This window comes from Streptomyces sp. NPDC002156 (genome assembly GCF_053593675.1).
Genome location: NZ_JBSFDA010000010.1, coordinates 1 through 54622, shown reverse-complemented (window position 1 = coordinate 54622; position 54622 = coordinate 1). Strand labels below are relative to the sequence as shown.

Annotated in this window: 62 protein-coding genes (1 of these 62 cut by a window edge); 40 read left to right on the top strand and 22 right to left on the bottom strand. The window is 68.0% G+C overall.

The window, feature by feature from the left end; translation table 11 throughout:
- The 4 genes from ACWCRB_RS07245 to ACWCRB_RS07230 all read right to left on the bottom strand — a co-directional run.
- Positions 1–980 carry the 5' portion of a hypothetical protein gene (locus ACWCRB_RS07245; RefSeq protein WP_450995080.1) on the bottom strand. The gene continues 328 nt to the left of window position 1, outside the view, so the window shows 980 of its 1308 coding nt (coding positions 1–980); the start codon lies at positions 978–980; its stop codon lies beyond the left edge, outside the window.
- A gap of 65 nt (positions 981–1045) precedes the next feature.
- Positions 1046–1558, bottom strand: a complete 513-nt coding sequence (locus ACWCRB_RS07240) for a SigE family RNA polymerase sigma factor (RefSeq protein WP_405535564.1) — start codon at positions 1556–1558, stop codon at positions 1046–1048.
- Between the two features lie 111 nt (positions 1559–1669).
- Positions 1670–1873, bottom strand: coding sequence for a hypothetical protein (locus ACWCRB_RS07235; protein WP_450995130.1), 204 nt, complete (start codon positions 1871–1873; stop codon positions 1670–1672).
- Entirely contained in the window at positions 1861–2523 is a 663-nt protein-coding gene (locus ACWCRB_RS07230) for a hypothetical protein (protein ID WP_450995079.1), read from the bottom strand. The genes ACWCRB_RS07235 and ACWCRB_RS07230 overlap by 13 nt, the downstream gene beginning before the upstream one ends.
- A gap of 216 nt (positions 2524–2739) precedes the next feature.
- Between ACWCRB_RS07230 and ACWCRB_RS07225 the strand changes: the two genes are divergently transcribed.
- Genes ACWCRB_RS07225 through ACWCRB_RS07215 form a run of 3 tightly spaced genes read left to right on the top strand, consistent with a single transcriptional unit; the run spans position 2740 to position 8168 of the window.
- Positions 2740–7275, top strand: a complete 4536-nt coding sequence (locus ACWCRB_RS07225; protein ID WP_450995078.1) for a DUF6531 domain-containing protein — start codon at positions 2740–2742, stop codon at positions 7273–7275.
- Positions 7265–7765, top strand: a complete 501-nt coding sequence (locus tag ACWCRB_RS07220) for an Imm50 family immunity protein (RefSeq protein WP_450995077.1) — start codon at positions 7265–7267, stop codon at positions 7763–7765. Before ACWCRB_RS07225 ends, ACWCRB_RS07220 begins: the two co-directional genes overlap by 11 nt.
- The gene (locus tag ACWCRB_RS07215; protein WP_450995076.1) at positions 7755–8168 is read left to right on the top strand and encodes an Imm50 family immunity protein; all 414 of its coding nucleotides are present in this window, start codon (positions 7755–7757) and stop codon (positions 8166–8168) included. The genes ACWCRB_RS07220 and ACWCRB_RS07215 overlap by 11 nt, the downstream gene beginning before the upstream one ends.
- Positions 8169–8299: 131 nt before the next feature.
- On the opposite strand, the gene ACWCRB_RS07210 is transcribed toward ACWCRB_RS07215, so the two are convergent.
- The 3 genes from ACWCRB_RS07210 to ACWCRB_RS07200 form a co-directional block, all read right to left on the bottom strand.
- Entirely contained in the window at positions 8300–9340 is a 1041-nt protein-coding gene (locus ACWCRB_RS07210) for a hypothetical protein (RefSeq protein ID WP_450995075.1), read from the bottom strand.
- Positions 9328–9990, bottom strand: coding sequence for a hypothetical protein (locus tag ACWCRB_RS07205; RefSeq protein WP_450995074.1), 663 nt, complete (start codon positions 9988–9990; stop codon positions 9328–9330). The genes ACWCRB_RS07210 and ACWCRB_RS07205 overlap by 13 nt, the downstream gene beginning before the upstream one ends.
- 155 nt (positions 9991–10145) lie before the next feature.
- Positions 10146–10814, bottom strand: coding sequence for a hypothetical protein (locus ACWCRB_RS07200; RefSeq protein ID WP_450995073.1), 669 nt, complete (start codon positions 10812–10814; stop codon positions 10146–10148).
- Positions 10815–10955: 141 nt separating this feature from the next.
- On the opposite strand from ACWCRB_RS07200, the gene ACWCRB_RS07195 reads away from it, so the two are divergent.
- Complete coding sequence (locus ACWCRB_RS07195) at positions 10956–11237, top strand: DUF6881 domain-containing protein (RefSeq protein ID WP_450995072.1); 282 nt, start codon at positions 10956–10958, stop codon at positions 11235–11237.
- 18 nt (positions 11238–11255) lie between these two features.
- Here the strand turns inward: ACWCRB_RS07195 and ACWCRB_RS07190 are convergent, their stop codons facing one another.
- Positions 11256–11924, bottom strand: a complete 669-nt coding sequence (locus ACWCRB_RS07190) for a hypothetical protein (RefSeq protein ID WP_450995071.1) — start codon at positions 11922–11924, stop codon at positions 11256–11258.
- 183 nt (positions 11925–12107) lie between these two features.
- Complete coding sequence (locus ACWCRB_RS07185; RefSeq protein WP_450995070.1) at positions 12108–12431, bottom strand: hypothetical protein; 324 nt, start codon at positions 12429–12431, stop codon at positions 12108–12110.
- A gap of 4 nt (positions 12432–12435) precedes the next feature.
- Between ACWCRB_RS07185 and ACWCRB_RS07180 the strand changes: the two genes are divergently transcribed.
- A complete protein-coding gene (locus tag ACWCRB_RS07180; protein ID WP_450995069.1) occupies positions 12436–12804 on the top strand; it encodes a tetratricopeptide repeat protein in 369 nt (122 codons plus the stop codon).
- A 27-nt stretch (positions 12805–12831) separates the two neighbouring features.
- Here ACWCRB_RS07180 and ACWCRB_RS07175 read toward each other — a convergent pair whose 3' ends face one another.
- Positions 12832–13083, bottom strand: a complete 252-nt coding sequence (locus ACWCRB_RS07175; protein ID WP_450995068.1) for a hypothetical protein — start codon at positions 13081–13083, stop codon at positions 12832–12834.
- A gap of 285 nt (positions 13084–13368) precedes the next feature.
- Here ACWCRB_RS07175 and ACWCRB_RS07170 point away from each other — a divergent pair, with 285 nt between their 5' ends.
- From ACWCRB_RS07170 to ACWCRB_RS07105, 14 genes are all read left to right on the top strand, one after another.
- Complete coding sequence (locus ACWCRB_RS07170) at positions 13369–14268, top strand: hypothetical protein (RefSeq protein WP_450995067.1); 900 nt, start codon at positions 13369–13371, stop codon at positions 14266–14268.
- 120 nt (positions 14269–14388) lie between these two features.
- Entirely contained in the window at positions 14389–15108 is a 720-nt protein-coding gene (cpaB, locus tag ACWCRB_RS07165) for a Flp pilus assembly protein CpaB (protein WP_450995066.1), read from the top strand.
- Between the two features lie 73 nt (positions 15109–15181).
- Positions 15182–16807, top strand: a complete 1626-nt coding sequence (locus ACWCRB_RS07160) for an AAA family ATPase (RefSeq protein ID WP_450995065.1) — start codon at positions 15182–15184, stop codon at positions 16805–16807.
- Complete coding sequence (locus ACWCRB_RS07155) at positions 16807–17199, top strand: TadE/TadG family type IV pilus assembly protein (protein WP_450995064.1); 393 nt, start codon at positions 16807–16809, stop codon at positions 17197–17199. Before ACWCRB_RS07160 ends, ACWCRB_RS07155 begins: the two co-directional genes overlap by 1 nt.
- A 62-nt stretch (positions 17200–17261) precedes the next feature.
- Positions 17262–18608 carry a CpaF family protein gene (locus ACWCRB_RS07150; protein ID WP_235475172.1) on the top strand — a complete coding sequence of 449 codons (1347 nt, stop codon included), beginning with the start codon at positions 17262–17264 and terminating at the stop codon, positions 18606–18608.
- A 43-nt stretch (positions 18609–18651) separates the two neighbouring features.
- The gene (locus tag ACWCRB_RS07145) at positions 18652–19593 is read left to right on the top strand and encodes a type II secretion system F family protein (RefSeq protein WP_450995063.1); all 942 of its coding nucleotides are present in this window, start codon (positions 18652–18654) and stop codon (positions 19591–19593) included.
- Between the two features lie 17 nt (positions 19594–19610).
- Positions 19611–20501 (top strand): DUF5936 domain-containing protein, encoded by an 891-nt coding sequence (locus ACWCRB_RS07140; RefSeq protein WP_450995062.1) that lies wholly within the window; start codon positions 19611–19613, stop codon positions 20499–20501.
- Between the two features lie 26 nt (positions 20502–20527).
- Entirely contained in the window at positions 20528–21883 is a 1356-nt protein-coding gene (locus tag ACWCRB_RS07135) for a histidine kinase (protein ID WP_450995128.1), read from the top strand.
- The gene (locus ACWCRB_RS07130; protein ID WP_450995061.1) at positions 21870–22616 is read left to right on the top strand and encodes a response regulator; all 747 of its coding nucleotides are present in this window, start codon (positions 21870–21872) and stop codon (positions 22614–22616) included. Before ACWCRB_RS07135 ends, ACWCRB_RS07130 begins: the two co-directional genes overlap by 14 nt.
- Before the next feature lie 111 nt (positions 22617–22727).
- The gene (locus tag ACWCRB_RS07125) at positions 22728–22922 is read left to right on the top strand and encodes a hypothetical protein (protein WP_450995127.1); all 195 of its coding nucleotides are present in this window, start codon (positions 22728–22730) and stop codon (positions 22920–22922) included.
- A complete protein-coding gene (locus ACWCRB_RS07120; protein WP_450995126.1) occupies positions 22919–23527 on the top strand; it encodes a pilus assembly protein TadG-related protein in 609 nt (202 codons plus the stop codon). The genes ACWCRB_RS07125 and ACWCRB_RS07120 overlap by 4 nt, the downstream gene beginning before the upstream one ends.
- Positions 23528–23542: 15 nt before the next feature.
- Positions 23543–24142, top strand: a complete 600-nt coding sequence (locus ACWCRB_RS07115) for a hypothetical protein (protein WP_450995060.1) — start codon at positions 23543–23545, stop codon at positions 24140–24142.
- Positions 24143–24144: 2 nt separating this feature from the next.
- The gene (locus tag ACWCRB_RS07110) at positions 24145–24765 is read left to right on the top strand and encodes an OmpA family protein (protein WP_450995059.1); all 621 of its coding nucleotides are present in this window, start codon (positions 24145–24147) and stop codon (positions 24763–24765) included.
- A 54-nt stretch (positions 24766–24819) separates the two neighbouring features.
- Positions 24820–25335: a hypothetical protein gene (locus ACWCRB_RS07105; protein WP_450995058.1), complete on the top strand. Its 516-nt coding sequence runs from the start codon at positions 24820–24822 to the stop codon at positions 25333–25335.
- A gap of 275 nt (positions 25336–25610) precedes the next feature.
- On the opposite strand, the gene ACWCRB_RS07100 is transcribed toward ACWCRB_RS07105, so the two are convergent.
- From ACWCRB_RS07100 to ACWCRB_RS07090, 3 genes are read right to left on the bottom strand one after another with little or no spacing between them, the layout of a single operon-like run.
- Entirely contained in the window at positions 25611–26003 is a 393-nt protein-coding gene (locus ACWCRB_RS07100) for a hypothetical protein (protein WP_450995057.1), read from the bottom strand.
- On the bottom strand, positions 26000–26179 hold the full coding sequence (locus ACWCRB_RS07095; protein ID WP_450995056.1) for a hypothetical protein: 180 nt from the start codon (positions 26177–26179) through the stop codon (positions 26000–26002). The genes ACWCRB_RS07100 and ACWCRB_RS07095 overlap by 4 nt, the downstream gene beginning before the upstream one ends.
- The gene (locus tag ACWCRB_RS07090; protein WP_450995055.1) at positions 26176–26622 is read right to left on the bottom strand and encodes a hypothetical protein; all 447 of its coding nucleotides are present in this window, start codon (positions 26620–26622) and stop codon (positions 26176–26178) included. The genes ACWCRB_RS07095 and ACWCRB_RS07090 overlap by 4 nt, the downstream gene beginning before the upstream one ends.
- A 137-nt stretch (positions 26623–26759) precedes the next feature.
- On the opposite strand from ACWCRB_RS07090, the gene ACWCRB_RS07085 reads away from it, so the two are divergent.
- From ACWCRB_RS07085 to ACWCRB_RS07035, 11 genes are all read left to right on the top strand, one after another.
- A complete protein-coding gene (locus ACWCRB_RS07085; RefSeq protein ID WP_450995054.1) occupies positions 26760–27020 on the top strand; it encodes a GntR family transcriptional regulator in 261 nt (86 codons plus the stop codon).
- 350 nt (positions 27021–27370) lie between these two features.
- Positions 27371–27598 carry a helix-turn-helix domain-containing protein gene (locus tag ACWCRB_RS07080; protein ID WP_450995053.1) on the top strand — a complete coding sequence of 76 codons (228 nt, stop codon included), beginning with the start codon at positions 27371–27373 and terminating at the stop codon, positions 27596–27598.
- A gap of 256 nt (positions 27599–27854) precedes the next feature.
- The gene (locus tag ACWCRB_RS07075) at positions 27855–28511 is read left to right on the top strand and encodes a hypothetical protein (protein ID WP_450995052.1); all 657 of its coding nucleotides are present in this window, start codon (positions 27855–27857) and stop codon (positions 28509–28511) included.
- Positions 28499–29545 (top strand): hypothetical protein, encoded by a 1047-nt coding sequence (locus ACWCRB_RS07070; protein WP_450995051.1) that lies wholly within the window; start codon positions 28499–28501, stop codon positions 29543–29545. The genes ACWCRB_RS07075 and ACWCRB_RS07070 overlap by 13 nt, the downstream gene beginning before the upstream one ends.
- A 65-nt stretch (positions 29546–29610) precedes the next feature.
- Positions 29611–29919, top strand: coding sequence for a hypothetical protein (locus tag ACWCRB_RS07065; protein WP_450995050.1), 309 nt, complete (start codon positions 29611–29613; stop codon positions 29917–29919).
- Between the two features lies 1 nt (position 29920).
- A complete protein-coding gene (locus tag ACWCRB_RS07060; protein ID WP_450995049.1) occupies positions 29921–31195 on the top strand; it encodes an enoyl-CoA hydratase/isomerase family protein in 1275 nt (424 codons plus the stop codon).
- A 77-nt stretch (positions 31196–31272) separates the two neighbouring features.
- A complete protein-coding gene (locus tag ACWCRB_RS07055) occupies positions 31273–32193 on the top strand; it encodes a hypothetical protein (protein ID WP_450995048.1) in 921 nt (306 codons plus the stop codon).
- Between the two features lie 56 nt (positions 32194–32249).
- The gene (locus ACWCRB_RS07050; protein ID WP_450995047.1) at positions 32250–32984 is read left to right on the top strand and encodes a hypothetical protein; all 735 of its coding nucleotides are present in this window, start codon (positions 32250–32252) and stop codon (positions 32982–32984) included.
- Positions 32981–33319, top strand: coding sequence for a helix-turn-helix domain-containing protein (locus ACWCRB_RS07045; protein WP_450995046.1), 339 nt, complete (start codon positions 32981–32983; stop codon positions 33317–33319). Before ACWCRB_RS07050 ends, ACWCRB_RS07045 begins: the two co-directional genes overlap by 4 nt.
- Before the next feature lie 217 nt (positions 33320–33536).
- Complete coding sequence (locus tag ACWCRB_RS07040; RefSeq protein ID WP_450995125.1) at positions 33537–33857, top strand: hypothetical protein; 321 nt, start codon at positions 33537–33539, stop codon at positions 33855–33857.
- A gap of 62 nt (positions 33858–33919) precedes the next feature.
- The gene (locus ACWCRB_RS07035) at positions 33920–34441 is read left to right on the top strand and encodes a GNAT family N-acetyltransferase (RefSeq protein WP_450995045.1); all 522 of its coding nucleotides are present in this window, start codon (positions 33920–33922) and stop codon (positions 34439–34441) included.
- On the opposite strand, the gene ACWCRB_RS07030 is transcribed toward ACWCRB_RS07035, so the two are convergent.
- Positions 34436–34960, bottom strand: coding sequence for a DinB family protein (locus tag ACWCRB_RS07030; RefSeq protein WP_450995044.1), 525 nt, complete (start codon positions 34958–34960; stop codon positions 34436–34438). The two genes, ACWCRB_RS07035 and ACWCRB_RS07030, sit on opposite strands and share 6 nt — an antisense overlap.
- Positions 34961–35012: 52 nt before the next feature.
- Between ACWCRB_RS07030 and ACWCRB_RS07025 the strand changes: the two genes are divergently transcribed.
- Positions 35013–35780, top strand: coding sequence for a class I SAM-dependent methyltransferase (locus ACWCRB_RS07025; protein WP_450995043.1), 768 nt, complete (start codon positions 35013–35015; stop codon positions 35778–35780).
- 511 nt (positions 35781–36291) lie between these two features.
- On the opposite strand, the gene ACWCRB_RS07020 is transcribed toward ACWCRB_RS07025, so the two are convergent.
- A complete protein-coding gene (locus tag ACWCRB_RS07020) occupies positions 36292–36648 on the bottom strand; it encodes a DUF192 domain-containing protein (RefSeq protein WP_450995042.1) in 357 nt (118 codons plus the stop codon).
- A 664-nt stretch (positions 36649–37312) separates the two neighbouring features.
- On the opposite strand from ACWCRB_RS07020, the gene ACWCRB_RS07015 reads away from it, so the two are divergent.
- The 4 genes from ACWCRB_RS07015 to ACWCRB_RS07000 all read left to right on the top strand — a co-directional run bounded on the left by ACWCRB_RS07015 (position 37313) and on the right by ACWCRB_RS07000 (position 42341).
- On the top strand, positions 37313–38089 hold the full coding sequence (locus ACWCRB_RS07015) for an isoprenyl transferase (protein ID WP_369035061.1): 777 nt from the start codon (positions 37313–37315) through the stop codon (positions 38087–38089).
- A 347-nt stretch (positions 38090–38436) separates the two neighbouring features.
- Complete coding sequence (locus ACWCRB_RS07010; RefSeq protein ID WP_450995041.1) at positions 38437–39762, top strand: PhoH family protein; 1326 nt, start codon at positions 38437–38439, stop codon at positions 39760–39762.
- A 405-nt stretch (positions 39763–40167) separates the two neighbouring features.
- Positions 40168–40863 (top strand): aggregation-promoting factor C-terminal-like domain-containing protein, encoded by a 696-nt coding sequence (locus ACWCRB_RS07005; protein ID WP_450995040.1) that lies wholly within the window; start codon positions 40168–40170, stop codon positions 40861–40863.
- A 131-nt stretch (positions 40864–40994) separates the two neighbouring features.
- The gene (locus ACWCRB_RS07000) at positions 40995–42341 is read left to right on the top strand and encodes an AI-2E family transporter (protein ID WP_450995039.1); all 1347 of its coding nucleotides are present in this window, start codon (positions 40995–40997) and stop codon (positions 42339–42341) included.
- Positions 42342–42420: 79 nt separating this feature from the next.
- Here the strand turns inward: ACWCRB_RS07000 and ACWCRB_RS06995 are convergent, their stop codons facing one another.
- Both ACWCRB_RS06995 and ACWCRB_RS06990 read right to left on the bottom strand, forming a co-directional pair.
- Positions 42421–43359, bottom strand: a complete 939-nt coding sequence (locus tag ACWCRB_RS06995) for a M56 family metallopeptidase (RefSeq protein WP_450995038.1) — start codon at positions 43357–43359, stop codon at positions 42421–42423.
- A 133-nt stretch (positions 43360–43492) separates the two neighbouring features.
- Positions 43493–44029, bottom strand: a complete 537-nt coding sequence (locus tag ACWCRB_RS06990) for a carboxymuconolactone decarboxylase family protein (RefSeq protein ID WP_450995037.1) — start codon at positions 44027–44029, stop codon at positions 43493–43495.
- Between the two features lie 109 nt (positions 44030–44138).
- Here ACWCRB_RS06990 and ACWCRB_RS06985 point away from each other — a divergent pair, with 109 nt between their 5' ends.
- From ACWCRB_RS06985 to ACWCRB_RS06970, 4 genes are all read left to right on the top strand, one after another.
- Entirely contained in the window at positions 44139–45092 is a 954-nt protein-coding gene (locus ACWCRB_RS06985) for a hydrogen peroxide-inducible genes activator (protein ID WP_450995036.1), read from the top strand.
- A 224-nt stretch (positions 45093–45316) separates the two neighbouring features.
- Positions 45317–46339 (top strand): MarR family transcriptional regulator, encoded by a 1023-nt coding sequence (locus ACWCRB_RS06980; protein WP_450995035.1) that lies wholly within the window; start codon positions 45317–45319, stop codon positions 46337–46339.
- A gap of 23 nt (positions 46340–46362) precedes the next feature.
- Positions 46363–46761, top strand: a complete 399-nt coding sequence (locus tag ACWCRB_RS06975) for a roadblock/LC7 domain-containing protein (RefSeq protein ID WP_235475141.1) — start codon at positions 46363–46365, stop codon at positions 46759–46761.
- 8 nt (positions 46762–46769) lie between these two features.
- The gene (locus ACWCRB_RS06970; RefSeq protein ID WP_450995034.1) at positions 46770–47198 is read left to right on the top strand and encodes a hypothetical protein; all 429 of its coding nucleotides are present in this window, start codon (positions 46770–46772) and stop codon (positions 47196–47198) included.
- Positions 47199–47267: 69 nt separating this feature from the next.
- On the opposite strand, the gene ACWCRB_RS06965 is transcribed toward ACWCRB_RS06970, so the two are convergent.
- From ACWCRB_RS06965 to ACWCRB_RS06945, 5 genes are all read right to left on the bottom strand, one after another.
- Positions 47268–49598: an FtsX-like permease family protein gene (locus tag ACWCRB_RS06965; protein ID WP_450995033.1), complete on the bottom strand. Its 2331-nt coding sequence runs from the start codon at positions 49596–49598 to the stop codon at positions 47268–47270.
- Positions 49595–50287 carry an ABC transporter ATP-binding protein gene (locus ACWCRB_RS06960; protein ID WP_450995032.1) on the bottom strand — a complete coding sequence of 231 codons (693 nt, stop codon included), beginning with the start codon at positions 50285–50287 and terminating at the stop codon, positions 49595–49597. The genes ACWCRB_RS06965 and ACWCRB_RS06960 overlap by 4 nt, the downstream gene beginning before the upstream one ends.
- Entirely contained in the window at positions 50284–50811 is a 528-nt protein-coding gene (locus ACWCRB_RS06955) for a PadR family transcriptional regulator (protein ID WP_235475137.1), read from the bottom strand. Before ACWCRB_RS06955 ends, ACWCRB_RS06960 begins: the two co-directional genes overlap by 4 nt.
- Before the next feature lie 65 nt (positions 50812–50876).
- Positions 50877–51194, bottom strand: coding sequence for a hypothetical protein (locus ACWCRB_RS06950; protein WP_450995031.1), 318 nt, complete (start codon positions 51192–51194; stop codon positions 50877–50879).
- A complete protein-coding gene (locus tag ACWCRB_RS06945) occupies positions 51140–52075 on the bottom strand; it encodes an SPFH domain-containing protein (RefSeq protein ID WP_450995030.1) in 936 nt (311 codons plus the stop codon). Before ACWCRB_RS06945 ends, ACWCRB_RS06950 begins: the two co-directional genes overlap by 55 nt.
- A 263-nt stretch (positions 52076–52338) precedes the next feature.
- Between ACWCRB_RS06945 and ACWCRB_RS06940 the strand changes: the two genes are divergently transcribed.
- The coding region (locus ACWCRB_RS06940) for a transglycosylase domain-containing protein (RefSeq protein ID WP_450995029.1) at positions 52339–54622 on the top strand (2284 nt) is incomplete at its 3' end.

The window sequence follows — 54622 nt, the reverse complement described above, 5'->3', positions numbered from 1 at the left end:
TGGACGAAGCTCTTGCCCTTGCCGTCGTCGACGACGACGTACCCGTACTCGGTCTCCTGGCCGCCCGTGGAGACCACATCGAGGCCGGAGGGCAGCAGACCGGTGAGCGTCGACACGACGGATCCGCCCTCGACCGACGGGGACGAGGTCGGAGTCGGCGAGGTCCCGACCTCGGTCGACTCAGGGATGGCGTCGATGACACGGACCCAGGCCGGATCGGTGACGAGGGTCTTCAACTGCGCGCTGCCCAGCGGAGGTTCGGCCCGGCTGATGGGCGCGTCCTTCTCGGCGGCGGCGTTCCACTCCATCACCGCCACATGCTCCCCGTCGGGCGTGACGAGGTCGGCCGTCCACAGCTTCGTGTCCACGCGGCGGTCCGGATACTCGTACCCCTTGAGGATCCTGAGCACCGCGCCACCGGACAGCGTGCTCGACACACAGTCGTCGTACGGGGTCAGCGTCCTGTCCGGGCACTCGGTCGTCTCCCGGGCCCGCACGCTCCCCGGCTCGACCCGACCGAGGCTGATGGAGAGAGCGGCGGCGCCCTTCCCGTCGTCGTACACGGCATAGGCGTACGGCCCGGTCCTGGCGTCGGTGCCACGAGCCGACTCGTCGCTGAACTGGCCTCCGTCGGGGAGCAACCCCTTAAAGGTGCTGAGGAGTTGGGCACCGGAGACGGGAGATGGCGTGGCGGTACCCACGGCATCACCGGGTCCGACGGTAGTCCCGCCGGCCCCCACGGCGCGCTGCCCGGTCCCGTCACCTCCCCAGGGCGCGACCAGGGCGCCGCCCACCCCCACCAGCGCGATCGCGAGGGCACCGCTGACGACAGCGGTCCGGCGGCGCGTACGGAGCCTGCGCCCCCGGCTCTCGCCGCCGGCGACGAGGGCGGCACGATCGACGTCGAAGGCGCCACCGGCGGTGCGCAGGGCGGAGCCGAGTCGCTCCTCGAACTGGTCGTCTCGTTGTTCAACGGGCATGGCGAACCACCACTTCTGCTGTGTAGGGAATGTGTACCGGAGTACCGGAGGGGAGGGAGGACGAGTCAGCGGGCCGCGTACTCGCCGAGTTCCTCGCCGAGAAGGGCACGCAGCCGGGCGAGGGCACGGACACAACGGGTGCGTACGGCGGCCGAGCTGACGTTCATCGCGCCCGCGGTCTCCTCGATCGAACGGTCCTCCCAGTAGCGCAGGACGACCACCGCCCGGTCCTTGGGCGGGAGTTGGGCGAGCGCCTCGACAAGCGTGAGCCGCATGGTCACATCGCCCCCGGCGGAGGGAGCGGGGACCTCGGGCAGCACGTCGGTGGCCCGCTCGGTACTGCTGCGCCGCCGCTGATGCGCGAGGAAGGTACGGGTGAGCACCGTCTGCGCGTACCCCGCCGGGTTGCTGGCGCGGGAGACGCGCCCCCAGTTGACGTACAGCCGCCCGAGCGTCTCCTGCACGAGGTCCTCCGCGAGATACGTGTCCCCGGCGGTGAGCAGACACGCGGAGCGGTACAGATACCCCGCCCGCGCCACCGCGAACTCCGCGTACTCGTCCGCGCGGACCTTTCTCATACGTTCCCCCTGTGCTTCCTGCGGTGCGCTGACGTCGTGCGCGTGTGGACTGTCCTCACCTCATTGATGCGGTGGACACGGGGAAATGTTTCAGAGGTGGGGGTGCTGGTTTCACAGGAGGTGGTCGGCTTTCCCCGCCTTGATGTCGCGGATGAGTGTGCGGAGCGCTTCGCGGGTGTCGGTGAGGTAGGTGTCCTCGCCGCCGGCGACGGCTATGTAGGCGTTGCCGGCGAAGGCGGGTGCGCTGCTCAACAGAACCGAACTGACCGCTATCGACGCGATCAGCGCACGCGATCCCGTTCTCAGGGCTGGCACTTGTCGCTCCCCCTCTGCGAATCGATCTTCTCGATGACCCAGACACCCTTGCTGTTCTTCAATAGCTGGGTGCTGTAGAGGACGTAGCTCTTCTTCGTGGCCGGGGTCTTGTTGATCTTCTTCGGGCTCAGGTACATGTCGTACGCCTTGCTCTGGTCCTCGCAGTACACGAGCGAGGCGCTGTTCTTCCCGCTGATGTTGGCGACCGCGTCGTAGTAGCGGTACGTCCCGGTGACCCGAGCCTTGGCGTCGACGTACGCCTGGACGAACGTCTCCGTACCGGCAGCCGCCTCGCCCTCGTAGTAGTAGCGGTAGGCCTTGTCCAGGGCGTCCTGATTCACGATTGCGAGGTCCACGGCCTTGATGGACTGCTCGCTGTCGGAGAGGACAGCGTCCTTGTCCGCGTCGCCGGTCTTGGGCCATTCGAAGGTGTACGTCAGATCGGACGGCAGCTCGATCTTCGGCCGGTCGGCGGAGCCGGCCGAGGCCGAGGCGGACGCTGTCGGCGATGCCGAGGTCTCGCTCCCGGTGTCGGCCCCGGCGATCTTGTCGTTGTCCTTCGACTCGCTGTCGTCGCCGCCACAGGCAGTCAACAACAGGGCCGCGGACGCGACGAGCGCGGCAGCAACGGGCCAAGAGCGGCGCTTCACTTTGGAACCCCCGTGAGACAGATGTGCTGGCAAAGCCCATATGGTATCGGCGGGTTCTCGGACAGCCGTGGCCCGAGGATCTCTGATGTCATGCATCGGGGCGGCCTCTGATCAGCTCACCGACTCTTAGCTCCTTCACCTCGAACTTGCACATCCAGTAAGTTCGCTTATGTGTACGACTGTTGTCGTTGAGGTTCGTGTAACGGGGGTTGCGGGATGGCGGGGTATCGGCCGGCGGATTGGCATGTGCTGGACCTGGACAAGGACCCGACGCCCGGTGACCCGCACCGGGTGCGTCAACTGGCCCGTACGTTGCATGACTTCGCGGACGATGTCGCGGATGCGTTGCGTCTGATCAAGGGGATGGCGTCGGAGAACGAGACGCTGGAGTGGGCGGGCAAGACCGCTGAGGTGTTCCAGGACGAGTTCGCGGATGTGCCGAAGAACCTGAAGAAGCTGAAGAGGTCGTACGACCTGTGCGGCGATGCGCTGGTGGATTACTGGCCGAAGCTGGAGCGGGCGCAGGCGTTGGCGGACAAGGCGCTGGCCAAGGGGCGAGAAGCCCAGGCTGATCTCTCCTCGGCCAAGTCCCGTCTGTCGTCGGCCGATTCGTGGGTGACCCGGGCGTCGAAGGAGTCCGACAAGTACAAGGACGATCCCACCGGCAGCAAGGCGGCGGAGCCGCCGGACGAGGCGAAGGTCCGGGCCGCTACCCGGGATGCCCAGCACGCCAAGTCGGCCCAGAGCACGGCCCAGTCGGACGTCTCCGGTGCCCAGTCCGCCCTTGACGCGGCGAAGAAGATGGCCGAGGACGCGCGGAAGATGCGCGGGGAGGCGGCGGGCGAGGCGAAGCGGAAGATCGACGAGGCCTCGGATGCCGGTATCCAGAACCGGAGTTGGTGGGAGGAGGTCGGCGACTGGTTCGTCGACAACTGGGACAGCATCGTCGCGGTGTGCAAGATCGTTGTCGCTGTGGTCGGGGTCGTGGCGATGATCATCGGGGGGCCGATTCTCGGCGCGATCGTGCTGATCGCGGCGCTGGTGGTGCTCGCGGACACGCTCTACAAATACTCCAAGGGGCAGGCGTCTCTATGGGATGTGGGCTTCGCCGCACTCGACTGCATCCCCGGCATGAAGGGGCTGACCACCCTGGGTGGTCTGGCCAAGGGCATGAAGGTCCTGGGCAAGGGCGGCCTCAAAGGCATGGCTCTGGGCTTGCGCGGTGTGGGCAAGAGCGCCAGGACCGCGTTGGCCGATGGCGCCAAGGGCGCCTACAACCGCCTCAAGAGCAAGATCAAGGGTTGTGGGGATCCGGTCGACGTCGCCACCGGACAGATGTTCCTGGTGGAGCGGGACATTACGCTCCCCGGGACCTTGCCTCTCTCCTTCACCCGACGTGTGGCCTCGGGTTACCGGACCGGCTGGTGGTTCGGCCCCACCTGGGCCTCCACGATCGACCAGCGTCTGGAGATCGACGATCAAGGCGTCGTCTTCGTGACCGAGGACGGCATGCTGTTGACGTATCGGCGTCCTGAGGTTCCGGACGTTCCCGTGCTTCCTGAGGCGGGTCCCCGCTGGCCACTGGTCCTCCTGGACACGGGTGGCTACCGGATCGACAACCCGATCTCCGGCCGTAGCCAGCACTTCGCGACCCCCGAAGGGCGACTGGCCCTGCTGGAGCGCATATCCGACCGGAACGGCAACACGATCGATTTCGACTATGACGCCGACGGCGTTCCGTATGCGATCCGGCACTCCGGCGGCTACCACCTCAAACTGAGTGTGCAGGACGGCCGCGTCACAGCGCTCAGCCTGGCCGACGCGGCCGAGGACGGTTCCGATGTCACGATCAAGCGGTACGGCTACGCGGACGCCAATCTCACCTCGGTCACCAACTCATCCGGTCTGCCCATGCTGTTCACCTACGACGAGCGCTCGCGCGTCACGTCCTGGACCGACACGAACAGCAGCAGATACGAATACACCTACGATGACCGGGACCGCTGTGTGAAACAGGGCGGGGAAGCCGGGTACGCCACCAACTTCTTTGCCTACGAGGGTACGGATCCGGCATGGCCGGGGTGCCGTGTCACGGAGGTCACCACCGGCGAGCGAACCGTGTCGCGCTTCGTCATCAACGACAACTGTCAGGTCGTCGCCGAGATCAACCCGCTGGGCGGCACCTCGCATGCCGTCTATGACGCCAACCACCATCTCCTCTACACGACAGATGAACTCGGTCTGACCACGCGCCTGGTGAACAACGCACTCGGCCAGGCCACTGAGGTGATCGGTCCGGACGATGTCGCTGTCCGCTACAGCTTCAACAACCTGAATCTGCCGATCTCCATGGAACTGTCGGACGGTTCCCGCTGGCTGCGGCAGTACGACCAAGCCGGAAACTGCACGGCCGTCACCGACCCGGCTGGCGTGACCACCCGCTACACGTACAACGAGCGCGGCCATCTCTCCACGGTCATCGACGCGGTGGGTCGCACCATGACCGTGCGCTGCGATCCGGCCGGTCTGCCCGTCGAGAAGGTCAACCCGCTGGGGGCGGCCACCTCTGTCGAGCGCGATGCCTTCGGCCGACCCGCTGAACGAGTCGATCCACTGGGACACGCCACACGGTTCGCATGGACCGTCGAGGGGCTGCCGTCACAACGGATCGCACCGGACGGAGCCGTCGAGTCGTGGACGTACGACGGCGAAGGGAACTGCACGAGCCATACCGATCCGGTCGGCGCTGTCACCGCGTTCGAGTACGCGCACTTCGACCTGGTCGCAGCACGCACCGGGCCTGACGGTGTGCGCCACGAATTCGTCCACGACACGGAACTGCGTCTCGTGCGGGTCATCAACTCCACGGGCCTGAAGTGGAGTTACGCATACGATGCGGCGGGACGCCTTGTCTCCGAAACCGATTTCGACGGCCGGACCCGCACCTACACCCTCGACGCCGGTGGTCGTCTGACCAGCCGTACGAATGCCCTCGGCCAGACAGTGCGCTATGAGCGCGACGCGCTCGGACGGATGGCCCGCAAGGACGCCGAAGGGCAGATCACCACCTTCGACTACGCCGCCTCCGGTCGACTCGTCGGCGCCGTCGGTCCGCGCACCACGCTTTCGATCGAGCTCGACGAGCGTGGCCTGCGCCGGTCCGAAACTGTCAACGGGCTCACGCTCAGCTGCTCGTACGACTCCATGGGGCGTAGGACTCGCCGCGTCACGCCCGCCGGTGCGATCAGCACGTGGAGCTACGACGCGGCGGGCCGCTCGGTGGAACTCACCGCTTCGGGGCGTTCGATCGGCTTCGACCGTGACGAGGCCGGCCGGGAGACCGCGCGCCGCTTCGGTGAGTCGATCGCCATGGCCCACACCTTCGACATGGTGGGCCGGCCCACGACGCAGCAGGTACTCACAGACGAGGGTGTGATCCAGCAACGTGCCTTCACATACCGTCCGGACGGCTCCCTGACCGAGATCGACGACCAGCTGAACGGCGTCCGGCGTTTCGACCTCGATGCCGTCGGCCGCGTCACCGCTGTCCACGCCGACAAGTGGTCCGAGGCCTATGCCTACGACGACGCGGGCAATCAGACCTCGGCCGACTGGCCCACGACCCACCCCGGCCACGAGGCCACCGGGCAACGCACCTACGTCGGCACCAGAATCACCCGTGCCGGAGGTGTCCGCTACGAACACGACGACGCGGGTCGGATCGTGCTGCGGCAGAAGACCCGACTGTCCCGCAAACCCGATACCTGGCACTACACCTGGGACGCTGAGGACCGGCTGACCTCAGTCACCACACCCGACGGCACACTCTGGCGCTACCAGTACGACCCCCTCGGGCGCCGCATCGCCAAGCAACGCCTTGCCGCCGACGGCGAGAGGGTCCTTGAGGAAACCTCGTTCACCTGGGACGGCCACGTTCTCTGCGAGCAGTCCACCACGGCCGAGAGCCGGCCCCACGCGATTGTCCTTACGTGGGACCACGACGGCCGTCGCCCTCTGGCCCAGACGGAACGCGTCACCACTGCGGATTCTCCCCAGAGCGTCATCGACCAGCGGTTCTTCGCCATCGTCACCGACCTCGTCGGAACGCCGAGCGAGCTTGTTGACGAAACCGGCGCCATAGCCTGGCGCACCCGCGCCACTCTCTGGGGCACCACTGCCTGGAACAACGATGCGACGGCCTATACACCGCTCCGTTTCCCAGGTCAGTACCACGATCCCGAAACCGGCCTGCACTACAACTACTTCCGTACCTACGACCCGGAAACGGCCCGCTATCTCACTCCCGACCCCCTCGGTCTGGCACCCGCCCCAAATCCGGTCACCTATGTGCACAATCCGCACACGTGGATGGACCCCCTTGGCCTGGCACCGGCATGCGGAGAGCCAGTCGGACGTACTCTGGAGGAGGCAAAGGCACAGGCTTTGAAGGATGCCGGCATTCCCGAAGGATCCGTACCTCTCGAAGTCAACAATCATGTTCCGGCCACCACACCGGAATGGCAGGGATCAAAGCAGTTGATGGGGGAGGACCACCAGCCCATCTACTACACAGAAGAGGTTTACGAGCACCCCAATGGAGAGGACTTCGTGGTCTTCCAGGATCACTGGTTCGGGCATCAGAAGCCAGGTGAACCCGGTTATCAGGGACCACATGTGCACGTGAGACCCTTCGAGGACACCCGCAACGGGCAGATCCCCGGTGCCGAGGAGCATTATTACTATGACCGTTGAGAGTTTTCTCGTGAATCCGGAAGCACTCAATTCGCTCTACGGCCATGTCCCGGACCTCGATGACGTCCGAATCAGATCGATCAATCTGAACTGGCGCGGCCCCACGGTGACGCTCCGCGTCGACCTGCCCTCCTTTCCCGCCTCGCCACCGCAGGAGTGGACCGACGCGGGTATGGACACGGTGCAGTGCCAACTCCAGTTCCTGGCAGCGGAGAACATCTCCCTCACGGACTGGAGCCCGCCGTCGGTCGGCCGCATCGAGATGTCGCCATGGGGCAGGGAGAGCCGCATGCGAGTAACCGCGGACGGTCGAGAAGAGATGGCGCTCCGATTCGACTGCAGTGAGTCCGTACGCGTCGGCCATGTGAGCGCGTTCCACATCCAGGCCGATGGATCGGACAATGGACCGCATCTCTTCGTGAGCAGGATCGACGCCCGACGGCACACCTTCCTTCCCCCGACCGACGAGAAGACGTTCTATGAGCGCTGACTGGTCACAACTCCTTGCATCGACCGAATACTTGGGGGAGTTGTACGACGGCGCTCCGCCCCCGACCGGCGAGTGCGACCTCTTCTACGTGCACATCGACGAACGGGAGGACTCGGTGACTCTGGGCTTCGACACCAGAGCCTTCCCGGTGAACCCGCCCCCCGAATGGAGGGGACAGGGCAAGGACTTGAACGCCTTCGAGTTCCATCTGCTCTTCACGGGGGTGACCGTTCTCCGGGTCACGGGCTGGGGCGCTTGCGAAGCCAAGGCGATCGATCTGACCGCCCGCGACGGAGGACACTTCGACGTGGCCCTCGGCTCAGAGGCTTCCGGTATCACGTTCCGTGCCGCGGCGGCCCGCCTGACGAGAACGCGCGCCTACCTAGCCTCGAACAACCCCTGACCCTGAAATCCGCCACACGCCGGGTGGTCGTCCACGACAGCCACCCCTCCACCCCCACCGAACCTCGCGGCGGCGGCGAAGCACGGTTGGGGGTGGAGGGGCAGCAAGGGCTGATGGAGAGCGAGGTTGGCTCAGCGATTGACGGCCTGAATCTCCTGAACGACGACAGCCTGCTCGGCCCCGAACTCACCGTCGGGCAGGGGCTGTTCCTGGGCGACACCGGTACCGGTCCAGTGGATCTTCCAGGTGATGGTGGCGCGGAGCGGGTAGGTCCTGTCGCCGGAGGAACGCAGGTACTTCACACCACAGGGCGGAGTCTGGCTCGCCTTCCCGGCGGCGTACGGCTCCCCGATACGCCCGTTGACGAACGTGCACACACCGGACGCGGGGTAGACCTGCGCGTCGGCGGTACCGGGCTCGATCCTGAGAGAGACGGGCTCGGCGACGGTGGTGGCTTCGATATCGAGAATCGGAACTGACGCGGTCACGGAAACCGGCTTGAACTGCGCCGCGTCCAGCCACGCCCAGGTCGGAAGGTTCACCTTGGTGGCGTCGGCGGGGGCGAGGGTCACCTTTGTGGAGGGGACGCGGATTTCGGCGTAGGCGAGGTCGGCGAGCATCTTCGGTGTGATCGCCTCGGGGATGTCGGCCGGCGGGGCGTCGCCGGTGTCGACCCAGAAGTAGTCCTTGGTGCAGTCGAGCGCGCCGGGATCTCCCGCGCGGCCTTCACTGACGTAGGAGCCCCAGAAGTAGCCCTTGCCGGCCTTGTCCTTGTTGAAGTCCTTGTAGGGGTTGCCGTTGACGTAGTGGTCCCGCTGAGTGGCGTCCCACTCGTAACCGGTTGACCCGGCCTCCCAGACCGACTCCTTGGTCTTCTGAAGCTGCTCCGGGGTGTACATCGGCGCGTAGTAGCAGGCGGGCGGAGTCCAGGTCGACGCCGAGGTGACACGGCCGGTCGACGGCCCGGATCCGTTGTTGTCGCGGTCGAAGACGACAGCACCAGCGGTGGCGGAGAGCGTGCCTTTGCCATCAGTGTTGCCGGAGGGGCCCGTGGTGGATCCCTGCCCGTCACCGGGCCCGTACGCCGCAGCAGGACCGGACATTCCCGCGGCGCACACGACCGCGGCCGCGCTCAGTGCCACGACCTTGCTCCACCTGCTTATGCCGTGCATGTCTTGTCTCCCCGTGTCGAGACCAGATTGACCGTCTGCCACACGCCCTGCGAGCTCTTCTCCAGGCTTGTGTTGTACAGCACGTACGGGCTCTCACTCGAAGGCGTCCGGTCGACCTTGTTGGTCTTCCGGTTCTTGTTGAACCCCTTGCTCTCATCGGCGCAGTAGACGACGGACGCTTTGGTGTCGCCCGACAAGGTGACCTGAGGCGCGTAGTAACGAGTCGTCCCGGTGAAGGACATGTTGGCGTCGACGTAAGCCTGCACCCACGCGACCGCGTCGCTCAGCGCCTTGTCCCGGTAGTAGAAGGAGAGGCCGGGTGCACCGGTGTCGCCGCGCAGGATGGCATCGTTCGTCGCGTCGATACGTCCGGCGGTGTCCGCCAGGACCGCGTCCTTGGCCGCATCGCCCGTCTTCCAGCTCTCGAATTTGTCCGTGACATCCGACGGCAGCTCGATCTTCGGCCGGTCGGCGGAGCCGGCCGAGGTCGAGGCGGACGCTGTCGGCGATGCCGAGGTCTCGCTCCCGGTGTCGGCCCCGGCGATCTTGTCGTTGTCCTTCGACTCGCTGTCGTCGCCGCCACAGGCAGTCAACAACAGGGCCGCGGACGCGACGAGCGCGGCAGCAACGGGCAAAGAGCGGCGCTTCACTATGGAACCCCCGTGAGACAGATGTGCTGGCAAAACCTAGACGGTATCGGTGGGGCCGGTGGTTCCGCCAGGCTGCCAAGGTTGCGCTGTGGCAACGGCAAAGGGTTGGCCGCCGTACACGCTCTTCGACCCGTCCGTCTCCGGCGGCTGCTGCGTCACGGCTGGCACTTGTCGGCGCCACGGGTGGACGTGATCTTCACCATTTCCCAGACGCCGGCCTCGGACTTCCGCACCTGGACGCCGTAGGCGACGTAACTGTCCTTGCTGACTGGCGTCCTCTTGACCTCTCCGGTCTTGATGACCTTGCTGAACCCCTTGCCCTCGTCCCCGCAGTAACTCAGCGAAGCGCTGTACTCGCTGCTGACGTTGACCTGGCGGTCGTAGTAGTTCACGGCGCCAGTAACCGTCCACCCTGCGTCCGCGAACGCCTTCACCCACTGCTCGGCGGCCACCGCTCCTTCCCCCTCCGTGTAGAACTCAAGGGCAGGAAGGCGCGGGTTCTGGGCGACGATGGCCGCGTCGAGCGCACGGATCATCTCCGCGTTGTCCTTGAGGACGGCCTCCTTGACGGGGTCACCGGTTTCCTCGGGAGTGAAGGTGTGCGTGATGTCCGATGGCAGTTCGATCTTCGGGCGACCGGTGGACGTCGCCGAGGCCGACCTGGAGACCGTGGGCGACGCGGCCATTGTGCTCCCGCCATCGGCTCCGGCGGCCTTGTCGTTGTCCTTCGATGTCCCCTCACTGTCACTGCCGCCACACGCGGTCAGCAGGAGTGTCGCCGTCGCGACGAACGCGGCAGCAAGAGGCGGAGCGTGGCGCTTCACAGTGGACTCCCCGTGAGACAGATGTGCTGGCAAGGCGCATACGGTATCGGTGGGTTCGCCGACGGACATGGCCGAGGGCCTTCTGGCCGAGCCGAGTTCGACAGCTACCGGAAGCGGCGTGGGGTATGTGAGGTCAGGGCTATGGAGTACTGGAAGGTCGACTGGCTGCATGATTTCCAGTCCGAGCCGACAAGGATCTACGACGAGATCGGTGACGACGGGTACGAGGTCCGAAAGGTCTACCAGTACAGGGACGGGCGCAAGGTGAGGGCTGACGAACTCCACGAATCCGATGAAATCGGCCTCGGCACGGTTCCGGTCGGCCCCATCGAAGACGTGGTTGCCCAACCTGAATTCGATGCCGTCATCATCACCCGTCAGGAATTCGAAACTGAATGGCAAAGCGCGCCCTTGCCCACATAGCGAGCACCAACCCGCACCTCAGGGCTGACACTCGGCACTCCCCACCTGGGAGACCATCTTCTCGATGACCCAGACGTCCTCGCTGCTCCGCCTGAGCGACGTGTGGTAACTGACGTAGCTCTTGGCGCTGACTTCGGTCTTCTTGACCGTGCCGGTCTCCAGGTACTTCACGTATGCCTTCCCCTGGTCCTCGCAGTAGCTGAGGGAAGCCGTTCCGGCGGCGTCGACCGCGATGTCCGGGGAGTAGAAGCGATAGGCACCCGTGATGCTCGCCTTGGCATCCACGTACTTCTGGACGAACTTCTCCGTGCCGACGGCTGCCTCGCCCTCGTAGTAGTAGAGGTAGGCCTTGTCGAGGGCGTTCTGGTTCACGATCGCGAGGTCTACGGCCTTGATGGACTGCTCGCTGTCGCTCAGGACAGCGTCCTTGTCCGTGTCGCCGGTCTTGGGCCATTCGAAGGTGTACGTCAGATCGGACGGCAACTCGATCTTCGGCCGGTCGGCGGAGGCTGCTGCAGCCGAGGCTGGTGCCGTCGGCGACGCGGATACCTTGCTGCCTGTGTCGGCCTCGGCGACCTTGTCGTCGTCCTTCGATGTCGATGCGCCGTCGCTGCCCCCACACGCGGTCAGCAGGAGTGCCGCCGTCGCGGCGGACGCGGCAGCAATGGGCAAAGAGCGGCGCTTCACAATGGACTCCCCGTCAGGCAGATGTGCTGGCTGAGCCAAGACGGTAGCGGTGAGGTCCGTGCTGTTGTCAGGCTGCCCAAGGTTGCGCTGTGGCAACGGCAAAGAGGGGTGTGGCAGCGGCAAGGGAATTGTCGCCCTACGTGCCTGTCGCCCCCGGGGGGGACCTACGGTCCGCTCAGCCCCTCAAAGGTATCGAATCCATCCCCACGCGATCGATACGCTCACGCCACGACTGCCGACCAGCGAATCGAGCAAGCCCAACTCCTCTACGAACGTGCCGTGTTCGGCGGCGTCAGCAGTGCGCTGGCCTCCGCCGACCGGAGTCTCGACGAAGTCGAGGCGGATCTCGCGCTGGCCCGTGGCCGGGTGATCCACGCCCGGTTCCTGGAGGAGCGGGTCGAGGACGCCCGGGAGTTGGAGCTCTTCGAGCGCGCGGCGGAGCTGTACGGGCGGCTTGGTGACGTGCGGGGCGAGGGCGAAGCCGTGTTCTGGGTCGGAACCTGCCATCAAAGTGGTCCGCGACGACATCGAGACCGCCGTACCCGCCTTCGAGCGCGCCCTCGAACTCGCCACCCGGGCCGGTGACCGGCTGACCATGTCCTACGCGCTGCGCCACCTCGGCTTCGCCGACCACATGGCGGGCCGCCTGGACGAGGCCCGTGTGTACTTCGAGGAGTCCACCCGCCTCCGCCGGGAACCGGGATTCCTGCCGGGGGTGGCGGCGAACCTGATCGGGCCGGCCTATCCGGCCGCCCAACAGGAGCGGCGCGACGACGCGGCGGCGCTGCTGGAGGAAGCGACGGAGCTGGCCGAGAGCACCGACTCCCACGGCGTGCTGCGCTGGGTGGCGGAAGCCCGCAAGGAGATCAACCTGCCGTGAGGCGCCGCCCTTCCCGGGCGGCCCCGGTCAGCTGTGGTCGGCCGCCGGTGGGGCGCCCGCGGGTCTTCTCGCGGCCTGCCAGGATCTCAACTCCCCTCTGAGGATGTGGATCCGGAGGGCCGCGACGGCGAGAAACAGGACGCCGATGCCGAATCTGGCCCACCCTCCGTCCGTGACGGTCCAGTAGAAGGCGAGGCCGCAGAAGAAGAGGCTGACTGCGATGACGAGGGGCTCACGGATCCACCAGGGGAGGACGCGGAGTATCAGGTTGATGAACATCCGCGCAGTGCACCAGGCGCCAACCGCTTACGCTGTGATGGAGGCCACAATTCCGGGTATGGGTCCGCTGCAGGGCGTACCGTCAACTACCCTCCCGTGCACCCGACTTGTGGCATATTCGCCTCACTCTCCGTCGATCAAGCTCCACCTTCCGTTAGTTGATCTAGAAGATTCAGTGTTGAGCGGGCCATGCCGTGGATAAGGTGCTGATGCAAGAGGACGTCACAGGGGCGATCTGAGGCGGTGGCCGACCACCCCGCCGCAGTGAACGGGGTGGTGTGCAGCGTGCCGACCGCGATAGCCGTCACCAGTTCCGATCTGGTGCTCCCACCGCATGACCGGCAGACCCCGCCCGCCGCCGTCCCGACGCTCGACAGTCTCGACGGCGCCCTCATGGGGATGCACACGCTCATCGAGCAGCACGGATACGTCATCGCCCTCTACCCGGCGTCCACGGACCCGGCCGTCACCCGGCGGCTGCACACCGTGCGTTCCGTCCTGGAGAGCGACCGCATCGCGCTGCTCGGCGTCGATCTGCCGCCCCTCGGACTCGCCCTGCTCGCCCAGCAGTTGCGGCAGCTCTCCATGTGCGACTTCAGCCCGGGCGTGCTCGCGTCCTCCGCCCGGCTCCTCGCCCACTACATCTACGCCGGCGCCCTCCTCGGCTCCGTCGCCAAGCTGGACCGGGTGCCCGTCTCGCTCAAGTCGCACGCCAAGTCCTGGGTGCCGGGCGCCCAGTTCGCCGTACTGGCCAATCCGCGAGCCCAGCTCGTACGGGTGGGCCAGGAGGAGCTGGCCGGGCCCGAGTTCGGGACGCGGCTGCTCGTGGCGCAGGGGCAGCCGCCCTCCGACTGGGTCACCTCGACCCTCGCACCCGCCTGGCGCGTCCAGGGAGTCGCCCCCGTGCCGCTGCCCGCGGAGTCCGTGCGCTGGTGGGGGACCGGGAAGGTCGTCGAGTTCGCGGCCGGGCTGCACGACGTCTCCGTGCTCTACCAACTGGTCTCCTCCGTGCGGCGCGAGCAGTGCCACTGGTGCGGCCTCGAACTCATCGGCGACCGCTGCGGATTCTGCGCCGCCCCACTCGCCCGCCCTCAGGAGCTTCCCGCGGCCCTCGGGCGGGCAGGAACCCCAGCAGGGGCTTCAGGAACACCAGTACGAGCAGCACTGCCCCGAGGTACGACGTAAGAGACGCACCCCCACGCAAGAGACGCACTCCCACAACTGAACCCTCCCTCACGCAACTCCCCGTACGGCACGACCGCTCGACCACGTCCGTCCCCACCCCCGATCGAGGTTGTCCGCGTCATGAACTCACGCCAGCGCCGCGGCGTCATCCTGCTGGTCCTCTCGACCCTGTGCGCCATCGGCGCCTTCGTCGGGGTGCTCTCGGTGATCCGCGACGTGAACTCCAAGGTCGGCCCGGAGGTGACGGCGTACCGCCTCAAGAGCGACATCGCGCCCTACAAGGAGCTGTCGGCCGACCAGTTCGAGAAGATCTCCATGCCGGAGCGCTGGCTGTCGGCGACCGCCGTCACCAAGCCCTCCCAGATCCGCGGCAAGATCGCGGTGACCCGGCTGGAGAAGGGCTCCCTGCTGCAGACCGACATGATCGTCGACCGGCCCGAACTCGCCGCCGGTGAGCAGGAGATCGCGATCATGATAGACGCGTCGACGGGTGTCGCCGGAAAGATCAACCCGGGGTCCCTCGTCAACATCTACGCCACCTTCGAGTCCAAGGACAGCGAGAAGGGCGTCGACGAGGTCAAGCTGCTCGTCACGAACGCGCGCGTCATCGACGTCGGCAAGCTGACCGCCCTCGAAGCGGGACAGTCGAGCACCGAACGCCGGCGTACGGCCACGGAGGCCGTCCCGATCACCTTCGCGCTCACGACGCCGAACGCCCAACGCGTCGCGTACGCCGAGTCGTTCGCCGAACACGTCCGGCTGTCCCTGGTCGCGGGCGGCGAGCTGACGACCGTCCCCGGTGACAGCGACCGTACGTACACCCTCGACAAGGACAAGTAGGAGGCCGGGCAATGAGGTCCGTACGTACGAAGCCGCGGTCGCGGCCGAGGTCGTGCCCGGCGAGGGTGTGCCGATGACCATCCGCATCCTCCCCGCCACCGCCGACATCGAGTCCGCCCGCGCCCTGACCACCCTCCTCAGCCGGCTCCCCGACGCCGAACCCGCCCCGCCCGTCGCCGACTCGACCGCGCTGCTCGACACCCTGGCCCGGCTGGCCGCCGAGTCCCTCGACGAACTGCCCGAAGTCGTCCTCATACATGAGCGGATAGGGCCCGTCCCGGCCCTCGACCTCGTACGCGACCTCGTGCTGCGCTTCCCGGCCGTCGGGGTCGTCCTCATCACCGCCGACCCCAGCACCGGCGTCCTCACGGCCGCCATGGACTCCGGCGCCCGCGGCATCGTCCAACTGCCGCTCACCTACGAGTCCCTGGCCGAGCGCGTGACGGCCGCCGCGTCCTGGTCGTCGGGCATGCGGCGCCATCTCGGCAGCAGCGCACCGGAGTTGTACGCGGGCCCCGGCGGTACGGTCGTCACCGTCACCGGTGCCAAGGGCGGTGTCGGCGCCACCGTCACCGCCGTCCAACTCGCCCTCGCCGCACGGGCGTCGGGCCGGACCGTCGCCCTGCTCGACCTGGACCTCCAGTCGGGGGACGTCGCCTCCTACCTGGACGTCCAGTTCCGCAGGTCGGTCGCCGACCTGGCCGCCATCACGGACATCAACCCGCGTGTCCTCCAGGACGCCGTCTTCATCCACGACACCGGCATCGGCCTGCTCCTGGCTCCCGCCGAGGGCGAACGCGGCGAGGAGGTCACCGACCGGGCGACCCGCCAGATCGTCGCCGCCCTGCGCTCCCGGAACGACGTCGTCATCGTCGACTGCGGCGCCCGGATGGACTCCGCCACGGCCGCCGCCGTCGAGATGGCCGACCACGCCCTGCTCCTCGTCACCCCGGACGTCGTCGCCGTACGCGCCGCCAAACGCATGGTCCGCCTCTGGGACCGCCTCCAGATCCGCAAGGCCGAGGAGACGTTGACGGTCGTCAACAGGCAGTCGAAGGGTACGGAGATCCAGCCCGCCCTCGTCGAGAAGGTCACCGGCACCAAGGTCGCGCGGGCCTCGATTCCCGCCGCCTTCAAGGAACTTCAGGGCGTGGTGGACGCGGGGCGCCTCCAGGACCTGGACGCCCGGTCGACCGTCAAGCAGGCACTGTGGGCCCTGGCGGGGGAGTTGGGCCTGGTGGTCGTCCCTGAAGGGGGCGGCGGCAAACGACGCAAGTCCTCGTCCTCGGACCGGGGCGCACTGACCCTGCGCCGACGGGGAGAGCGCGGCGACCGAGGCGCCGTGACCCTCGAATTCGCGGGCATGTTCCCGCTGTTGCTCGTCGTGATGAGCATCCTCTGGCAGTGCGCGCTGTACGGCTACACGTACTCGTTGGCCGGGAACGCGGCGGACGAGGCGGCTCGCGCGGCCACAGCGGCGTTCGCCCTCGACCCCGGCGGCTATGAGGGGGCCTGCGAGAGCGCGGGCGGTGAGAACCTCCCCGAAGCCTGGTCCGGTGCCACCATCGACTGCGGACCCGAGGGCGAGGTCATGAGGGCCACCGTCAGCGCCCAAGTTCCGCTGTTCTTCCCGGGGTTCGACGTCAACTGGACGGTGAACGGCGAGGCGGGCGCGGCGCTGGAAGGGGACGGGGACTGATGAGGAGTCTTCGGGACCGCCTGGCGATCCGCCTCCGGGAAGCGAGGGGGCGGGGTGACCGGGGCGCCTCCATCCTGGAGTTCGCCGGTTTCCTCCCGATCCTCATCATCGTCGGCCTGGCGTGCATCCAGCTCGGCCTGATCGGCTACGGCATCAACCAGGCCGGGACGGGGGCGCGTGCGGCGGCCAGGGCCGCCTCCCTGGACGGCGACGGGGAAGCGGCGGGCGTCGCCTCCGTCAGCGACTGGCTCAACCCACAGGTGGACGCGCCGCTCGGTGCGGGCGACACGACCACCGCGACCGTGACCGTGACCGTCCCCGCGATCATCCCGATCTTCGACGCCTGGCCCGTGACCCGCGAGGCCACCATGCCCAACGACGACGACGGCTGACCGACAGCCGACCGAGAAGATCCACAACTCAGTGTGACTGGAGAGGAGTTGAGACCGAGACCATGAGCCTGCGCTCCCGCATAGCCTCCCCCGACGACAACGGCAACGGAACCGCGCGCGAGGACGGCCACCTCGTCGCCGTCTACCGTGCCAAGCTCCTCGAAGAGATCGACCTCGCGGAGATGTCCAGCCTCGCGGCGGCCGAACGCCGTGTCCGACTCGAACGCGTCCTCGGCCACATCATCAGCCGCGAGGGCCCGGTCCTCTCCTCCGCCGAACGCTCCCAGCTCATCAGGCGGGTGGTCGACGAGGCCCTCGGCCTGGGCGTCCTCGAACCGCTCCTCGCCGACGCGTCGATCACCGAGATCATGGTCAACGGCCCCGACTCGATCTTCGTCGAACGGGCCGGCCGGGTCGAACAGCTCCCCATGCGCTTCGCGTCGAGCGAGCAGCTGATGCAGACCATCGAGCGGATCGTCTCGACGGTCAACAGGCGGGTGGACGAGTCGAATCCGATGGTCGACGCGCGTCTGCCCACCGGCGAACGCGTCAACGTCATCATCCCGCCGCTCTCCCTCACCGGCCCGACGCTCACGATCCGCCGCTTCCCCCGGGCCTACACCCTCCCGGAGTTGATCGGCCTCGGCTCGCTGGACGAGCAGATGCTGATGCTCCTGGCGGCCTTCGTCCGGGCCCGCTTCAACGTCATCGTCAGCGGCGGTACGGGCACCGGCAAGACCACGCTCCTCAACGCCCTGTCCGGCCTGGTCCCGTCCCACGAGCGCATCATCACCATCGAGGACTCGGCCGAACTCCAGCTCCAGCAGGAGCATGTGATCCGTCTCGAGTCCCGCCCGCCGAACGTGGAGGGCAAGGGCCAGATCACCATCCGCGACCTGGTCCGCAACAGCCTGCGCATGCGCCCCGACCGCATCATCGTCGGTGAGGTCCGAGGCGGCGAGACCCTCGACATGCTCCAGGCGATGTCCACCGGCCACGACGGCTCCCTGGCCACCGTCCACGCCAACTCGGCGGAGGACGCGCTGATGCGCCTGCAGACCCTGGGCTCGATGTCCGAAGTCATGATCCCCTTCGAGGCGTTGAAGGACCAGATCAACTCGGCGGTCGACGTGGTGGTCCAACTGGCCCGCCACGCCGACGGATCCCGCCGTATCGCGGAGATCGCCCTGCTGGTCTCCCACGGCCGCGAACAGTTCCGCATCGCGACCGTCTCCCGCTACGTCTCCCGCCCGTCCGGCCCCGACCGGGTCGCCCAGGGCCACTTCCAGCACCTCCCGCTGCCCCGCCCGGTCGCCGAGAAGCTGTACCTGGCGAACGAGTCGCTGCCACCGGCGTTCGGCGTGGCAGAGGTGCTCGACGTACTGGACACGAGGCAGGCGATCGGATGAACACGCGGACCACCACCAGGATCATCGGGCGGAGCGAGCAGCCATGAACAACTCGGTCCCGCTGGCACTGGGCGCCACCATGCTGTGCGGCACGCTCGCCGTCGCGGGCGTGCACACGTACGCCACCGGCCGCGCCCAGCGCCGGGCGCTCGAAGACCGTCTCTCCGGCGGCGGCGCACTCCACACGGTGGCAGGCCGCGTACGCCGGTTCGCGACCGTCGACCGACGCCTTCGCCGCACCCGCCTCGGCCGCACGATCCACCTCCGCCTCTCGGCGACCGGACTCGACCTGACGGCAGGCGAGTTCTTCACGTACGTCACCGGAGTCGGCGTAGCGCTGTGGCTGCTGGCGGCTGCCGTACTGGCCCCCTTCTTCGGCCCGATCGCCGCGCTGGTGACGGTCTGGGGCGCGGCGATCTTCCTCAACTGGCAACGCCAGAAACGTATCGAGGCGTTCATCAACCAACTCCCGGACGTGGCCCGGCTGCTGGCCAACGCCACGGCGGCCGGTCTCGCCCTGCGTACGGCACTGGCGATGGCGGCGGAGGAGCTGGAGGCCCCGGCGGGCGAGGAACTGGCCCGGGTGGCCGACCAGTTGACACTCGGCCGTACGGTCGACGACGCACTCGCCGAACTGGCGGAACGCCTCCCGTCCCGCGAACTGGTCGTCCTGGTAACGACGTTGGTCCTGGCGAACAAGGCGGGCGGCTCGGTCGTCAGCTCCCTCCGCAACCTCACCCAGACCCTCGAGGACCGCAAGGAGACGCGCCGAGAGGTCCGCACGATGCTGTCGGAGGTCAACGCGACGGCCTTCACGGTCCCTTGCCTGGGCCTCGGCTCCCTCCTCCTCGTCAACTCCTCGAACGAGGGCGCGCTGGAGAAGGTGACCGGCTCGGGCCTCGGCCAGGGCCTGATCCTGCTCTCCCTGGGCCTGTACACGGTCGGCTTCTTCGTCATCCGCCGCCTCGGCAAGATCGAAGTCTGAGGGGAGTGGACGAACCGATGCTGCCTCTCCTCCTGGCCCTGCTGATGGCGATCGCCGTCGCTGGCGCCCTCCTGGGCATCCGCATGATCCGGGCGGACGCCAAACTCCCCTCCGACCTGATGCTGGCCCTGGAGGTGGGCGGCACCCGGGTCTCGAAGGCGGACTCGGCCGTGGACCGCATGGGCATGCGGTTCGCCCCCCTCGTACTGCGCCTGATGGGCCCCCGCCGGGTCGACGCCAAGCGCCTGCGCATCGACATGGCGGGCAACCCCGGCGGCCTGACCATCACCCGCTACGCGGCCCGCCGCGCGGTCTACGTCACCTTCGGCGTCCTCCTCGGCCTGATCTTCCTCACCAACGGCCAACTCGTCCTCGCCGTCATCACGTTCGCGTTCGGGGTGACGGCGGCGGACGCGGCGATCTGGCAGGCGGTACGGGAACGCAAGGACGTCATCGACCGCACGCTCCCGGACTTCCTGGACGTGCTCGCGGTGGTCGTGTCGGCGGGCCTCGGCTTCCGCCAGGCCCTGGACCGCGTGGCGGAGCGGTACGAGGGACCGTGGGCGGACGAACTCCGCATCACGCTCCGCCAGATGGACATGGGCGTGAGCCGCCGCCAGGCCTTCGACGAACTCCGCAGGCGCAACTCCTCCGAGCAGGTGGCCCAGTTCGTCTCGGCGCTCCAGCAGGGCGAGGAGCTGGGCGCCCCGATCGCGGACACCCTGATCCAGATCGCCGCGGACATGCGCCGCACCGACGCTCAGGAATCCCGCCGCCGCGCCGCGAAGACGATCCCCAAGGCCACCCTCGTCACCCTGGTCTTCATGCTCCCGGCGACGATGATCCTCATCGCGACGGGCATGTTCCTCGGCTCGGGCACCAACTTCGGCTCGATTCTGGGGCGTTGAGGACGATGAAGGCGTGGGTGACGAGCATGCGACGCCGCGAGAAGCGGAGCCGGGGCTACGACCCGACCGCCGGCTATCTGGCCGACGACGCCCCGCCCCCGGCCAGCGTCCGCCTCCAACTGAACGCCCTGCAGGCCCTGTGCCGCCAGGCGTTCGCCGTACGGATGACGATGCTGGCCCTGGGCACGCCCTTCGCGATGACGAACACGGCGGAAGGCCCCCCGCGTTACATGGTCCTGGCGGCTGCCGTCCTGGGCATCACGGCCTCGTACGCCATGTACCGCGACTGGGACCGCCTGGCGCCCCGCCTCCTTGCCCATCCCACCCTGATGGCAGCGGACTTGACGTTCGTGGCGATACTCCTCCTCACGGCGTCTCCGGCCTCCCCCCTCGCCTACGCCACGGCATGCACCCCCCTCCTCGCGGGCCTCCTCTACGGTTGGCGAGGCTCAGGAGTCTTCACCGGCCTCCAACTGGCGGTCCTCCTCACGGTCTACCGAGCCTGGGAGCACCGCCCGGGCACAGGCGCGAGCACCCTCCTCATAGCGGGCTTCTGCGTCGGGGCCGGCATCATCGGCGTCACGCTGCGCAACCTGATGTTCCGCTTCGGTACGGCGAGCGAGGCACTGGCGGAGGCGAACTCCAGGTTGGCGGTGGCGGAAGCGGTTGAATCCGAACGGGCGCGCCTGGCAAGGCAGATGCATGACTCGGTGACGAAGACGCTGCACGGCCTGGCCATGGCGGCGGAGGCCCTGGCGGCGACCTCGGCGGCCGACGCGGACCCGGACACGGTCCGACGCCAGGCATCCCTGGTGGCCGGGGCGGCCCGCCGAGCGGCAACGGAGTCCCGCGACCTCCTGACGGACCTGCGCCATCACACGGACCTGACGTCCCCGGACGTGGACCTGATAGCCGAACTGACGTGGCGGGCGGCGGAGTTCGAGCAGAGCACGGGAATCCGTACAACCGTGGAGTCCCCGACCGGACGGATCGCCGCCCTCTCCGCCCTCCCGCACCGGACGGCACACCACCTCCTGGCGATCGTGTCGGAGGCCCTGGAGAACACGCGCAGGCATGCGAGGGCGACGAGCGTGAGGCTGGAGGCGGAGCCGTCGGGGGCAGGTGCGGAGGGCGTGACCCTGCGCATCCGGGACGACGGAGTGGGCATCCCCCACCCCCTGAACCTCGAAGAGACAGCCAGATCAGGCCACTTCGGAGTGCTGGGCATGGTGGAACGGGCGAGGTCGCTGGGTGCGGTGATTCACGTGGGCCGAGGCGAGGCGGGGGGCACGGAGATCCGCGTGGACGTGCACCCACCCGGACTCGACTACGTACCCATGCCCCGGTCCCGAAGGGAGGCCGAGTCGCATGCCCACAGATGAACGGCGGCGGCCGGAGCTGCTGCGGGTGCTGGTGGCGGACGACAACCCGGTGGTACGCGCGGGACTGTCGGCGCTGCTCGGCGGCCACCCCGACATAGAGGTGGTGGCGGAGGCGTCGAACGGCACGGAGGCGGTGTCGGCGGCGGAGCGGATGAGCCCCGACGTGGTGCTGCTGGACGTACGCATGCCGGGCACGGACGGTCTGACGGCGCTGCCCCAACTGGCGCTCCTGGCACCGGTGATGATGCTGACGTACAGCAGCGAGCCGGAGGTGGTGCGGCAGGCGCTGCGCCAGGGCGCGTCGGGCTATCTGGTCCACGGAGGCTTCACGACGGAGGAGTTGGCGGAGGCGGTGCGGGCGGTGGGGAGGAGAACGGGGGCGGCGGATTCGCTCGTCGTTTCCTACGAACCGAGCGAATACTCTTCGCACCTGCAATCGTTTATGGCACTCTTGCCAAAGAATCCGGAGACTGCAGAAGCCAGGCTAGGCCACGCGACGACACTCGCCGCCCGCGCCCGCAGCCGACCGGACTTCGGCCTGAGTTCAAGGGAGGTGGAGGTCATGGATCTCATCGCAGCCGGCATGAACAACCGGCAGATCGCCGCCACCTGCTTCATCAGCGAGAAGACCGTCAAGAACCACATCAACCGCATCTTCGCAAAGCTGCACAGTACGACACGGAGCGAATCGATCGCCCGGTGGCTGGGTACGGCTCGGGAGGGGTGGGAGTGATGGGGCGTGCTGTGGGGAGAAGTTGGGTCCCTGGACCCACGCGGAGTAGGCGGGTTCTCACATATTGTGCTGAGGTCGGTAGTGGTGTCGGGCGGGAAGGCGCAAGCCATGATGAAGGTCAACAGCTGGGCGCGGACCGTTGTCTCCCGGATGCGCGGGAAGGGACGGGACGCGGGGGCCGGGTTCGTGGAGTACGCGGGCCTCATGATCATCATTGCGGGGATCTTTACCCTGATCAACGGGTTGGGGCTGGGCGGGAAGATCTCGCAGGCGATCCTGAAAGCCATCACCAACGTCACGGGCTGAGGCTTCCAGCGGTACGCGGGGACCGAGGCCAGACACTCCCGATCTACATCTGGCTGACCGGGATTCTGCTGTTCGCCGCCGTCGCGTTCTTTGTCTTCGCTCAAGCAGCGTCCGCCCGTAATGGTGCTCAGTCCGCGGCGGACGCTGCGGCGTTGGCAGCCGCGCAAGAGGCTCGGGACGAGCTGGTGGACGGCTTGGTGGGCGCCATCGGCGGGGACCTGGACTGGCTCGACTGGCTCGACGGCGATGTGGCGGTGGGCGAGGGAGCCACAGCGGCGGCACAGAAGTTGGCCGCCGACAACGAATCGACCGTCCAGGGCGCGGCAGTACCTGTCGTGCTGAACGGATATCCCGGATTCCGGGTCTCCATCCAGACCGACTACACCGTGGGTGACTCGATCATTCCCGGCACCGAGGGCATGCGGGCCAAGGCCGATGCCACCGCCGTCATCCAGCCGCGCTGCGAGGTCGATCCCGAGGCGGATCCCCTGCAGCCCATCGAGTTGGACTGTGACGGCCAGATCGTGATCGTGGACCCCGAAGATTTTGATCCAGACGACTTTCCCGACGCGTCTGTGCTGTTCTCTGTGCGTCTGGCCGAGTGAGAGGAAGACGTACTGATGGATTTCCGGCGTACCAAGAGGAGCCGCAGGACGCTGTCGATGGCGGCGATCACGGCGGGGTTGCTTGTCGCGGTTGTCGGCTGTGGCGGAGGCGGCGACGACGACAAGGCGTCGAATACGGGTTCCTCGTCGTCCACCCCGTCCAACAAGGACCAGGGAGATGCCGACAAGGAGGAGTCCGAAGTCCCCGCCGCAGACCCGGTGCTGGCCGAAGTCAAGGCAGGGGGGCTGACGCTCCAGGTCACGTCGGCTGCCCGCGACGAAGGCGGCTTCGTCACTGTCGAAGGCAAGGTGACCAACGGCACTGGCGCACCGTGGGTCGGGGCGGACTGGCTCGGTGACGAGAACGAACTCGTCACGAACGGCGGTTCGATCGCGGGCGCGAGTCTTCTTGACCCGTCCGGCAAGAAGAAGTACCTCGTGCTGCGCGACACGGAAGGGCGCTGCTTGTGCACGAGGTTCACTGGAGGCGTCGGAACGGGTGACACCACGGAGTGGTTTGCCCAGTTCCCCGCCCCGCCCGAAGGTACGACGAACGTCGATTTCCAGGTCGGCTCCATGCCCCCGGCGTCCATCGAGATCTCCGAGGGCGAGTGACGATGACTCGCAGCTACCGCCTCACGGCGACCACGGTCACGGCCCTGGCAGTCCTGGCGACGCTCACACTGGCCACCCCCGTGGCACAGGCCGACGATGACCCGAGCGCACCCCCAGGCAGCGTCACAACATCCCCACCCCCGGAAGTGGACCCCAACAGCCCCGGCCTGAAACTGGCGGACGGCGCCACGCTCGCCGCTGCCAAGGTCCTGGACATCAAGTCGATCGTGGAGGACATGGGCGGCGAGGAACGCCGCGTCGACACGAGCGAGACCGTGACGTTCGCACTCCAGGCGGAGGTCCTGTTCCCCAAGGACAGCTCGAAACTCAACCCCGAGGCCCGCTCCCGCATCCAGGCGATCGCCGACGAGATCAAGGCCCAGAAGGCCACGAACGTCAGGGTCTTCGGCTTCACCGACAACCTCGGCTCGTACGCCCACGGCCTGACCCTCTCCAAGAACCGCGCGGAGGTCGTCCACGACGAACTGGCCGCGGGCCTGGGCGCAGACGTCACCTTCCAGGTACGCGGCTACAGCGAGGACTACCCGATCGCGGACAACTCCTCGGAACAGGGCCGACGCAAGAACCGGCGGGTGGAGGTGACGTTCCAGAAGGGGGCGTGAGGCCAACGGGTTTGACCTGTTGATGTTCGAACGACAGGGGATGCGGAGCCTCAGGTGCCACTGCTGGACACACTGGTGACAACGGCCGCCGGAGCACTGGCCGCAACGGTCGGGGTCCTGGTCGGCGGCATCGTCACGCACCGGGCCCAGGACCGTCAGTGGCTGCGGGACAAGCAACTGATCGCCTACCAGGAACTGATCAGCCACTACGCCAAGTTCACGATGATCCTCAGCCGCGCCCACGCCGGCCGACAGGGATGGGACTACGACTGGAGCGAGTGGAGCGCGGCCCTGACCCGCGCCAGCCTGGTCGCCCCCGCGGCGGTCGCGACGGAGATCGACAACTTCGGCAAGGCGATCGGTACGTTCCTGGACCAGGTGGCACGCGACCCGGCACACGATCCGTCACGAGACCCACTGAGCGTGGAGGAGTTCGCCGAGGCCAACAGAGCGCCGGCCCAGGCGCAGGTGCAGTTGGTCAACGCGATACGACGGTCACTGAGCAAGGAACAAAAGGCACTGCCTTTCTGGATAGGCGGATCCCTCGCGGGCAGACCGGACGACACGTGATGGACGGGGCATGGCGTGACGGCCCCCGTGACCGCGGCCAGAGCGGCCCCTCCACGAGGTGTCACGGAGGGGCCGGGCCCACCCGCATCGAGCGGGCTTAGCGAGACATCACGAGCTGCCTCCTCCTCTGCGTTGAAGGCATCCGAAGTACGGCAGCCAGGATCGTTGGGCCGGGGTTCGGCAGGTATGGACGGTCAGGGTCCCCGGTGTGTACGACCGACCTTCACTGAGCGTCCAACACGCGTGGAACCAACTCGACGTGGGGCCAGGGGAGTTCATGCCCGGGATCCTGCCCCTGGGGGCGGGGCAGTCTGGTGGCAGGCGCAGGTGCACACGAGGTAGTGCACGCCGGGTACGCCGGTGTCGCGCGGTTCGGAGTCCCGGCAGCGGGGGTGCTGACCGAGAACGCAGAAGGGAGAGAGGAAGGAGGGTTCCGCCGACGAGGCCGGCTTGTGGGCAAGGGGCAGCGCCTGCTCCTCTCCGCACAAGTCCATCCCGCCGACGAGGGGAATCCGGTACCAGCGTGCGCCTTTGGCGTCCTCGTGGTCCCCCTTGTGCCTCCCGGGGAGGATGCACGCGCCGCTCTCGCTGAGGATCGGTGCCCCGTAGAACAGCGAGGCGCGGACCGTCCCGCACGTGTCCGTCCTGGCGGTGGGGTTCGCGGTCATCGGGATCCTCCGTCGTACGCCTGCCGATAGGCGACCCACAGTTCTTGTCCGGTCTCGCACCCGTCCATCGCCCTGCGGGCGGGCTTGCAGCCGGCGCACTTGCGGGCGTGCTCGAACCACAGCCGGTAGGAACGCAGCATCGGCAACTCGGCCTGACGTGCGGTCGCGCCGGTCATCGGGTCCTCACCCCGCCCAACTCGGCGTGGATGTCCCGGTTGTCGACGTCGATGCCGAAGTCGACTGCCAGCACGGAGACCGTCCGACGACGCCACCGCACCGCCCGTTCACGCGTCGCCGAGTAGGGACGTACACGAGTCGTACGGGATGCCATGACTGTCCGCGTCTCTGGAACCCGGTCCAGAGAAGGCAGGTACGGCCGTGAGAGACGGGACGCCGAACCGTCCAGCGGCGCCCGGTCGGTGCTGTACGGTGACCGGCGCGCAGTAGGCACCCGTACCGCCAGGCTGGCAGGACCTCCTGTGTTCTTGCTGGTCACGACGGTCCGCATCGCCGCGGGAGGTTTCCGGCGGGTGCCGGTCGGTGGGAACAGGAGGGTGAGGCCCCAGAGAACCAGGGTCACCCCAACCCAGTGCAGCGCGGCAGCGCTACGCTCGGCCATGTTCATCAACTCCTAACAGTTGGTGGGCCACGCCCCGGGAGTCCTGACCGACTCGCCGGGGTCTGCCGTCCTTCGAGGATACGCGCATTCGCGCATTCGCGGTCGCCCGGTTTCGCGAAGACGCATACGTTCGAGGTATGGATCTCGACCGGGGCAAACCTGTATGGACCCAAATCGCCGAGGAGCTGCGGCGCAGGATCGATGCCGGTGCATACGTTCCCGGTGCGCGCTTCCCTGCCGTGGTGGACCTTGCTGCGGAGTTCGACGTCGCGGCGTCAACGGTTCAGAAAGCTGTGGCCGCACTGCGCGCGGAGGGCAGGCTGCGCACCGTGCTGGGGCAGGGATCGTTCGTCGTTGAACATCCTTCCGGGGGCGACGATGGCCCAGGTCAGAAGTAAATGCGCCAGCATGACTCGCGGATCCTGTCGTGCCACGAGTGATCGGGCGCGAACTCCCTGGCTCTGCGCGGGCGCAGGGCTGATGGGTTCGCCGAGCCTGGCGGGGGACGTTCAGTCGGGATTGGTGGGCTGACGGCCGTACGGAAAATGCCATCAGGGATGGCATGCTCCATGTGGAGTTGGTCACGGACGGCGGAGGCATCGAAGTCACTCCCCGGCCGCGGGCAGGAATGGCTCGCTTATCCCGCAGGTCAACGTAGGGGTCCTCGATGGGCAGTGGCTATCACACGAGTTGGAAGGTCCCACCCGAGCATCGTGAAGATCCCTGTTACCACGCCGCAGGCCGCCGGATGGATTTTACCCAGGCGGTCTGCGACCGTCGCTCGGCTCTGGGCTGGAGCGTGGCCGAGTTGGCGCGGCGGGCTGGGATGTCCGAAGGGGGCATCGAGTCCATCGAGGAGAGCGGAGTCGATCCGACCCTTGAGTTGATCGAGCGGCTGGCCGCTGCGCTCGGATCCGGCGCCAGGATCGATCCGCGCAGCACCCCTGAGTTCGGCTTCGAGGAACGCGCAACCTGAGTAGTTCTCGCACCTCAGGAGACGTGATGTCACTCTTTGCAGTTCGGTAGCGAATCGGCCGTGAACGGTCTGCCTCCCGGAGCGCGTGGTGAGCAGATTGGTGCGTTATGCAACCGTTATGGGTCAGGCGGTGCAAGGCCTGCGTTATTTGACCGTATACGTCCCAGTGGTTGACAGGTTTCAACCTGGTGTCACCAGGAGCCGATGGATAGCGTTGCTTCACTCGAGAGAAGCCTCGCCCCACCGGGAGCAGACCGTGAATCGCCGCCATGTGCCCATCGCTGTCGTGATCGTTGCGACCGCTTCCCTGCTCCTCACAGCCTGTGGCGGTGGTGAAGGCGACTCGAAGGCCAACGACAAGATCGCGGGTGCGGACACCGGCGATACGAAGGCATCTGCATCGCCGACCGCTACGGCGACCGGTTCGGCGCAGCGCCCGAAGGTCACGTTGCCCAGCGATGTCACCGACGTCTTCGAGGGCTGGGAAACCGGCGACGCAGTCAAGGACGCGGTGCTGGCGGACGCTTCGCGACGCATCGATGCGTTGGCGTACGCCATCACCGAGGGAAATGCCGACGAGCCGGTGCTGGCCTTTTACTACAAGGGTGACGCCCTGGTTGGGGCCTCCCAGTGGGTCAAGGAGTTTGTGGATGCCAAGAAATCCATGACGGGTGAGACTCGCTACTTCAAGCCGAGTGTCGATGTCTATGCGGAGGGCAAGGCGACCCTCACCTACTGCTCGTTCGAGGGCAAGGCATTCGTCAAGGACAGGGCCACCGGCGCGGCGGCAAAGACTCCGGTCACTGACAAGTCGTACCTCCTCTACTCCACCCGCCTGGAGAAGAGCGACAAGGGTGTATGGCAGACCGCTGTGCTCAACTCCGAAAGGGCGAACGACACATGCACGCCGTGATCTCCGGTCGCACTCGGCTCGTCCTGGCGTCCACCGCAGTCGCCTGCGTGCTGGTTCCTTCTCCCGCCCACGCCGACGTGGACCTCGGCAGCGGCAACGAAGGAGCCGTGAAACAGGAGGGTGCAAGCAAGGGCTACACGCTTGAATCCCGGATCACGTTCAGTGGTTCCGCCGTGGGGAACAATGGATCGTCCGGCGCGCTCGCAGCAGTGGGGAACTGGACTCCGCCGGCCTGCTGGTACGAACCGCGCTCCGCCGAGGAGTTCTCGAAGCAGGTCGAGGACGAGTACAACACGACGTTGAACACGCCCGGCCAGGCCAACTATGCGAAGCGGGCCGTCGGGGACTTCCGGAACACCTACAAGGACGGCGAGTACAAGAACTACAACCTCGACCAGAAGGACGAGGGCAGTTGGTGGGTCGCCGTCCGCGACGAGGACCGTTGGATGGAGCCCGAGGCCCAGCGCTGTGACAAGCAGCCTTTCTGGGTCGAGAACGGAGACACTCCGCCGGTCGAGAACGCGGTGACCCCGCAGGTTCTCGCCGAACTCGCCTACAACCGGATCCAGTTGCCGACCACCAAGGTCACCCTGGCTCCTGCTGACATCACCAAGGTCAACCTTCCTACTTGGGCCTGGCTGGACAAGTCGATGTTCAAGGAAGTCTCAGTGACCGCCGCGCTCAACGTGGGTGCACTGAACATCCAGGCCACCACCACGGCCAAGCCCGTCTCCCTCAGGCTTGAGCCGGGTACGGCCGACGCCGAGACCTACCCTGCCTCTGGTGAGTGCACGTTCGGCAACGACGGCTCGATCGGCGAGCCGTACGCCACGGGCAAAGCCGACCAGACCCCGCCCTGTGGCGTCAGATACCTCCGCTCTTCCGGCGATGGCACGTTCAAGCTCCAGGCAACCATCACTTGGGAGATCACCTGGACAGGAACGGGCAACCCCAACCCGACGAGGCTCCCTGACGGAACCTTCGGAAACGACCAGGAAGTCACCGTGCAGGAAATCCAGGCCGTCAACCGCTGATCACCATCAGACGCGAAGGGCTGCGCAGCTCAGTCCGTCGTCCTCCCGGAGAGACCAGACACCACATGAGTGACCTGCGCCTCGAAGACACGATTTTCGAGGATCTGAAGAAGACCTTCTCCACCATCAGTGACCGCATGGAGAATGCCCGTCGCAGCCTGCGCGCCGCCGACGCCTCGGTTCTCGGCGAGAGCAAGCTCGTCGAGGACCTGCGGGACTTCGCCGACGAGTGGGGCTACGGCATCAAGCAGCTCGGCAAGCACACCCAGGGTGCGGTCAAGATGATCAACCACATCGACGACACGTTCAGCAAGCTCGACCTGGACCTCGCCGAGTCGCTCAAGTCCGCCAAGGCCAAGAAGAAGGGCAAGTGACGTGAAGGACCGCCTTTCGTCCTTGCCGAACATCGGCCGGGACCCCACTCCCGGCAGCGTCGAGGACACCCGCGACCTGGCCAGGCAACTCGGCAAGCTGGCCAGCGAGCTGGGCACGTCCCTGCGGGAGCTGGAGCAGATCGAGACCGGGGCGTGGAAGGGCAAGGCCGCGCTTGCCTTCACCGAGTACATAGGTGAGGACGTCACCCCGCTCATCCGCAAGAGCCACGACTCCTTCGACAAGGCCTCACGCGCGTTGCACCGCTGGGCGGGCGAACTCCAGGACTTCCAGGACGAGACGGCCCGACTGGAGCGGACCGCCGGGGAGAAGATCGACGCCAAGGCGAAAGCCAAGGAAGGCACCGAGGAGTACGGCAAGGCCTCCGGTGATGTGGACGGAGTCATCGATAAACTCCACGACCTTGAGGACCGCTACAGTCTGGCCGCCGCGAAGATCAGCAAGGATCTCGACAAGGCCGCCGACATCGCGCCCGACGAACCCGGCTTCTGGGACAAGCTCACCAAGGGCGTCGCGGATGCCTGGGACGCCACCGGCGACTGGATCAAGGAACACGCCGACCAGATCAAACTGATCGGCGACCTGCTGAGCGACCTGACCGCGATCCTGGCCCTGCTGACCATCATCACGCTTCCGTTCCCGCCCCTCGCGGCGATCTTCGCCACGGCCGCGATCGTCACCAGCGGTCTCGCCCTCGCGGCCCATGGCATTGCCAAGGCTGCGGGTGAGGATGTGAGCTGGATGCAGATCGGACTCGACGCGATGGGGCTCCTGCCGGGGGTCGGGGCATTCAGCAAGGGGGTCAAGGTGGTTGGTAAAACCCGGTTGGCGGCCAGCACCGCTGGGATCGCCAAAGCCGCCGCGCTCGGCGAAGGGTTTCAGGCAACGCAGGCCGCTGCCTCACGGGTGCTCCTGGCCGCGGGCAAAAAGGCCGAGTTCGTCAAGGGGGGAGTCCCCCTGTTGCCCGGCAAGGTGATCCTCGGCGGTACGGCCGAGCACGTGTACGAGGTCGCACACGGGACCAGCAGCGTGCTGTCCCGCATGGGAGGGATCGTCAACCAGGGCTTTCATTCCGGCCAGTGGGTGGGCTCCAGAGGAGCCAATCTCCTTCCGGGGGTGAACATCAACCCCTTGGGAGCGGGCATCGCCATGGACGCCGGGCTCAAGATCTTCCCCAAGATCACGAGCATCCACCAGCACGTGGGAGATGCCCTCTTCCCAGGAGACCAGTTCGAGAAGTCGGCTACGGGCAACTGAACTGCCGACGCGCGCTGTCAGAGTGAACGCGCAGGACAAATCTCCCGGATCCGCCGCTCAGGAAGATGCATACAGTCATGGACATCTGGCAGCCCGAACCGGGTGAGACGCTTCTCGCCCGCGCACTTGTCACCTTCGCCACCGGCGAAGCCACCCGTGTCAGCGGCATGCGGTGGTTCCGCGACACAGAGCGCAAAGACATCCAGCACGAGCTGGCCGGCTGGCCCGAGGGCCCCGTGTACACGGCACGTTCGACGGGCGGTGCAGTCGGACGCAACACCGTCAAAGGCGCAGCAATCGCTCTGGGTGTCGCTGTCATGGGCGTCCTCAGCTCTGTCGGAGGCAGTGTCGGCCCTGATAACTATCAGGCGTATAAGTCCGGCTCTGATACCCCGGACGACCGAAACAACGAGGTACTCGACTTCCCTGTCATGTGGGCCGCGCCCGGCACCATCGCCCGCACCCTGCCCTGGCAACTGGATCCCGCACGCTCTCCCGAGAAGCACTACCGCACCCATGCGATCGTCACGGACCGCCGACTGGTCATCGTCGGCTTCCCGTACTCCAAGAAGAACGACAAGCTCATCGAGGACGAAGTCCTCTGGGAGATCCCGCTGGACAAGATCCGCCAGGTAAAGCCCAGGCGTTACAAAACCGGGACCGACGCCGAGATCGTCTTCAGTGACGGCTCGTGGTGCAGACTGCGCTCCCCTGCGCGAGAGAAATTCACCAGGTACCTCCTCCCTCATGAAATCATCCGCCTGGACGCGCTCACACCGGGGCAGCGCACCACTGTCGAGAAATTCCTTGCAGAATCCGACGCACCGAACGCAGCACCCCCGGTAGTCAGTCTCCATGCTTGCGGTCATTACCGGGTCGAATTCGTCGTACCGAGTAAGGTCGATTCGTTTTTCGGTCTTACCGAAAACCCATTGATCATGGACGCACAGGGCATCGAGGCGGCTAAGTTCGAGGACCTCCACCCAGACGACTTCTGAACTCCGGCCCCACCTCTGCCTCTGCCTCTGAACTCTCCAAGGACAACCTCCCCGCCATGACAGCCGCCACCGACTCGACGAGCGCGCTTCCGACCACCCCCGCCGGTGAAGAGCCCCCGCCCCTCTCGTTCAACGTCCCGGAAGGCTTCTTCGCCCTCCCCCTCGCCGACACCCCCGAAGAGCGCGTCGAGCGCGCCCAGACCTTCGTACGAGCGCTCTACTCCCGCGGCGACGACACCATTTGGGAGCCCGCCGCCCCCTACTACGCGGCCATAGCCGAACTCATGGCCGGCACCGGAGTCTCGTACGCCGCGATGGGTCTGTTCTCCACGGCGGAGGACGAAGGAGACGGAGACGAAAACGGAGAGGTGGCCAGGCACAGCCTTTCCGACGGTGCCGTCCAGTGCGCCTTCACCGTGGCTGCCATCCCGACGGACCAAGCTGCTGCTGACGCTGACGTCGTGGCCCAGGGAATCCTCGCGACTCTCTCCAGGGATTCGTACAACGACGCTCGCTGGCTCGACCTGCCCTGTGGCCCAGCGGTGTCCTGTGTAACTCTGCGCGAACTCAAGTTGAGGCCGGAAGCGACGGCGAGTGGTGAGGCCGCGGATCTCCTCACCGGGCAGATTCAGGTCCATGTCCCTTTCTCCACCGGCCCGTTCACCGCGATCTTCACCCTCTACACGGCATCGACGGACTATTGGGCCGAGTTCTGCGACATGGTGGCGGCCATCCTCCAGACCGTCTCGTTCACCGAACCGGTCGCGGACGTCACCCCAGAGGAATCGTGAATCACACCTGCTGGACGTTGGCTCGGGAGCGGAGCACTGTTCAGGGCTGCTCGGAGCCCCCAGAAGTCGCCGCCGAGCGTGAGCAGATCCGGTTGGCGCTTGCCCTGGGGCAGCTGGTGTACGACCGGCGCACATCCCTGGGCCTGTCTCAGTCCGCGCTGGGTGAGCGCCTCGGAATGACCGCCGATGCGGTGGATGCGCTGGAACTGGCTGGCATGCTGCCTGTCACTGCTGGCCTTCTGGCCCGTCTCGCAGGCGCGCTGGACGTCACGGTCGATCTGCACGTAGTGGCCGATGGCGGCAGCACTGTGGCCTTCGGCGAGCGCGCGGCGTAGGCCCGCGCGCTCGGTTTCCCAAAGCGCCTCACCCGGCTCCGGCCCATCGAGACACGTACTCTCGGCAACGGCGTCGAACTCCTGCGGTACGAGCGGGTCGCCAGCGGCGAGCCCCAATGGCGAGCTGTCATCGGGACCGCGGGCGGTCCCACCTCCGTTCGTTAAAGTCGCCCGCATGTCCCTACGTCTCCGCATGCGTCAAGCCCTCCCCGAAGCCATGCGCGCCCGGGACAAGGTCGCCGTGAGCGCCCTTCGCGCAACCCTCGGTGCCCTGGACAACGCCGAGGCCGTGCCCGTAGACCACACCGCGCTTCGCGGCGTCGCCATTGAGCAGGCGCCAGTCGGTGCCGGCGCCACCGAAGCGGTCCGGCAGGAGCTGAGCGAGAGCGGCGTGGAGGATGTCGTACGTGCTGAAGTCGCCGAGCGGCTCGACGCCGCCGCCCAGTTGACCTCGCCCGCACACGCCGACCGAGCCGCGCAGCTCCGCGCCGAGGCCGCCGTGCTGCTTCGCTTTCTCGACGAGCCCGGCAGCGTGTAGGAAACGGCGGCGGCCCGCTCGTCCTTCCGGCGCTGTCAGTGGCCCCTGCCAGACTCCCCACCATGACGACCGACATCGACGTACAACTCCGCGACGTCACCGAAGCCGACCTGGAGTTTCTTCTCGCCTACGAGCACGATCCCGAAGCCGTCCGGCGGTCGCGGTTCACGCCTCGGCCGCGGGACGCCTTCATGGCGCACTGGAAGTCGAAGATCCTCGGCGACAGCACCGTGTTCGTGCAGACGGTCACCGTGGACGGCGAGCCCGCCGGCAGCATCGTCGCCTGGTGGGACAGCGATCCGGACCTCGGTGAGCGGCGTTTTATCGGGTACTGGCTCGGGCGGCCGTACTGGGGGAGAGGCGTTGGAAGCGTCGCCCTCGGGCTGTTCCTGCGGCGCGAGACCAACCGGCCGCTGTACGCCGACCCGTTCGCCGAGAACACCGGCTCCGTCCGCCTCCTCGAAAAGCACGGCTTCCGTCCCACCGGTACGGTCCGTTACGGCGACAACGAGCACATCATGCTCGTCCTCGACGTTCAGAACATCCAGAACGTCCATGACGCCCAGGACTCCGCGACGTCATGACCGCCCGTACTCTCCCGTCGCCCCGTCGATCAGCTCCCGCACGATGTCCATGTGCCCCGCATGCCGTGCCGTCTCCGCCGTCATACGCACCAGGACCCAGCGCAGCGAGCACTCGTCGTCCCGCCAGGTCGGCTTGCCCAGGGTGTCCAGGGGGAGTTCCGTCAGTACGCGGTCGGCGGCGGCGCGGGCCCGGGCGTAGAAGTCGGTGATCTGGGTCTTTGTCTCGTCCGGGCCGGCGCTCATGTCCTCCCCCAGGTATGGGTTGAACCAGAGCGGTTCCGTCTCCCTCCCGAACGTCTCTACGAACCAGCCGTACTCGACCGACGCCAGATGCTTCACCAGCCCCAGCAGACTCGTGCCCGACGGTGTCATCGGTCTGCGGACCTGCTCCTCGTCCAGGCCCTCCAGCTTCCACAGCACCGCGTCCCGCTCCTGGTCGAGCTTCGCGCGCAGCGTCGTCACCTCGTCATCGGCGTACAGCATGTCCCGGACCGCCTCTCCCTCTCCCGCTTCCGTCATTGCGGCGGAAATTATCAGCGGCAACTGACAACTGCCTGCGAATATCACCTCCATGTCCATGCTCACCTTCGAAGAACTCCTCGCCGAAGGCGCCTCCGTCCCCACCGACGGATGGGACTTCTCCTGGTTCGAGGGGCGGGCCACCGAGGCGCGGCCCTCCTGGGGGTACGCCCGCGCCATGGGGGAGCGGTTGGCCGGGGTGTCCGCCGCGCTCGACCTGCACACCGGCGGCGGTGAGGTGCTCAACACCGCCCCGACGCTGCCCCCGCTCACCGTCGCCACCGAGGGCTGGCCGCCGAACGTCGCCAAGGCCACCGCGCTGCTCCATCCGCGCGGCGCCGCGGTCGTCGCCGTACCGGACGACGCGCCGCTGCCCTTCGCCGACGGCGCCTTCGACCTGGTCGTGAGCCGGCACCCCGTGTCCCCGCCCTGGGCCGAGATCGCCCGCGTCCTGCGACCCGGTGGTACGTACTTCGCCCAGCACGTCGGGCCGTCCAGCGTGTACGAACTCGTCGAGCACTTTCTCGGACCGCAGCCGGACGAGCGGCGCAACGCCCGCCACCCCGACCGCGAGCGCGCCGGCGCGGAAGCCGCCGGGCTGGAGATCGTCGAGCTGCGGGCCGAGCGGCTGCGGATGGAGTTCCACGACATCGCCGCCGTCGTGCACTTCCTGCGCAAGGTGATCTGGATGGTCCCCGGGTTCACCGTCGACGCCTACCGGCCCCAACTCCGGTCCCTGTACGAGCGGATCGAGGCCGAGGGGTCGTTCGTGGCGTACAGCAGCCGTCATCTCTTCGACGCCCGCAAGTCGTCCGGCTGACCCGGCCCGTACGCCTCCCACGCCTCTCCCGCGGCGGTCGGTCGACCGCGACCTACCGGAGGACCTGCTTCCGCTGCCCTTCCCTCGCCCTCCCGCCGCAGCTGCAGAACTGGCGAGTAACTGCCGCCCGGGCCGCCGCGAGCCGTCTTGCTCCGGGCTGCCCTTCCGTTCCGTACTCTCAAAAAATGCGCATCAAACGTGACATCTCATCTCTTATCATCCGCAAACTTCCGGATATCGTTCACCCCCGTCCGAATATTGGCGAAATCTCGGCGAAGCGGATGTGGCCCCGCTTGTCGCCTGCGAGACATGTGTACGTATGCCCGAAAAGGCTTCACGAGGTTTCCACATCGTTATCGCGGAGGTTCGCGAGCATGGGTCGGGGTCGCGTAAATTTAGGTAAAGGTAATTCGCGTGAGCAAAGTGGCGCGGGCGGTACCGCGCAGAGGAGGGGCCTGCGCGGTGCCCTGCCTACCCCTCTCGCACTCGTCGGCGAGCGCCCCGCTCCTGCTCAGCCGTCCTCCGGCGCCGCGTCGTCCGCCCGGATCGTGAGTCGTACGCCCCGCCGCACCCCCCACCTCTCCAGCGCCCCGGCCTCCGCCTCCAGGACCGATCGGACCCAGGGGCGGGGGAGTCCAACTCGCCCCGGACGCATGGTTCTTACCGCCCGGACCCGCGCCTTTCCGTCCAGATAGGCGACGTCGATCGCGAACCGCATCCCGAACGTGTGCACCGAACTCGCGGGCGTCAGCAGCAGCGCGCCCTCGATTCCGTCCCGGCCCAGCAGCCCGCGCCGGCGGGCCCGGCCGGTCTCGGCAAGCTCCAGCGGAACCGGCTCGGGTGTCTCCGAAGTGGTGAACGTGGCCATGGCTGCGAAGTTAGCGACGGCGTCAAGCGGGCGTTCGCGACAGGGTCGCCCTAGGGAGGGACGCCGAGCCCGGAACCCCTCCGCGACACGTCCGGTGCCCGAATGGCCCTGGGGTGGGACGGGTGTGTTCACAAGGGGGGTGAAACCCGCCGGATCCCTATGGATCATCCCGGATCCCGGGTTTTTTCCTGGGAATCAGCTGTTTTCTGGCCATGATCCCACCATGAAAACGGGCTCCGGAGGCCATCCGCGCGTTGCCGGGCGACTTCGGAGAGTAGTTGTTCCGCGCCGATGTACGCGGCATCACTCACGAAGGGTTATGGTGGAAGCCCCCCCTCGGGCCGGTCCGTCTCCCCCCCACGGACCGGCCCGTTTTTTGTGCCCGGCCGGAGCAGCCGGATACCGACGCTCCCCTCCCGCCCGGATCGCCCGGACACCCACCCGCCGTCCCCGTCCCGGACACCGGCCCGCCCCGTCCCCTTCCCGGGGACCGCAGGGCGCCCGTTCCCCCGGACGCAGGACCCCCCGCCCCGCAGCGGTACGCTTCCCCTCCGGGGATCGCCACCCAAGCCACCCCCGAGGACCGCCAAAGGGGCAGAGAATCGCGCCAGGGGAATGCGCCCGGCCGCGCCTGTCCGATCCGTACGGAGGGGCTGACAAACACGTGAACCTGCGCGACAACCTGCGCCGGCTGCTGGTCAGGGTCTACACACGCAGGGTGGAAGGCCACCTCGACCACGACCAGGTGCCCAAGCACATCGGCGTCATCGTGGACGGCAACCGGCGCTGGGCGAAGGCCGCGGGCTCCACCACCGCCCAGGGGCACAAGGCCGGCGCCGACAAGATCGAGGAATTCCTCGGCTGGTGCTCCGAGACCGACGTCGAGGTCGTCACCCTCTGGCTGCTCTCCACGGACAACCTCACCCGTCCGCCGGAGGAACTGGCACCGCTGCTCGGGATCATCGAGGACGTCGTGACCTCCCTCGCCGCCGACGGCCGCTGGCGCGTCCACCACGTCGGCAACCCCGATCTGCTCCCGGGCCAGCTGCAGACCCAGCTCAAGGAGGCCGAGGAGGCCACCGCGCATGTGACGGGCGGAATACTCGTCAACGTCGCCATCGCTTACGGGGGCCGGCAGGAGATCGCCGACGCCGTGCGCTCGATGATGCTCGACGCCCACGACAAGGGCACCTCGCTGGAGGAACTCGCCGAGAACGTCGACACCGACCTGATCGGCAAGCACCTCTACACCAGCGACCAGCCCGACCCCGACCTCGTCATCCGGACCAGCGGCGAGCAGCGGCTGTCCGGGTTCATGCTCTGGCAGACCGCCCATTCGGAGTACTACTTCTGCGAGGTCTTCTGGCCGGCCTTCCGCAAGGTCGACTTCCTGCGCGCCCTGCGCGACTACGCGGCCCGTCATCGGCGTTACGGCAGTTGAGCCGGGAGCGGGCACGTACCCGCTCGTAATGTGCCGATGAGGTGAAAGTCACCCCCCTTGGGGCGGAAGTAACAAGGAGTTCACCAGCGCGCCGCCCTGCGGCGTGGCATGGCGGCGCATGTTCGAGGGCATAAGCCAAGCAGGTCGACACCCGAACCACGGGTGTCGTATCTCAGCGGACGGCACGGGGCCGTCCGCCCGGGAGGCCCTTTGCACCAGCCCGACCGTGTGGTCACAGCACGGGCGAACAGGCGGAGGGCCGGTTCTCGGCCCGCGCACTGCGGCCGTCGACCGGTCCAGATCTCCTTCGTCGCTCCCCGACCTCATCCGAGGGGGTACGTCCTTCCGTGGTGACCAGCACAAAGCGCCGTATGCCAGACCGGCGCACCTATGTTCTCGACACCAGCGTCCTGCTGGCCGATCCAGGCGCTCTGAACCGCTTCGACGAGCACGAAGTCGTGCTGCCGATCGTCGTGGTCACAGAACTGGAGGCCAAGCGGCACCATCCCGAACTCGGGTACTTCGCCCGGCAGGCCCTGCGCCTGCTGGACGAGTTCCGGGTCCGGTTCGGTCGCCTCGACGCCCCGATTCCGATCGGGGAGCTGGGTGGCACCGTCCGTGTCGAGCTCAACCACTCGGACCCCAGCGTGCTGCCAAGCGGCTATCGCCTGGGGGACAACGACTCCCGCATCCTCGCGGTCGCCCGTAATCTGCAGGCCGAGGGGTACGACGTCACAGTCGTGTCGAAGGACCTGCCGCTCAGGATCAAGGCCTCGTCCGTCGGACTCCTCGCCGAGGAGTACCGCGCGGAGCTGGCCATCACGGGCTCCTCCGGCTGGACCGGAATGTCCGAACTGACCCTGCCCGGCGAACAGGTGGACCTCCTCTTCGAGGAAGGGCACGCCTACGTCCCCGAGGCCGCCGAGATGCCGGTGCACACCGGTCTGACGATCCAGTCGGAGCGCGGCAAGGCCCTCGGGCGCGTCACGGCCGAGGGCAACGTCCGCCTCGTACGAGGGGATCGCGAGGTCTTCGGGATCAAGGGGAGGAGTGCGGAGCAGCGGATCGCGCTCGACATCCTCCTCGATCCGGACATCGGGATCGTGTCGATGGGCGGCCGGGCCGGCACCGGCAAGTCGGCGCTCGCGCTCTGCGCCGGACTCGAGGCCGTGCTGGAGCGGCGGCAGCACCAGAAGGTGATGGTCTTCCGGCCGCTGTACGCGGTGGGCGGGCAGGAACTGGGCTATCTGCCCGGCTCCGAGTCCGAGAAGATGGGCCCCTGGGCCCAGGCGGTCTTCGACACGCTGTCCGCGGTCACCAGCCGCGAGGTCATCGAGGAGATCACCGCACGCGGCATGCTCGAAGTGCTGCCGCTCACCCACATCCGCGGCCGCTCGCTCCACGACGCGTTCGTGATCGTGGACGAGGCCCAGTCGCTGGAGCGGAACGTCCTGCTCACGGTGCTGTCCCGGATCGGCTCCAACTCACGGGTGGTTCTCACCCATGACGTGGCACAACGGGACAATCTGCGAGTCGGCCGCTACGACGGTGTCGTCGCCGTCGTCGAGAAGCTGAAGGGACACCCGCTCTTCGCGCATGTCACCCTCAACCGGTCCGAACGGTCTCAGATCGCGGCCCTGGTGACCGAAATGCTGGAGGACGGGCACATCTGACCCAAGAATTCCCATAGTTGGCGCCGTCCGGCAAAAGGCGAAGAGCCTAGCCGGGCGGCGCTTCCGCGTCTGCGGATTTCCTCAAATCACCCGGGGCAAACGAGGTGTGAGCTTTCACACTCAACTCAGAATTGCCACCCGGCGTCCGGGTACGGCTAGAGTCTCACTCCTGTCAGGCCCCGCATACGACACATCTGTGCCCCCAGCGATACGGCACCACAGCAGCATCACAGTCAACTCCATACTCCCCGTCGTATGCCGCCCGTGCACCACGCGGCGCTCCCCGCAAGGGAGTTGCCCACCGGGCCCGCGTCTCCCGTGACCCCGCAGTTGGGAGGCCAGCGTCTTGGGGCAAGATTGCGTCCGCCAGGGTCACCGAAGCGGGCGATGCTGGAAGGAAACCGTGTGAGCCGGATTTCGGTCCGGGGACTGGCAGTGGCCTCGGCCACCGCGGTCACCGCTGTCGGCGCAGTTACAGGTGTGGCCTCCGGCCAGACCGGCACTCCCAACGACGCCGAGGCACTGGTAGGCGACACCACGCTGCTCACGGACATACCCGTGGGCTCCCAGGCCCAGGTGCAGACCGCGTCCCTGACGCAGCAGGCCGATGTCCAGGCCATCGCCGCGGACGCCACCGCGAAGAAGGACGCCGAGGAGTCTGCGCGCAAGCAGGCTGCCAAGGACGCCGTGGCCAAGCAGAAGGCCGCCGAGAAGGCCGAGGAAGAGGCCAAGGCGCGCAAGGCAGCGGAAGAGGCGGCCAGCCGTTCCGCGACGCGCGACGCGTCCAGCTTCCCGCAGCAGGCCTCGTACACGATCGCCGAAGTCCAGGAGATGGCGCGCCAGATCGTCCCGGCCGACCAGTTCCAGTGCTTCAGCAACATCGTGGACCACGAGTCCAGCTGGGACTACACGGCGGACAACCCCACCTCCGACGCGTACGGCCTCATGCAGGCGCTCCCGGGTTCCAAGATGTCCTCGGCAGGCGCCGACTGGGCGACGAACCCGGCCACCCAGATCAAGTGGGGCCTGAGCTACATGAACGACCGTTACGACAGCCCGTGCGGTGCGTGGGAGTTCTGGACGGTCAACAACTACTACTGAGCCGCCGCGCATCTCCAGGCTCAGTTCTCTCAACCTTTCCGAGCCCCTCACCGTCCTTCGGTGAGGGGCTTCGGCCATGTACGGTCGGACGCGGACCGCAGCGGGAGTGACAAGGGGGACGAGGGCGCATCATGTCGCGAGTGCCGCATTGGCTCGGCCGGATCGGCACCCGGCTGACCGAGATGGGCGAGCGGTTGGACGAACGCCGGGCCGAGGTGGAGAAGGAACACACCGACGACACCGCTTCCCCGCCGTCACCGGAGCCGGCCCCCGAGCACGACGACCCCTCTGCCGCCCCCACCACCTCCACCACCCCCGTAGTGCCCGCGATCCGCCCCGAACCCGCCTCCGTGGTCCCCTGGGGCGTACGGGTCGCCGCCGAGGCGGGCTGGCGGCTGCTGATCCTCGCGGGGACCCTCTGGGTGCTGATGCGGGTCATCAGCGCCGTCCAACTCGTCGTCTTCGCCTTCGTGGTGGCGCTGCTCATCACCGCGCTGCTCCAGCCGACCGTCGCCCGCCTCACCCGGTGGGGCATGCCGCGAGGCCCCGCGACCGCGCTCACCGCGATCCTCGGCTTCGTCGTGATGGGGCTGATCGGCTGGTTCGTGACCTGGCAGGTCATCGAGAACACCGACCAGCTCTCCGACCAGGTCCAGGACGGCGTCGACGAGCTGCGCAACTGGCTGCTCAACAGCCCCTTCCACGTCACCGACAAGCAGATCAACAAGATCGCCGAGAACCTGCGCGACGCGATCGGCGCCAACACGGACGAGATCACGTCGGCGGGCCTGGAGGGCGTCACGGTCATCGTCGAGACCCTGACCGGCATCCTGCTCGCGGCCTTCTCGACGCTCTTCCTCCTCTACGACGGCAAGCGCATCTGGGAGTGGACGCTGAAGCTGGTTCCGGCGGCGGCCCGGCCCGGTGTCGCCGGCGCGGGCCCGCGAGCCTGGCGCACGCTGACGGCGTACGTGCGCGGCACGGTGATAGTGGCTCTGATCGACGCCATCTTCATCGGCCTCGGCATCTACTTCCTGGACGTCCCGATGGCCGTCCCGCTGGCCGTGTTCATCTTCCTGTTCTCCTTCATCCCACTGGTCGGCGCGGTCGCCTCGGGCGCCCTGGCGGTCGTGGTGGCACTGGTGACGCAGGGCGTCTTCACGGCGGTACTGGTCATCGTGGTGGTCCTGGCCGTACAGCAGATCGAGGGCCACGTCCTGCAGCCCTTCATCCTGGGCCGCGCGGTCCGGGTCCACCCACTGGCGGTAGTCCTGTCGGTGGCGGCAGGCGGCCTGGTGGCGGGAATCGGCGGCGCGGTGGTAGCCGTACCCCTGGTAGCGGTGACGAACACGGTGGTCAGTTACCTCCACTCGTACTCCCAGGCCCACACCCAGGAGACGGCAGCCCTACGGCACGCACCTCAGCCAAGAGGAGCAACGGCCCTGGGAAGTGCCCCTGAGGGGCCGGAGGCCCCGTAAGGGGCGCGGGGAACTGCGCGACCAGCCACAGCGGACCCGCGGGTTACGCACCACCCAAGCAACCCACCCACCGGCAAAGTCAGTTGAGCACCTTCAAGGCAGGCCCCAGAGCAATCAGCAACGGAATCAGCGGCGCCACGGCGGCAGCCAGAAGCGCCACGGCGCGATACCCCGCATCCAACCGAGGCGGCGGCGCCAACAACCGCTCGACCCGATCCCCCAACTGCCCGCGCGTACACGCGCAGGACAGCACACCCCGATGCCGGTTCAGCTCGATCAGCGCGACCGCGGTCGTACGGTGACCACACCGCCGCGACGCCGTGTCGTCCGCGGCCAGTTCGACCAGCCGATACGTCTGGTCCCGGAAGTGCGCGAAGACAGGCACCCGCGGGAACCCACTCGCCAGCGCCTGCGACAGATGCAGCAGCCAGTCGTGACGGGCCCGCGCATGACCGAGTTCATGGGCGAGTACGGCGTCCAGCTCATGGTCGGACAGTCGCCTCAACGCACCCGTGGTGACGACGAGTCGAGGCGTGGGCCCCGGCTGCAGCCAGGCGTCGGGATACTCGTCCTCAAGGACCAGCAACGGCCCCCGCGCCGCCGGAAACCCGGCAGGCAGATCCGGTGCCCGCTCCCGCAGATGCAGCCGCCGCAATCGGCGTCGTCTGCGCGCCTCGGCGAGTTCCCGGGCGAGCATGGCGACCGTCCAGGCCGCCCCACAGGCCAGCAGCAGCGTCAGTACGGTGAGCCAGACGGGCGCGGGCCCCAGCCCGTACGCGGCGCTGACGGCGTCCGGCGCCGGCGCGAAGGCATGGACCCGTACGGTCCCGAACGCGGCCGTCGCACCCAGCAGCAGCGCGGCGAGACAGCACGCCAGCACGGTGGCGACCAGGCACTGCCAGACCCACAGCCCGAGCACCGGCTCCCGGTCGGGCCAGCCGGCCCGAGTCAGCACGCGCGGCAGGACGGCGGCGGCCGTCAGAGCGACGGCGGCCATCAGCACCAGGACGACGGTCATTGCGGTGGCTCCCTCAATCGGAGAAACACGGTCCTCGCGGCCGGTACGACGAAGGCGGCGACGAACGGAGTGAGGGTCCGCCCATTGTCGGACGTACCGCCTGCCGCGTCCAGTCGCCGACGCCCCTCACCCCTCAGCGCTCGGTGAGGATCGCCTCCGCGTCCAGCGTCGTGCCGACCGCCTGCACCACCGCCGCGATCCTGAACGCCTCCTGGACCGTCTCCCGGTCGACGCCCGCCCCGCGCAGCACCCGCTCGTGCGCGTCCAGGCAGGCGCCGCAGCCGTTGACCGCCGACACCGCCACCGACCACAGCTCGGCGTCGGTCCGCTCGACGCCCGGATCGCCGAGCACGTTCGCCCGCAGCCCGGTGCGCAGTCGGGCGTACTCCGGGTCGGAGAGCTGATGGCGGGTGCGGTGGAAGACGTTGTTCATCGCCATGACGGCCGCGGTCGACCGGGCGGCCGTGTACGCCGCAGGCGAGAGCCGCGCCCTGGCCTCAGGGCCCAGCTCGCGCAGCACCCGCGGCGAGCGGGACGCGATCGCGGAGACCAGCAACGTGCCCCACAGCTGCTGCGGGGTGAGCCGGGAGCGGTCGACGACCGAGCCCAGGTTGAGACGCAGGTCCGCCGCGAAGTCCGGCAGGGCGGACTTCAGTTCCGCGATGCCCATACCCACTCACCACCATTGATCAGGCGAATCACTACACTCATCCATGTTGATCCGCAAAAACTATCAGCGGAACCCAGAAAACCATGGGTCGGGAGTCGGGAGTACGGGCATGGCCGCCGCCAGGACCACCGACGGGCGCCGTCGCCCCAGTCTCGCCCAGCTGCGTGCCTTCGTGGCCGTCGCGGACCACCTGCACTTCCGGGACGCCGCCGCCACGATCGGCATGAGCCAGCCCGCCCTCTCGGGTGCCGTCTCCGCCCTGGAGGAGGCCCTCGGCGTCACCCTGGTCGAGCGCACCACCCGCAAGGTGCTGCTGTCGCCCGCCGGTGAGCGGCTCGCCGTACGCGCCCGGGCCGTGCTGGACGCGGTCGGCGCGCTGATGGAGGAGGCCGAGGCCGTGCGCGCGCCCTTCACCGGGGCGCTGCGGCTCGGGGTGATCCCCACCGTCGCGCCCTATCTGCTGCCCGCCGTCCTGCGTCTCGTCCAGGACCGCTACCCGGCCCTCGACCTCCAGGTCCACGAGGAGCAGACCGCCGCACTCCTGGACGGCCTGACCACCGGCCGTCTCGACCTCCTCCTGATCGCCGTACCGACCGGCCTGCCCGGCATCCTCGAACTCCCCCTGTTCGACGAGGACTTCGTGCTCGTGACGCCCCTCGACCATCCCCTCGGCGGGCATACGGACATCCCGCGCGAGGCGCTGCGCGAGCTGGACCTGCTGCTCCTGGACGAAGGGCACTGTCTGCGCGACCAGGCGCTCGATGTGTGCCGTGAGGCGGGGCGCGCGGACGCCCCGGTCACCACCACGGCCGCCGGTCTGTCCACCCTCGTCCAGCTCGTGGCCGGCGGCCTCGGCGTGACGCTGTTGCCGCACACCGCCGTCAAGGTCGAGGCGGGCCGCAGCGACCAGCTCCGCACGGGCCGCTTCGCCGCCCCGGCCCCGACCCGCCGGATCGGCCTCGCGATGCGCGCGGGCGCCGTGCGGAGCGCGGAGTACGAGGAGCTGGCGGCGGCGCTGCGGGAGGCGCTGCGGCCGTTGCCCGTACGGGTGCTGGGCGACTGAACCGGTCACCGAACCGGTGACCGTTCGGTCAAATGAGCGTCGAACAAAGACCGTTCAGTGACGCTTCGGCGGCGAGAGAATTCAACTTCCGTCAGGTAGCGAGACCCCGGCCGGAATATGCGCCCGGACTGATACACATACCCCCTCAGCGCTACGTGTCAGGCGTATGTGCGAAATGCCCAGGTGAATTGGCAAGGGGAGTGATGTCGGTCATCCGCGATTCCGTGTCCGAATCCGACGCCGATTCCCTGGGCCGGATCGGCTACCACGTGCTGCTGGGCGCCCTGGCCGAGTGCGGGCGCGAGGAGTTCACCGGGGCGCTGCGCGCGGCCGGCAGTCCCGGCGGGACCTTCCACTTCCGCCGCGGACTCGTCGTCGGCGCCGAGAGCCCGGGCGCGCCGGGGCCCGAGGCCCTGCTGCTGCGCTCCCGCCGGATCAGCGGTGAGGAGTGGGCCGAGCTGGTGCGCGAGGCCGGGGGAGCGCGCTGGCCCGGCACGGAGCTGATCAGGCACGGGTACGCGGGCGCCGCCCAGTTACGGGTCGTCTGCATGATGGCGTTACGGGACGCCGTCTTCGCGGTCGTCGCCGGCCGGGTGGACGCCTGCGAACGCGACCCCGGCGCCGAGGCGCCGGCCCCCGTCCCGGTGGGCGAGGGACCGGTCCGCCTGCTCCAGGACGCCAACCGCAAACTGGCCGCCCTCGCCGCCCTGCCCCACCCGGTACGCCCCAACCGCGAGCGCCCGAGCCCGGGTTCGGCTCCGGCGGCCGTGGACGAGGGGCGACTCACCCCCGTACAGCGGGAGTTGATGGCCGAGGCCGACGGGCGTCGCACCGCCCGTGACCTCGCGTTCCGTACCGGTCGGGGCGTGTACACGGTGACCGTCGAGGTGGCGCGGATGCTCGGGGCCGGGCTTCTGGAGTGCGCCGAGGGGCCCGCGCCCCTGCCGGTCGTACGGGTGTCGGCGGAGGGCCTGCGGCAGCGCAAGCCGCCCCCGCCGGCACCTCCTCCACCACCGCTCCCGCCACCACCGCCCCTGCCACCCGCGTACGTCGACCCCGCGGTCGTCACCGCGCTGGCCGCCGTCCTCGCCTCCGACGCGCAACCGGTACCGAAAGGACCTGCTCCCGCACTGCCCCGCCGTGAACCCGGCGCCAGTGGCATCACCGAATCTCTCGCCCCGGAAAAGCGTGGGACGAGCTGGAAAGGGTTCTTCCGCATGCGGAACGGAACTCATGGAAATTCATAGAAGCCCATAGGGGAGTTGAGTGCATGGACCACAAAGCGCTGGCCATGGAAATGCGCGACCTGCGTGAACAGGTGGACGGAATAACCGATACGGCCGTCGCCGCCACCGACGGACTGCTCATCGCGGCGGACACCGCCGAGTCGATCGACCCGGAGGGCCTCGCCGCCCTCGCCGCCGCCGGACTGGGCCTCGCCCGACGGGCCGCCCAGGCGACCGGCCGGGGCACCCTGCGCCAGACGGTCACCTACGGCAGCCAGGGCTGTGCCGCCTTCTACGCCGTCGGGGACACCGCGCTGATGGTCGTACTCGGCGACGAGGGCGTCGACCTCGACCGGCTGCACCGGGCGACCCAGCCGGCGCTGCGGCGCATCGGGTCGATCCTCACCGCGACGGACTCCTCCGTGGCGACCGAAGGAGTGTGAAGGAAAGGATGGGGACGAAACGCATGACCACAGGTTTCTCCGACCAGGTCATGAGCCTGGTCAAGGCGCTCCGTACCGATGCCCCCGAGTGTGTCGCCTCGGGCGTCGTCGACATGTCCACCGGGATGCTGCTCTCGTACGAGACGGTCGACAACCATCCGCCCGAGGTGCTCGACCTGCTGGCGGGCGCGACCCTCGACCTGTTCCAGGGCCGTACGGTCGTGATGATCGAGGACGTGTTCAAGGAACGCCGGGGCACCCAGAGCGACCAGCACTTCTTCCAGGAGATCCTCGTCAACAGCGAGAACCTCACCCACCTGTTCGTGCGGCTGAACGAGCAGCAGGACGTCGTCGCCGTGGTCGTCTGCCGCAAGGCGGTCAACGTCGGGATGCTCTTCGCCCAGGTGCGACGGGTGGTCAAGGAGTACAGCCTCTGAGCGGAACGGGCGGAACGCCGACGGGCCCCTCGGGGGGAGGGGCCCGTCGGCGTGCGTGCGCGGGGAGGGTCACTCCGTGCGCAGGCCCTCCGCGCGCATCAGCCGCAGCAGCGGCGGCAGGCTCAGCAGCGTCACCAGGAGCACGACTCCCGCGCCGATGCCGGTCATCGACAGTACGGCGGTCCAGTCGACGTGGACCGGCGTGCGCGTCATCTTCAGCAGGACCACACCCAGGGTCAGCCCCACGCCCGACGCCAGCAGCAGCCCCAGCCCGATCGGGATCGACGTCTGCCACAGCACCGACAGGCTCAGGGTGCGCCGCCGGGTGCCGAAGGCGACCAGGGACGACAGCAGCTTCCTGCGCTCCCGGAGCTGCTCCAGCTGGGAGACCAGCAGGCTGATGCCGATCAGCAGCAGGACACAGGTGGCGCCTACGAACAGGCCGGTGCGGATCGAGTCGAACCGCTGGGCGCGGTTGGTCTCCGTCCAGGTCATGGGTTCGGCGAGACGGTCGATCCGCGCCGTCGCGTTCCGGACCAGGTCGCGGGCGTCCGGCACCTTGGGGTCGAGGCCGATGTAGATCACCCCGGAGGAGTTCGCCATGATCTCCTTGGGCAGGGCGCCCGGCGTGGCGAGGATGCCGCCGCGCTCGACCCCGGACGGGTCCTCGATCATGCCGGCCTGCTGGACGTTCCCCGGTACTGTCCAGGCGAGCGGCGGGCGCTCGCCCCAGTCGTAGGACGGGCTGACGTACAACGTGCGGCCGGGCTTGAGCAGTTCGGGCGAGTCCCTGTCGTACGTCTCGCCGCCCCGCACGACGAAGGAGTCGCCGTCGCGGCATGAGGGGAGCCGGCCCACGTCGCGCAGCGACGCGCAGTCCCCGACGGTCACCTCGATGAACTCCTCCGGGTCCTTGGCCTTCTCGCTCGCCGTAGCAGGGGTCAGCACGGTGACCTTCCGGACCCCCTTGGTCTCGGCGAGCTGTCGGCCCGTCGCCACGAGCGGCACGCCGTCCGACGGGGTGAGTTCCATCTGGGCCTGGCTGAGGTCCTGGTCCGAGTCGGTCGTGTAGCCGACGGAGACCCCGGTGAAGAACATCTGCAGTGCGATCGCCCCGGCCACCGCCACCGCGATGCCGTTCACCATGCGGGCCGCCGTACCGCTGCTCAACTGGAGGCGTCGGACGGCCAGTTGCCAGGAGACCCCGCCGGAGCCGAGCCGGGCGACCACCGCCTCGATGACCCAGGGCAGGAGCGCGGTCACTCCGATGAGCAGGAGCGTGACACCGGTGATGACGAGGGCGTCGTTGAACTTCCCGCTGCGGCCCTGCCCGATCATGGGGTAGAGCGCCGCGACTCCGCCCAGCGGCAGCAGCAGCCGCCACCACAGCCGACGGCGCGGGGGCCGGGCCGTACGCACCACGCCGAGCGGTTCGATGACCACACCGCGCAGCGCGAACAGGGTGACCAGCACCGCGGCCACCGGCACGGCGACCGCGACCAGGAGGGCCAGCGCGGGCGCCGGATTCAGATCACTGGGGAACACGCTGATGTCGAGGACGGTGATGTAACCCGCGGCCTGACGGCCGATCAGGAAGAAGACGGTGCCGAAGACGAGCCCGACCGCCGCGCCCGCGAACGCCTCGCCGGCGGCCATCCGCCGGGTCATCCGGCCGTCGGCCCCGACCAGCCGCAGCGCGGCCAGCCGCCGGTCGCGCCGCTCACCGCCGAACCGTACGGCCGTGGCGATGAAGACGCCGACCGGCATCAGCAGTACGACGAAGATGACGAGGGTGAGGAGGAGCAGGATGGGGTCCATCGCCTCGGACGTCTCCTGCAGATCTCCGAACCGCTCGATCCGCGTCACGGTACCGCTGCTGAGGTGCTCCGCGAGGTCGTCGGCCCCCCGGTAGAAGGCGAGTTCGGCCGGTCCGACGAGCCCGTTGTCGCCGATGGTGCCGACGATCCGGTCCGGCAGCCGCTCGCGCAGCAACGTGCCGTCGCCGGACTTCAGCAGCCGTTCGAGAGCCGGCGAGACGATCATCTCCCCGACCGCGGGGAACTCGTCGATCCCCGGTGGCAAGGGCGCTCGTAGCCCCTCGGGGTCGAGCTCCCGCCCGTATATCTCGTCCGCGCGGAAGGCCGTGTCGGCCTTGGCGACGATCACCGTGTTGTCGGCCTTCGGCAGCAGCGTGTCGACATACATGACGCTCGCACGGTCGCTCGAGCGCTCGCTCCGGGTCGACAGCGCGCTCGGGACGGCGGTCGTCAGCAGCAGCAGCGCCACCCCGAGCCCGACCCCGACGGCCGTCAGCAGGACCCGCCCCCAGCCCTCGCGCCCACCCGTGAAGGCGAACCGGACGCCCATGCCCAGGTCCCGTATCCACTGCCGCACGTTCATACGGCGCGCTCCATGTCCCGCGACTTCCCGTCCCGTACGACGATCTCGCGGTCCGAGTAGGCGGCCACCCGTGCCTCGTGCGTGACGAGCACGACGGCCGCGTTGGTCGAGCGGGCGGCCTCGGTGAGCAGCTCCATCACGCGCTCGCCGTTGAGCGAGTCGAGCGCGCCGGTCGGCTCGTCGGCGAACAGCACCCGGGGGCTGGTGACCAGCGCCCGCGCGACCGCGACCCGTTGCCCCTGACCGCCGGACACCTCGCCGGGCCGCTTGCCCTTGAGGTCGTCGACCTCAAGCCGCTCCATCCAGGACAGCGCGGTCCGCTCGGCCTCCTTGCGGGAGGTCCCGTTGAGTCGCAGCGGAAGGGCGACATTCTCGACGCACGTCAGTTCGGGAACGAGCTGCCCGAACTGGAACACGAACCCGAACTCGGACCGCCGCAGCTGACTGCGCTGGGCGTCGCTCATCCCGGCCAGCTCACGCCCGTTGTACGTGATGGAGCCGGAGTCGGGCGGCACGATCCCGGCGAGACAGTGCAGCAGGGTCGACTTGCCGGACCCGGACGGGCCCATCACCGCGACGACCTCGCCCGGGTGGATCGAGAACTCGGCGCCGTCGAGCGCGGTGGTCGGACCGTAGGCCTTGCGCAGCTCGCTCGCGGCGAGCAGGGAACCGGGAGGAACAGTGGTCATCGTGCCGTCACCGCCAGAGCGAGCTTGTCGAGACGCGCGGCGGTCAGTTCCAGCCAGCGCAGATCGGCTTCGAGATGGAACAGGGCGTGGTCGCAGACGAGCTGGTCGGCGAGGTCGCCCTTGCGCTTGCGCTCGGTCAGGATGCGCATCATCCGCAGATGCTCCGAGCGCTGCGTGTCGAGGATGTCACCGGCGTTCCGGTGCGTGAGCAGGGCGAGGACGACCTTGGTGTAGAGGACCGACTGCAGATACGGCTCGGGCTTCTCCGGCGTCGCGAGCCACCGCTGTACGTCGGTGATCCCGGCGTCGGTGATCGCGTACCGCTTGCGCTCGGGCCCGTCGCCGGCCTCGATCCCGTCGACCTCGACGAGCCCGTTCTTCAGCAGCCGGGACATCGTCGAGTAGACCTGCCCGTAGTGCAGCGGGCGATCGTGACCGAACTTCTCGTCGAAGGCCCGCTTCAGGTCGTAACCGTGCCGGGGGCCGGACTCCAGGAGTCCTAGAAGGGTGTGACCGATGGACATGGGCAGGACTATACACAGTGGGTATACGTGGTGTGTATACCCACTGTGTATAGGGTCGATTTTCTTTAGCCCGTTGGGGGTTGGGGCCTGGGGGCGGAGCCCCCAGGGGGACGCCCGCGCCGGGGAATGGGCCCCGCCTCCCCAGGCAACCGACCGGCCTCGGCAAGCGCCCGCCGCAACACGAACTCGATCTGCGCGTTGGCCGAGCGCAGCTCATCCCCCGCCCATCGGGCCAGCGCCTCGTACACGGCAGGGTCCAGCCGCAACAGCACCTGCTTGCGCTGCTGCTGCGGCCGACGCTGAGGGGCCGACCCCTCGGAAGGAACGGTCACTGGTAGAGGGACCCCGTGTTCAGTACGGGCTGCACCGCACGGTCGCCGCACAGCACCACCATCAGGTTCGACACCATCGCCGCCTTGCGTTCGGAGTCCAGCTCCACGATGTCCTGCTCGGTGATCCGGGCGAGCGCGGCCTCGACCATGCCCACCGCGCCGTCCACGATCTGCCGCCGCGCCGCGACGACCGCCCCCGCCTGCTGCCGCTGGAGCATCGCCGAGGCGATCTCGGGAGCGTACGCGAGGTGGGTGAAGCGGGACTCGATGATGTGGACGCCGGCCGCCTCCACGCGCGCGTGCAGCTCGACGGCCAGCTTCTCGGTGATTTCCTCGGCGTTGCCGCGCAGTGAGAGCCCGTCCTCGTCATGGGCGTCGTACGGGTACTCGATGGCGATGTGCCGGACGGCCGCCTCGGTCTGGGTGGCGACGAACTCCAGGAAGTCGTCGACCTCGAAGCTGGCCTGGGCGGTGTCCTGGACCTTCCAGACGACGACGGCGGCGAGTTCGATCGGGTTGCCGTATGCGTCGTTCACCTTGAGGACGGCGGTCTCGTGGTTGCGTACCCGCGTCGAGATCTTGGAGCGCGAGGTCAGCGGGTTCACCCAGCGCAGCCCGTCCTCGCGGATCGTCCCCCGGTATCGCCCGAAGAGCTGGACGACCCGGGCCTCGCCCGGCGCCACCATGTTCAGGCCGCACATGGCGATGAAGGCGGAGAGGCTGATCAGGATGCCCGGGACGATCAGGGCGGCCTTGGCGCCGCCCCCGGTCACCGCGGTCGCGCCGACGATCATGCCGACGCCGATCACGACGCCGAGCAGTCCCATCAGCAGGGCGAGCCCGCCTCCGATGCTGTGGGCCTGGAACTCCCGGACCTGGGGATCGGGCATGTCGGGCAGATCGGTCGTCGGTGCGGAGTCGTGCGTGGTCATGGGTGGTGCCCCCGTTCTTGGCTGTCACGGCCAGGGCCTAGCAAGTTTCTAGCTAAGTGATATCACTTTAGCTTCTTCGGCAACCTTCCGCAGCCCCTGGTAGTCGGTTCCAGTGGGGCTGGTGCTGATTGTCACGTCCGTAAAACACCGGATCGGAATCTCGTCGTCTTATCCGACGGTGTTAGTTTTCGGAGCTGACCTGTGCCACGAGCCTGTGTGACGTACGAGACGGAACACAAGAAGGAAGCGGAGCGAAGCGACCCATGGGACGAGCGGAAGAGAGACGAGCGCGGCAGCAACGCGGTGGCCGCCGCGCGGCGCCCAAGCGCTCGACCAGAGACGCGGCGACCGAGACCGAGGCCGGGCCCGAGAGCGCGACCGGCACGGCCACCGGGACCGCGACCGCCACCGTGACCGAGCCCATGGGCAGGGCGGCGAGCAGGGCCGCGGCACGCGGCAGAAGCGGCAAGGCGGGCAAGGGCGGTAAGAAGGACGGTAAGAGTTTCTTGCGCCGCATGTTCACCTGGAAGAAGGTCCTCGGCGCGTTCTTCGGCTTCCTGCTGCTCGGCATGGGCGCCTTCGTCGTGCTCTACGCGATGATCGACGTGCCCGCGGGCAACGCCGCCGCGGAGAAGCAGAGCAACGTCTACAAGTACAGCGACGGCACCGTCCTCGCCCGTACCGGCACGGTCAACCGCGAGATCGTGGACCTGGCCGAGGTGCCCAAGAAGGTCCAGCTGACCTTTGTCGCCGCCGAGAACAAGGGCTTCTACAAGGACAACGGCGTCGACTTCAAGGGCACCGCCCGAGGTCTGATCAACACCCTGTCCGGCAAGGGCAAGCAGGGCGGTTCGACCATCACCCAGCAGTACGTCAAGAACTACTACCTGGACCAGAACCAGACCATCACGCGCAAGCTGAAGGAACTGGTCATCTCCCTGAAGGTCGACCGCAGCAGGTCCAAGGACTACATCCTCGCCGGCTACATCAACACCAACTACTACGGCCGCGACTCCTACGGCATCCAGGCCGCCGCGCAGGCCTACTACCGCGTCGACGCCAAGAAGCTCAGCGTCGAGCAGGGCGCCTACCTCGCCGCGCTGCTCCAGGCGCCGAGCCAGTACGACTGGGCCGTCGCGTCCCCGACGAGCAAGAAGCTGGTCACCGCCCGCTGGAACTACGTACTCGACAACATGGTCGATGAGGGCTGGCTCGACAAGACCAAGCGCGACGCCATGAAGTTCCCGGTGCCCAAGGATCCGAAGGGCGCCCCGGGCCTGGAGGGCCAGACCGGCTACCTCGTCGACGCCGCGGACGCCGAGATGGCCAGGCAACTCGTCTCCCAGGGCACGGCCGACGACACCAGCAGCGCGAACGCACTGATCGACGCGGGCGGCTGGACGATCACCCTCAACATCGACCGGAAGAAGCAGACCGCGCTCGAGGACGCCGTCAAGAGCCAGCTCACCAGCAAGCTCGACGCGAAGAAGCGCAAGGTCGACGGCAACGTCCAGGCCGGTGCCGCGTCCGTCGATCCGAAGACCGGGCGGGTGGTCGCGCTGTACGGCGGCACCGACTACTTCAAGCACTACATCAGCAACGCGACCCGGCGTGACTACCAGCCCGCGTCCACCTTCAAGCCGATCATCCTCGCGGCGGCCATGGAGGAGGAGGCGCGTACGCAGGACGGCGATCTGATCGACCCGAACACGATCTACGACGGCACGAGCGGCCGGCAGGTCGTGTCCGACGGCAAGAAGGTCGGTTTCGCCCCGCCGAACGAGGACGACGACGACTACGGCGACGTCACTGTCCAGGAGGCGATGAACAAGTCGATCAACTCGGTGTTCGCGCAGATGGGCGTCGACGTCGGGATGTCCGAGGTGATGAAGGTCGCCGACGAACTCGGCCTGGACACCGAGGGGTTGCAGGCGGTGCCCGCACAGACCCTCGGCACGATGGGCGCGAGCCCGCTGGAGATGGCCGGCGTCTACGCCACCCTCGACAACCACGGCCGCAAGGTCACCCCGGCCGTCGTGAAGTCGGCCGAACACAAGGACAGCACGGTCGAGTTCCCCAACCCGCTGGGCGAGCAGATCATCACCCGCGAGGCCGCCGACGCGGTCACGTCGGTGCTGACGGGTGTGGTCGACGACGGTACGGCCCGGGTCTCGGTGGCCCAGGCGAAGAACCGCAAGGGCCAGCAGGTGGCCGGCAAGACGGGTACGTCCGACGAGAACAAGTCGGCCTGGTTCACCGGCTACACGCCGGGCCTGGCCACCTCGGTCGGCCTGTTCGGCGAGGACACGAAGGCCAACAAGCAGGTCACCCTGAAGGGCGCCACGGGTCTCATCGCCGCGAGCGGCGGCCGGATCAACGGCGGTGGCTACCCGGCGAAGATCTGGGCGACGTACACCTTCGGCGCGATGGGCAAGGTGACCAAGTTCGACCTGGACACCACGCTGGGCGCGGGCGTGAAGCCGACCCCGAGCCCGACTCCGACCCGGTCGGAGTCGCCGACCCCGACGCCGACTCCGACCCGGTCGG

Excerpts from the sequence above, each read along its gene's own strand:
- ACWCRB_RS06960 (WP_450995032.1), bottom strand. The coding sequence starts at position 50,287 with ATGACCACTGTTCCTCCCGGTTCCCTGCTCGCCGCGAGCGAGCTGCGC.
- ACWCRB_RS07155 (WP_450995064.1), top strand. The coding sequence starts at position 16,807 with ATGAGGAGTCTTCGGGACCGCCTGGCGATCCGCCTCCGGGAAGCGAGG.
- ACWCRB_RS07185 (WP_450995070.1), bottom strand. The coding sequence starts at position 12,431 with ATGGCAGGTTCCGACCCAGAACACGGCTTCGCCCTCGCCCCGCACGTC.
- ACWCRB_RS06975 (WP_235475141.1), top strand. The coding sequence starts at position 46,363 with ATGGACCACAAAGCGCTGGCCATGGAAATGCGCGACCTGCGTGAACAG.
- ACWCRB_RS07065 (WP_450995050.1), top strand. The coding sequence starts at position 29,611 with ATGAGTGACCTGCGCCTCGAAGACACGATTTTCGAGGATCTGAAGAAG.
- ACWCRB_RS07215 (WP_450995076.1), top strand. The coding sequence starts at position 7,755 with ATGAGCGCTGACTGGTCACAACTCCTTGCATCGACCGAATACTTGGGG.
- ACWCRB_RS07195 (WP_450995072.1), top strand. The coding sequence starts at position 10,956 with ATGGAGTACTGGAAGGTCGACTGGCTGCATGATTTCCAGTCCGAGCCG.
- ACWCRB_RS07000 (WP_450995039.1), top strand. The coding sequence starts at position 40,995 with ATGTCGCGAGTGCCGCATTGGCTCGGCCGGATCGGCACCCGGCTGACC.
- ACWCRB_RS07135 (WP_450995128.1), top strand. The coding sequence starts at position 20,528 with ATGCGACGCCGCGAGAAGCGGAGCCGGGGCTACGACCCGACCGCCGGC.
- ACWCRB_RS06965 (WP_450995033.1), bottom strand. The coding sequence starts at position 49,598 with ATGAACGTGCGGCAGTGGATACGGGACCTGGGCATGGGCGTCCGGTTC.
- ACWCRB_RS07030 (WP_450995044.1), bottom strand. The coding sequence starts at position 34,960 with ATGACGGAAGCGGGAGAGGGAGAGGCGGTCCGGGACATGCTGTACGCC.
- ACWCRB_RS07055 (WP_450995048.1), top strand. The coding sequence starts at position 31,273 with ATGGACATCTGGCAGCCCGAACCGGGTGAGACGCTTCTCGCCCGCGCA.
- ACWCRB_RS07125 (WP_450995127.1), top strand. The coding sequence starts at position 22,728 with ATGAAGGTCAACAGCTGGGCGCGGACCGTTGTCTCCCGGATGCGCGGG.
- ACWCRB_RS06955 (WP_235475137.1), bottom strand. The coding sequence starts at position 50,811 with ATGTCCATCGGTCACACCCTTCTAGGACTCCTGGAGTCCGGCCCCCGG.
- ACWCRB_RS07210 (WP_450995075.1), bottom strand. The coding sequence starts at position 9,340 with ATGCACGGCATAAGCAGGTGGAGCAAGGTCGTGGCACTGAGCGCGGCC.
- ACWCRB_RS07040 (WP_450995125.1), top strand. The coding sequence starts at position 33,537 with ATGCGCGCCCGGGACAAGGTCGCCGTGAGCGCCCTTCGCGCAACCCTC.
- ACWCRB_RS06970 (WP_450995034.1), top strand. The coding sequence starts at position 46,770 with ATGGGGACGAAACGCATGACCACAGGTTTCTCCGACCAGGTCATGAGC.
- ACWCRB_RS07020 (WP_450995042.1), bottom strand. The coding sequence starts at position 36,648 with ATGGCCACGTTCACCACTTCGGAGACACCCGAGCCGGTTCCGCTGGAG.
- ACWCRB_RS07070 (WP_450995051.1), top strand. The coding sequence starts at position 28,499 with ATGCACGCCGTGATCTCCGGTCGCACTCGGCTCGTCCTGGCGTCCACC.
- ACWCRB_RS06945 (WP_450995030.1), bottom strand. The coding sequence starts at position 52,075 with ATGACCACGCACGACTCCGCACCGACGACCGATCTGCCCGACATGCCC.
- ACWCRB_RS07140 (WP_450995062.1), top strand. The coding sequence starts at position 19,611 with ATGCTGCCTCTCCTCCTGGCCCTGCTGATGGCGATCGCCGTCGCTGGC.
- ACWCRB_RS07225 (WP_450995078.1), top strand. The coding sequence starts at position 2,740 with ATGGCGGGGTATCGGCCGGCGGATTGGCATGTGCTGGACCTGGACAAG.
- ACWCRB_RS07145 (WP_450995063.1), top strand. The coding sequence starts at position 18,652 with ATGAACAACTCGGTCCCGCTGGCACTGGGCGCCACCATGCTGTGCGGC.
- ACWCRB_RS06990 (WP_450995037.1), bottom strand. The coding sequence starts at position 44,029 with ATGGGCATCGCGGAACTGAAGTCCGCCCTGCCGGACTTCGCGGCGGAC.
- ACWCRB_RS07150 (WP_235475172.1), top strand. The coding sequence starts at position 17,262 with ATGAGCCTGCGCTCCCGCATAGCCTCCCCCGACGACAACGGCAACGGA.
- cpaB (WP_450995066.1), top strand. The coding sequence starts at position 14,389 with ATGAACTCACGCCAGCGCCGCGGCGTCATCCTGCTGGTCCTCTCGACC.
- ACWCRB_RS07130 (WP_450995061.1), top strand. The coding sequence starts at position 21,870 with ATGCCCACAGATGAACGGCGGCGGCCGGAGCTGCTGCGGGTGCTGGTG.
- ACWCRB_RS07035 (WP_450995045.1), top strand. The coding sequence starts at position 33,920 with ATGACGACCGACATCGACGTACAACTCCGCGACGTCACCGAAGCCGAC.
- ACWCRB_RS07240 (WP_405535564.1), bottom strand. The coding sequence starts at position 1,558 with ATGAGAAAGGTCCGCGCGGACGAGTACGCGGAGTTCGCGGTGGCGCGG.
- ACWCRB_RS06985 (WP_450995036.1), top strand. The coding sequence starts at position 44,139 with ATGGCCGCCGCCAGGACCACCGACGGGCGCCGTCGCCCCAGTCTCGCC.
- ACWCRB_RS07050 (WP_450995047.1), top strand. The coding sequence starts at position 32,250 with ATGACAGCCGCCACCGACTCGACGAGCGCGCTTCCGACCACCCCCGCC.
- ACWCRB_RS07220 (WP_450995077.1), top strand. The coding sequence starts at position 7,265 with ATGACCGTTGAGAGTTTTCTCGTGAATCCGGAAGCACTCAATTCGCTC.
- ACWCRB_RS06995 (WP_450995038.1), bottom strand. The coding sequence starts at position 43,359 with ATGACCGTCGTCCTGGTGCTGATGGCCGCCGTCGCTCTGACGGCCGCC.
- ACWCRB_RS07160 (WP_450995065.1), top strand. The coding sequence starts at position 15,182 with ATGACCATCCGCATCCTCCCCGCCACCGCCGACATCGAGTCCGCCCGC.
- ACWCRB_RS07085 (WP_450995054.1), top strand. The coding sequence starts at position 26,760 with ATGGATCTCGACCGGGGCAAACCTGTATGGACCCAAATCGCCGAGGAG.
- ACWCRB_RS07100 (WP_450995057.1), bottom strand. The coding sequence starts at position 26,003 with ATGACCGCGAACCCCACCGCCAGGACGGACACGTGCGGGACGGTCCGC.
- ACWCRB_RS07090 (WP_450995055.1), bottom strand. The coding sequence starts at position 26,622 with ATGGCCGAGCGTAGCGCTGCCGCGCTGCACTGGGTTGGGGTGACCCTG.
- ACWCRB_RS07115 (WP_450995060.1), top strand. The coding sequence starts at position 23,543 with ATGGATTTCCGGCGTACCAAGAGGAGCCGCAGGACGCTGTCGATGGCG.
- ACWCRB_RS07025 (WP_450995043.1), top strand. The coding sequence starts at position 35,013 with ATGTCCATGCTCACCTTCGAAGAACTCCTCGCCGAAGGCGCCTCCGTC.
- ACWCRB_RS07095 (WP_450995056.1), bottom strand. The coding sequence starts at position 26,179 with ATGACCGGCGCGACCGCACGTCAGGCCGAGTTGCCGATGCTGCGTTCC.
- ACWCRB_RS07110 (WP_450995059.1), top strand. The coding sequence starts at position 24,145 with ATGACTCGCAGCTACCGCCTCACGGCGACCACGGTCACGGCCCTGGCA.
- ACWCRB_RS07175 (WP_450995068.1), bottom strand. The coding sequence starts at position 13,083 with ATGTTCATCAACCTGATACTCCGCGTCCTCCCCTGGTGGATCCGTGAG.
- ACWCRB_RS07080 (WP_450995053.1), top strand. The coding sequence starts at position 27,371 with ATGGATTTTACCCAGGCGGTCTGCGACCGTCGCTCGGCTCTGGGCTGG.